Annotated in this window: 61 protein-coding genes and 1 tRNA gene (2 of these 62 cut by a window edge); 27 read left to right on the forward strand and 35 right to left on the reverse strand. The window is 64.8% G+C overall.

Features of this window, described 5'->3' with window-relative positions:
- Nucleotides 1-560 carry the 5' portion of a DMT family transporter gene (locus HZZ16_RS09735; protein WP_197948245.1) on the reverse strand. The gene continues 373 nt to the left of window position 1, outside the view, so only the first 560 of its 933 coding nucleotides appear in the window; its start codon is at nt 558-560; its stop codon lies beyond the left edge, outside the window.
- Nucleotides 561-981: 421 nt separating this feature from the next.
- Here HZZ16_RS09735 and HZZ16_RS09740 point away from each other — a divergent pair, with 421 nt between their 5' ends.
- Both HZZ16_RS09740 and HZZ16_RS09745 read left to right on the forward strand, forming a co-directional pair.
- Complete coding sequence (locus tag HZZ16_RS09740; protein ID WP_197948246.1) at nt 982-2,274, forward strand: adenylosuccinate synthase; 1,293 nt, start codon at nt 982-984, stop codon at nt 2,272-2,274.
- 37 nt (nt 2,275-2,311) lie between these two features.
- The gene (locus tag HZZ16_RS09745; RefSeq protein WP_197948247.1) at nt 2,312-3,904 is read left to right on the forward strand and encodes a hypothetical protein; all 1,593 of its coding nucleotides are present in this window, start codon (nt 2,312-2,314) and stop codon (nt 3,902-3,904) included.
- A gap of 120 nt (nt 3,905-4,024) precedes the next feature.
- On the opposite strand, the gene HZZ16_RS09750 is transcribed toward HZZ16_RS09745, so the two are convergent.
- The 3 genes from HZZ16_RS09750 to HZZ16_RS09760 all read right to left on the reverse strand — a co-directional run bounded on the left by HZZ16_RS09750 (nt 4,025) and on the right by HZZ16_RS09760 (nt 5,041).
- On the reverse strand, nt 4,025-4,297 hold the full coding sequence (locus tag HZZ16_RS09750) for a hypothetical protein (RefSeq protein WP_197948248.1): 273 nt from the start codon (nt 4,295-4,297) through the stop codon (nt 4,025-4,027).
- Nucleotides 4,298-4,545: 248 nt separating this feature from the next.
- Nucleotides 4,546-4,764, reverse strand: coding sequence for a PIN domain-containing protein (locus HZZ16_RS09755; RefSeq protein WP_197948249.1), 219 nt, complete (start codon nt 4,762-4,764; stop codon nt 4,546-4,548).
- A 34-nt stretch (nt 4,765-4,798) separates the two neighbouring features.
- Nucleotides 4,799-5,041: a hypothetical protein gene (locus HZZ16_RS09760; protein WP_197948250.1), complete on the reverse strand. Its 243-nt coding sequence runs from the start codon at nt 5,039-5,041 to the stop codon at nt 4,799-4,801.
- A gap of 142 nt (nt 5,042-5,183) precedes the next feature.
- Here HZZ16_RS09760 and HZZ16_RS09765 point away from each other — a divergent pair, with 142 nt between their 5' ends.
- On the forward strand, nt 5,184-5,609 hold the full coding sequence (locus HZZ16_RS09765; RefSeq protein WP_197948251.1) for a DUF5413 family protein: 426 nt from the start codon (nt 5,184-5,186) through the stop codon (nt 5,607-5,609).
- Between the two features lie 58 nt (nt 5,610-5,667).
- A complete protein-coding gene (locus HZZ16_RS09770) occupies nt 5,668-6,210 on the forward strand; it encodes a DUF4112 domain-containing protein (RefSeq protein WP_197948252.1) in 543 nt (180 codons plus the stop codon).
- A gap of 164 nt (nt 6,211-6,374) precedes the next feature.
- Here HZZ16_RS09770 and HZZ16_RS09775 read toward each other — a convergent pair whose 3' ends face one another.
- The 13 genes from HZZ16_RS09775 to napE form a co-directional block, all read right to left on the reverse strand.
- A complete protein-coding gene (locus HZZ16_RS09775; RefSeq protein WP_174221610.1) occupies nt 6,375-6,668 on the reverse strand; it encodes a hypothetical protein in 294 nt (97 codons plus the stop codon).
- 212 nt (nt 6,669-6,880) lie between these two features.
- Nucleotides 6,881-7,045, reverse strand: coding sequence for a DUF3309 family protein (locus HZZ16_RS09780; RefSeq protein WP_197948253.1), 165 nt, complete (start codon nt 7,043-7,045; stop codon nt 6,881-6,883).
- 107 nt (nt 7,046-7,152) lie between these two features.
- Entirely contained in the window at nt 7,153-7,572 is a 420-nt protein-coding gene (msrB, locus tag HZZ16_RS09785) for a peptide-methionine (R)-S-oxide reductase MsrB (RefSeq protein ID WP_197948254.1), read from the reverse strand.
- Nucleotides 7,573-7,602: 30 nt separating this feature from the next.
- Entirely contained in the window at nt 7,603-8,307 is a 705-nt protein-coding gene (gene msrA / locus HZZ16_RS09790; RefSeq protein WP_197948255.1) for a peptide-methionine (S)-S-oxide reductase MsrA, read from the reverse strand.
- Between the two features lie 440 nt (nt 8,308-8,747).
- Complete coding sequence (locus HZZ16_RS09795; protein WP_197948256.1) at nt 8,748-9,863, reverse strand: ATP-dependent DNA helicase; 1,116 nt, start codon at nt 9,861-9,863, stop codon at nt 8,748-8,750.
- A gap of 224 nt (nt 9,864-10,087) precedes the next feature.
- Nucleotides 10,088-10,657, reverse strand: a complete 570-nt coding sequence (locus HZZ16_RS09800; protein ID WP_246510052.1) for a methyltransferase family protein — start codon at nt 10,655-10,657, stop codon at nt 10,088-10,090.
- A 331-nt stretch (nt 10,658-10,988) separates the two neighbouring features.
- Nucleotides 10,989-11,534, reverse strand: a complete 546-nt coding sequence (locus HZZ16_RS09805; protein WP_197948258.1) for an RNA polymerase sigma factor — start codon at nt 11,532-11,534, stop codon at nt 10,989-10,991.
- Between the two features lie 5 nt (nt 11,535-11,539).
- Complete coding sequence (locus HZZ16_RS09810) at nt 11,540-11,746, reverse strand: YgaP family membrane protein (protein WP_197948259.1); 207 nt, start codon at nt 11,744-11,746, stop codon at nt 11,540-11,542.
- Between the two features lie 363 nt (nt 11,747-12,109).
- Nucleotides 12,110-12,763 carry a NapC/NirT family cytochrome c gene (locus tag HZZ16_RS09815; RefSeq protein ID WP_197948260.1) on the reverse strand — a complete coding sequence of 218 codons (654 nt, stop codon included), beginning with the start codon at nt 12,761-12,763 and terminating at the stop codon, nt 12,110-12,112.
- Nucleotides 12,760-13,230, reverse strand: a complete 471-nt coding sequence (locus HZZ16_RS09820; RefSeq protein WP_197948261.1) for a nitrate reductase cytochrome c-type subunit — start codon at nt 13,228-13,230, stop codon at nt 12,760-12,762. The genes HZZ16_RS09815 and HZZ16_RS09820 overlap by 4 nt, the downstream gene beginning before the upstream one ends.
- Nucleotides 13,227-15,740 carry a nitrate reductase catalytic subunit NapA gene (napA, locus tag HZZ16_RS09825; RefSeq protein ID WP_197948262.1) on the reverse strand — a complete coding sequence of 838 codons (2,514 nt, stop codon included), beginning with the start codon at nt 15,738-15,740 and terminating at the stop codon, nt 13,227-13,229. Before napA ends, HZZ16_RS09820 begins: the two co-directional genes overlap by 4 nt.
- Nucleotides 15,741-15,756: 16 nt before the next feature.
- Nucleotides 15,757-16,071, reverse strand: a complete 315-nt coding sequence (locus tag HZZ16_RS09830) for a chaperone NapD (RefSeq protein WP_197948263.1) — start codon at nt 16,069-16,071, stop codon at nt 15,757-15,759.
- A 26-nt stretch (nt 16,072-16,097) separates the two neighbouring features.
- Nucleotides 16,098-16,283, reverse strand: coding sequence for a periplasmic nitrate reductase, NapE protein (napE, locus tag HZZ16_RS09835; RefSeq protein ID WP_197948264.1), 186 nt, complete (start codon nt 16,281-16,283; stop codon nt 16,098-16,100).
- Nucleotides 16,284-16,551: 268 nt separating this feature from the next.
- On the opposite strand from napE, the gene HZZ16_RS09840 reads away from it, so the two are divergent.
- From HZZ16_RS09840 to HZZ16_RS09860, 5 genes are all read left to right on the forward strand, one after another.
- Nucleotides 16,552-17,757 carry an LLM class flavin-dependent oxidoreductase gene (locus HZZ16_RS09840; protein WP_197948265.1) on the forward strand — a complete coding sequence of 402 codons (1,206 nt, stop codon included), beginning with the start codon at nt 16,552-16,554 and terminating at the stop codon, nt 17,755-17,757.
- Between the two features lie 257 nt (nt 17,758-18,014).
- Entirely contained in the window at nt 18,015-18,986 is a 972-nt protein-coding gene (locus HZZ16_RS09845) for a DUF3618 domain-containing protein (RefSeq protein ID WP_197948322.1), read from the forward strand.
- 11 nt (nt 18,987-18,997) lie between these two features.
- Nucleotides 18,998-19,678 (forward strand): hypothetical protein, encoded by a 681-nt coding sequence (locus HZZ16_RS09850; RefSeq protein WP_197948266.1) that lies wholly within the window; start codon nt 18,998-19,000, stop codon nt 19,676-19,678.
- Entirely contained in the window at nt 19,675-20,091 is a 417-nt protein-coding gene (locus HZZ16_RS09855; RefSeq protein WP_197948267.1) for a phage holin family protein, read from the forward strand. Before HZZ16_RS09850 ends, HZZ16_RS09855 begins: the two co-directional genes overlap by 4 nt.
- Entirely contained in the window at nt 20,088-20,819 is a 732-nt protein-coding gene (locus HZZ16_RS09860; RefSeq protein WP_197948268.1) for a hypothetical protein, read from the forward strand. The genes HZZ16_RS09855 and HZZ16_RS09860 overlap by 4 nt, the downstream gene beginning before the upstream one ends.
- A gap of 84 nt (nt 20,820-20,903) precedes the next feature.
- Here HZZ16_RS09860 and HZZ16_RS09865 read toward each other — a convergent pair whose 3' ends face one another.
- From HZZ16_RS09865 to HZZ16_RS09880, 4 genes are all read right to left on the reverse strand, one after another.
- Nucleotides 20,904-21,167: a GlsB/YeaQ/YmgE family stress response membrane protein gene (locus HZZ16_RS09865; RefSeq protein ID WP_197948269.1), complete on the reverse strand. Its 264-nt coding sequence runs from the start codon at nt 21,165-21,167 to the stop codon at nt 20,904-20,906.
- A gap of 44 nt (nt 21,168-21,211) precedes the next feature.
- Nucleotides 21,212-21,664 carry a YidB family protein gene (locus HZZ16_RS09870; RefSeq protein ID WP_197948270.1) on the reverse strand — a complete coding sequence of 151 codons (453 nt, stop codon included), beginning with the start codon at nt 21,662-21,664 and terminating at the stop codon, nt 21,212-21,214.
- A gap of 144 nt (nt 21,665-21,808) precedes the next feature.
- Entirely contained in the window at nt 21,809-22,288 is a 480-nt protein-coding gene (locus tag HZZ16_RS09875; RefSeq protein ID WP_197948271.1) for a DUF2269 family protein, read from the reverse strand.
- A complete protein-coding gene (locus HZZ16_RS09880; RefSeq protein WP_197948272.1) occupies nt 22,288-23,562 on the reverse strand; it encodes an SDR family oxidoreductase in 1,275 nt (424 codons plus the stop codon). The genes HZZ16_RS09875 and HZZ16_RS09880 overlap by 1 nt, the downstream gene beginning before the upstream one ends.
- Before the next feature lie 456 nt (nt 23,563-24,018).
- Between HZZ16_RS09880 and HZZ16_RS09885 the strand changes: the two genes are divergently transcribed.
- The 3 genes from HZZ16_RS09885 (at nt 24,019) to HZZ16_RS09895 (ending at nt 26,270) form a co-directional block, all read left to right on the forward strand.
- Nucleotides 24,019-24,510: a septal ring lytic transglycosylase RlpA family protein gene (locus tag HZZ16_RS09885; protein WP_283815774.1), complete on the forward strand. Its 492-nt coding sequence runs from the start codon at nt 24,019-24,021 to the stop codon at nt 24,508-24,510.
- A 577-nt stretch (nt 24,511-25,087) separates the two neighbouring features.
- Nucleotides 25,088-25,285 carry a hypothetical protein gene (locus tag HZZ16_RS09890; RefSeq protein ID WP_197948274.1) on the forward strand — a complete coding sequence of 66 codons (198 nt, stop codon included), beginning with the start codon at nt 25,088-25,090 and terminating at the stop codon, nt 25,283-25,285.
- A gap of 214 nt (nt 25,286-25,499) precedes the next feature.
- Nucleotides 25,500-26,270, forward strand: a complete 771-nt coding sequence (locus tag HZZ16_RS09895; RefSeq protein WP_197948275.1) for a helix-turn-helix transcriptional regulator — start codon at nt 25,500-25,502, stop codon at nt 26,268-26,270.
- A 38-nt stretch (nt 26,271-26,308) separates the two neighbouring features.
- On the opposite strand, the gene HZZ16_RS09900 is transcribed toward HZZ16_RS09895, so the two are convergent.
- Nucleotides 26,309-26,512, reverse strand: coding sequence for a hypothetical protein (locus HZZ16_RS09900; RefSeq protein ID WP_197948276.1), 204 nt, complete (start codon nt 26,510-26,512; stop codon nt 26,309-26,311).
- Between the two features lie 288 nt (nt 26,513-26,800).
- A complete protein-coding gene (locus HZZ16_RS09905; protein ID WP_197948277.1) occupies nt 26,801-27,913 on the reverse strand; it encodes a helix-turn-helix transcriptional regulator in 1,113 nt (370 codons plus the stop codon).
- Nucleotides 27,914-28,226: 313 nt separating this feature from the next.
- On the opposite strand from HZZ16_RS09905, the gene HZZ16_RS09910 reads away from it, so the two are divergent.
- From HZZ16_RS09910 to HZZ16_RS09940, 8 genes are all read left to right on the forward strand, one after another.
- Complete coding sequence (locus HZZ16_RS09910; RefSeq protein WP_197948278.1) at nt 28,227-29,393, forward strand: cytochrome P450; 1,167 nt, start codon at nt 28,227-28,229, stop codon at nt 29,391-29,393.
- A 347-nt stretch (nt 29,394-29,740) separates the two neighbouring features.
- Complete coding sequence (locus tag HZZ16_RS09915; protein WP_197948279.1) at nt 29,741-30,691, forward strand: sulfonate ABC transporter substrate-binding protein; 951 nt, start codon at nt 29,741-29,743, stop codon at nt 30,689-30,691.
- A 2-nt stretch (nt 30,692-30,693) separates the two neighbouring features.
- Nucleotides 30,694-30,816, forward strand: coding sequence for a hypothetical protein (locus tag HZZ16_RS37890; RefSeq protein WP_283815775.1), 123 nt, complete (start codon nt 30,694-30,696; stop codon nt 30,814-30,816).
- Nucleotides 30,817-30,825: 9 nt separating this feature from the next.
- Nucleotides 30,826-31,989 carry an FMNH2-dependent alkanesulfonate monooxygenase gene (gene ssuD / locus HZZ16_RS09920; protein WP_197948280.1) on the forward strand — a complete coding sequence of 388 codons (1,164 nt, stop codon included), beginning with the start codon at nt 30,826-30,828 and terminating at the stop codon, nt 31,987-31,989.
- Nucleotides 31,986-32,792 (forward strand): aliphatic sulfonate ABC transporter permease SsuC, encoded by an 807-nt coding sequence (ssuC, locus tag HZZ16_RS09925; protein ID WP_197948281.1) that lies wholly within the window; start codon nt 31,986-31,988, stop codon nt 32,790-32,792. Before ssuD ends, ssuC begins: the two co-directional genes overlap by 4 nt.
- A 20-nt stretch (nt 32,793-32,812) precedes the next feature.
- Nucleotides 32,813-33,661, forward strand: coding sequence for an ATP-binding cassette domain-containing protein (locus tag HZZ16_RS09930; RefSeq protein ID WP_197948282.1), 849 nt, complete (start codon nt 32,813-32,815; stop codon nt 33,659-33,661).
- A 33-nt stretch (nt 33,662-33,694) separates the two neighbouring features.
- Nucleotides 33,695-34,276 (forward strand): flavin reductase family protein, encoded by a 582-nt coding sequence (locus HZZ16_RS09935; RefSeq protein WP_197948283.1) that lies wholly within the window; start codon nt 33,695-33,697, stop codon nt 34,274-34,276.
- Nucleotides 34,277-34,359: 83 nt separating this feature from the next.
- On the forward strand, nt 34,360-34,515 hold the full coding sequence (locus tag HZZ16_RS09940; protein ID WP_197948284.1) for a hypothetical protein: 156 nt from the start codon (nt 34,360-34,362) through the stop codon (nt 34,513-34,515).
- 141 nt (nt 34,516-34,656) lie between these two features.
- Here the strand turns inward: HZZ16_RS09940 and HZZ16_RS09945 are convergent, their stop codons facing one another.
- From HZZ16_RS09945 to HZZ16_RS09985, 9 genes are all read right to left on the reverse strand, one after another.
- Nucleotides 34,657-35,805, reverse strand: coding sequence for a M20 family metallopeptidase (locus HZZ16_RS09945; RefSeq protein ID WP_197948285.1), 1,149 nt, complete (start codon nt 35,803-35,805; stop codon nt 34,657-34,659).
- Between the two features lie 256 nt (nt 35,806-36,061).
- Nucleotides 36,062-37,447 (reverse strand): sigma-54-dependent transcriptional regulator FlbD, encoded by a 1,386-nt coding sequence (gene flbD / locus HZZ16_RS09950; protein WP_197948286.1) that lies wholly within the window; start codon nt 37,445-37,447, stop codon nt 36,062-36,064.
- 51 nt (nt 37,448-37,498) lie between these two features.
- Nucleotides 37,499-37,849, reverse strand: a complete 351-nt coding sequence (gene fliN / locus HZZ16_RS09955) for a flagellar motor switch protein FliN (RefSeq protein ID WP_172784664.1) — start codon at nt 37,847-37,849, stop codon at nt 37,499-37,501.
- Nucleotides 37,850-37,852: 3 nt separating this feature from the next.
- Nucleotides 37,853-38,476, reverse strand: a complete 624-nt coding sequence (locus HZZ16_RS09960; RefSeq protein ID WP_197948287.1) for a FliH/SctL family protein — start codon at nt 38,474-38,476, stop codon at nt 37,853-37,855.
- Nucleotides 38,476-39,570: a flagellar motor switch protein FliG gene (fliG, locus tag HZZ16_RS09965; protein WP_197948288.1), complete on the reverse strand. Its 1,095-nt coding sequence runs from the start codon at nt 39,568-39,570 to the stop codon at nt 38,476-38,478. Before fliG ends, HZZ16_RS09960 begins: the two co-directional genes overlap by 1 nt.
- Before the next feature lie 32 nt (nt 39,571-39,602).
- Entirely contained in the window at nt 39,603-41,216 is a 1,614-nt protein-coding gene (fliF, locus tag HZZ16_RS09970; RefSeq protein WP_197948289.1) for a flagellar basal-body MS-ring/collar protein FliF, read from the reverse strand.
- Between the two features lie 179 nt (nt 41,217-41,395).
- Nucleotides 41,396-41,671 (reverse strand): CtrA inhibitor SciP, encoded by a 276-nt coding sequence (gene sciP / locus HZZ16_RS09975; RefSeq protein WP_002714638.1) that lies wholly within the window; start codon nt 41,669-41,671, stop codon nt 41,396-41,398.
- Nucleotides 41,672-42,054: 383 nt separating this feature from the next.
- Nucleotides 42,055-42,762, reverse strand: coding sequence for a flagellar hook assembly protein FlgD (locus HZZ16_RS09980; protein WP_197948290.1), 708 nt, complete (start codon nt 42,760-42,762; stop codon nt 42,055-42,057).
- Between the two features lie 13 nt (nt 42,763-42,775).
- The gene (locus HZZ16_RS09985) at nt 42,776-44,407 is read right to left on the reverse strand and encodes a flagellar hook-length control protein FliK (RefSeq protein WP_197948291.1); all 1,632 of its coding nucleotides are present in this window, start codon (nt 44,405-44,407) and stop codon (nt 42,776-42,778) included.
- Between the two features lie 351 nt (nt 44,408-44,758).
- Here HZZ16_RS09985 and mnmA point away from each other — a divergent pair, with 351 nt between their 5' ends.
- The 4 genes from mnmA to HZZ16_RS10005 all read left to right on the forward strand — a co-directional run bounded on the left by mnmA (nt 44,759) and on the right by HZZ16_RS10005 (nt 47,588).
- Nucleotides 44,759-45,940 carry a tRNA 2-thiouridine(34) synthase MnmA gene (mnmA, locus tag HZZ16_RS09990; protein ID WP_197948292.1) on the forward strand — a complete coding sequence of 394 codons (1,182 nt, stop codon included), beginning with the start codon at nt 44,759-44,761 and terminating at the stop codon, nt 45,938-45,940.
- Between the two features lie 265 nt (nt 45,941-46,205).
- Nucleotides 46,206-46,844 (forward strand): class I SAM-dependent methyltransferase, encoded by a 639-nt coding sequence (locus HZZ16_RS09995; protein WP_197948293.1) that lies wholly within the window; start codon nt 46,206-46,208, stop codon nt 46,842-46,844.
- Nucleotides 46,845-46,890: 46 nt separating this feature from the next.
- The gene (locus HZZ16_RS10000; RefSeq protein ID WP_197948294.1) at nt 46,891-47,244 is read left to right on the forward strand and encodes a hypothetical protein; all 354 of its coding nucleotides are present in this window, start codon (nt 46,891-46,893) and stop codon (nt 47,242-47,244) included.
- 267 nt (nt 47,245-47,511) lie between these two features.
- Nucleotides 47,512-47,588: transfer RNA gene (locus HZZ16_RS10005), tRNA-Met, on the forward strand.
- Between the two features lie 404 nt (nt 47,589-47,992).
- Here the strand turns inward: HZZ16_RS10005 and HZZ16_RS10010 are convergent.
- A complete protein-coding gene (locus HZZ16_RS10010) occupies nt 47,993-48,871 on the reverse strand; it encodes a GNAT family N-acetyltransferase (RefSeq protein WP_197948295.1) in 879 nt (292 codons plus the stop codon).
- 345 nt (nt 48,872-49,216) lie between these two features.
- Between HZZ16_RS10010 and HZZ16_RS10015 the strand changes: the two genes are divergently transcribed.
- Both HZZ16_RS10015 and HZZ16_RS10020 read left to right on the forward strand, forming a co-directional pair.
- Nucleotides 49,217-49,573, forward strand: a complete 357-nt coding sequence (locus HZZ16_RS10015) for a cupin domain-containing protein (RefSeq protein ID WP_197948296.1) — start codon at nt 49,217-49,219, stop codon at nt 49,571-49,573.
- Nucleotides 49,574-49,782: 209 nt separating this feature from the next.
- Nucleotides 49,783-51,240, forward strand: a complete 1,458-nt coding sequence (locus HZZ16_RS10020; RefSeq protein ID WP_197948297.1) for an NAD-dependent succinate-semialdehyde dehydrogenase — start codon at nt 49,783-49,785, stop codon at nt 51,238-51,240.
- 132 nt (nt 51,241-51,372) lie between these two features.
- On the opposite strand, the gene HZZ16_RS10025 is transcribed toward HZZ16_RS10020, so the two are convergent.
- Nucleotides 51,373-52,062, reverse strand: coding sequence for a haloacid dehalogenase type II (locus HZZ16_RS10025; RefSeq protein ID WP_197948298.1), 690 nt, complete (start codon nt 52,060-52,062; stop codon nt 51,373-51,375).
- A 339-nt stretch (nt 52,063-52,401) separates the two neighbouring features.
- Between HZZ16_RS10025 and HZZ16_RS10030 the strand changes: the two genes are divergently transcribed.
- The gene (locus tag HZZ16_RS10030) at nt 52,402-53,778 is read left to right on the forward strand and encodes an aspartate aminotransferase family protein (RefSeq protein ID WP_197948299.1); all 1,377 of its coding nucleotides are present in this window, start codon (nt 52,402-52,404) and stop codon (nt 53,776-53,778) included.
- Nucleotides 53,779-53,814: 36 nt separating this feature from the next.
- Here HZZ16_RS10030 and HZZ16_RS10035 read toward each other — a convergent pair whose 3' ends face one another.
- Nucleotides 53,815-54,180 carry the 3' portion of an Lrp/AsnC family transcriptional regulator gene (locus tag HZZ16_RS10035; protein WP_027544593.1) on the reverse strand. 111 nt of this gene lie beyond the right edge of the window, so only the last 366 of its 477 coding nucleotides appear in the window; its start codon lies beyond the right edge, outside the window — the gene reads right to left on this strand; its stop codon occupies nt 53,815-53,817.

The raw sequence follows: 54,180 nt of genomic DNA on the forward strand, positions 1-54,180 counted from the left end.
ACCGAATAGAGCGCGAAGATCAGGAGCGCGAGGAGGAAGATCAGGTCGCCCTTGTTGAAGTCGATGCTCGACAACGTGGTGAAATCGCCGTGCAGCAGGATGGTCAGCACGCCGCACATCGACAGCAGCACGCCGAACGCCTGCGCGGCGGTGAGACGGATGCCGAGGATGACCAGCGACCACAGCGCCACCAGCAGCGGCGCGGCCGACTGCAGCAGCAGCGTGTTGAGCGCTTGGGTGTGCTCCAGGGCCCAATATTGCAGCGTGTTGAAGGCGCCGATGCCGGTGACCGAGAGCGTGACCATCAAGCCGAGCTTGCCGCGGATCGCCGGCCAGTCCTGCACGAGGTGCTTCCAGGCGAACGGCAGCACCAGCAGGAAGGCGAAGAACCAGCGCAGGAACGACAGCGTGACCGGCGGAATGTGGCCGGCCGCGAGCCGCCCGACGATGGCGTTGCCGGCCCAGCACAGTGCGGTGATGCTGAGCAGCAGGTAAGGTTGGTTGGCGATCCAGCTGTGGCCGGATGTTTCCGCGCGCGTGGTCTGGCCGGTGGCGGACATTGTGATGGTTGGGTCCCGCGTCGAATACGCCGAGCCCTCCGGCCCGGCGAGGTCCGGGCCGGCTGATCACCCGGCAGGTCCAAAGACACGTAAAACGAGGTTGCATCAACGGGGACGGGCGCATCGCGACCATGCTGGCGGCGAAGGCGGCCTCTCACGCTTTGGTCGAAGCCGCTGCGCCGGCCCTTAAGGGTTCGGGATTTTCCGCGGATATCAAGGGCTTGGACCGGACGTTGGGCCCCGAAAAAGCCCCGTTCTTGCTTGCCTAGAGGGGCTGCTTCCTTTATCCGGTTGGCTGCCTTGCGTGCGGGCGGCTCCGGCTGCCGATTGGGCTGGGCGCAGGCGTGATCCCGGAAGAGTGGGCACCGGTTTTCCGCGAGGATCATGCCTCTAGAGACAGATTGAACAGGATTACCCGCGAATGGCCAATGTTGTCGTCGTCGGCGCCCAATGGGGCGACGAAGGGAAGGGCAAGATCGTCGACTGGTTGTCGGAGCAGGCGGATATCGTCGTCCGCTTCCAGGGCGGCCACAACGCCGGCCACACGCTGGTGATCAACGGCAAGACCTACAAGCTCGCGCTCCTGCCCTCCGGCGTGCTGCGCGAGGGCAAGCTGTCGGTGATCGGCAACGGCGTCGTGTTCGACCCCGCCGCCTTCCTCGACGAGGTCGCCAGGCTCAGGTCGCAGGGTGTCGATGTCGGCCCCGACAACCTGCGTGTCGCGGAAAACGTCACGTTGATCCTGCCGCTGCACCGCGAGCTCGACGCGCACCGCGAATCCGCCAGCGCCGCCACCGCGATCGGCACCACCCGCCGCGGCATCGGCCCGGCCTATGAAGACAAGGTCGGCCGCCGCGCCATCCGCCTGATGGATCTTGCCGATCATCAGACGCTGCCGCACAAGATCGACCGCCTGCTGGCGCACCACAATGCGCTGCGCCGCGGCCTCAACCTGCCTGAATTCGACAGCGCCGTGATCCTGAAGGAGCTGATGGCGATGGCGCCGCAGCTCCTGCCCTACGCCGAGACGGTGTGGCGGCTGCTCGATATCGAGCGGCGCGCCGGCAAGCGCATGCTGTTCGAGGGCGCGCAAGGCGCGCTGCTCGACGTCGACCACGGCACCTATCCCTACGTCACCTCGTCCAACACGGTGGCGGCGCAGGCGGCGACCGGCGCCGGCCTAGGGCCGGGCGCGGTCGGCTACGTGCTCGGCCTGTGCAAGGCCTACACGACCCGCGTCGGCCAGGGCCCGTTCCCGACCGAGCAGGACAACGAGATCGGCCGCAAGATCGGCGAGCGTGGCCGCGAGTTCGGCACCAATACCGGCCGTCCGCGCCGGTGCGGTTGGTTCGACGCCGTGCTGGTCCGCCAGGCGGTCCGGACCTGCGGTATCAATGGCCTCGCGCTGACCAAGCTCGACATCCTCGACGGCTTCGATTCGATCGAGGTCTGCACCGGCTACAAGCTCGACGGCAAGGAGATCGACCATTTCCCGGCCGGCGAGGGCGCGCAGGCCCGCGTCGAGCCGATCTACGAGACCATCGAGGGCTGGAAGGAGCCGACCGCCAATGCGCGGTCCTGGGCCGACCTGCCGGCGCAGGCCATCAAATATGTCCGGCGGATCGAGGAATTGGTGGGATGTCCGGTCGCGCTGCTTTCCACCAGCCCGGAACGCGAAGATACTATCCTGGTGCAAAATCCGTTTGAGGCTTAACGATATCTTACCGGGACGCGCGTATAGTTGAGTAGAAATGGCTGATTACTATCCGCTGATCGCCCGCGCTATTGCCGCCCTGGACCCCAACGCTCCCGGCGAAAGCCGTCGCGCGCTCTATGAGCGCGCGCGCACGGCCCTGATCGCGCAGCTGCGCAGCGTGCAGCCGCCGCTCTCCGAATCCGAGATCACCCGGGAACGGCTGTCGCTCGAGGAGGCCGTCCGCAAGGTCGAATCGGAGGCCGCCCAGCGGGCCCGCGAGGCCGCCCGTCCCGGTGGCGGCGCCCGTGCCGGCTCGAGTGGCGATGCCTTCCGCCGCGCCAGCACCCGTGCCGCCGAGGCCAACCCGGCAGCAGTGCCGCCGCGCACGCGTCCGGCCCCGACGCCGCCGCGCGCCGACCGCCCGTCCTTCAACGTCGATGATCCAGGTGAGGCCCCGCGGCCGCCGCGTGCGCCCCGTTTCGACGCCCCGCGCCCGCCGGGTCCTTCCGCCCCGCCGCCGCCGGAGCCGCCGGCCGGCCGCGATCGCCAGGGTGCGCGGCGTCCGCCCGATGTCGGCCCCGCGCCGCCGCTGCCGTCTTCGCCCGGCGTGCGCGGCTTCCGCGACATCACGGCCGATGCCAACGATCTCGGCGGTGCCGCCGCGCAGGCCAGCCGCGCCGCGCGCCGCACCTACGCCAACGTGCCCTCGCCCTCGCCGGAATTCGACCGGCTGGAGCCGAGCCTGGAAAACCGTGCCGGCGAGTCCGAAGCGCCCTATTCCTACGACGAATCGATCGAGGAGGCCGAGCGCTACACGGCGCAGCCGCCGTCGCCGCGTCCGCGCATCGCTCCCGATCGCGACGTCAAGAAGCGCGCCCGCACCGGCTCCGCCTTTCCGTTCAAGAGCGCGATTGCCGTCGGCATCGTGCTCATCCTGGTCGGCGCCGGCATCCTCTGGGGCAAGCAGCTGGTCCAGATCGCCAACGGCTTTCTCAAGCCGTCCGCGACGCAAGTTGCGGATACGCCGACCCCGACGCAGCCGCAGAGCAAGCCCAAGATTCCCGATCGCGTCGGTCAGCCCTCGGCCAGCGACCAGCCGGTCGCGCCGGTGGCGCAGAAGGTCGTGCTCTACGATGAGGATCCGTCCGACCCGAAGGGCAAGCAATATGTCGGCTCGGTGGTGTGGCGGCTCGAGCCGATCAAGGCCTCGGGCAACCAGAAGGCCGACGTCGCCGTGCGCGCCGACATCGAAATCCCCGACCGCAAGTTCAAGATGACGATGTCGTTCCGCCGCAACACCGATTCGTCGCTTCCGGCGAGCCATACGGCGGAGCTGACCTTCATCCTGCCGCAGGACTTCCCCGGTGGTAGCGTCTCCAACGTGCCAGGCATCTTGATGAAGTCGAACGAGCAGGCCCGCGGCACGCCGCTCGCCGGCCTCGCGGTCAAGGTCACCGACGGCTTCTTCCTGGTCGGCCTCTCCAATGTCGACGCCGACCGCGCCCGCAACGTCCAGCTCCTGAAGGAGCGCTCCTGGTTCGACGTGCCGCTGGTCTACGCCAACCAGCGCCGCGCCATCATCGCCATCGAGAAGGGCGCTCCCGGCGAGCGCGCCTTCAACGACGCCTTCGGGCAGTGGGGCGATTGAGCTCTTCTGTCATTCCGGGGCGCGCGGAGCGCGAGCCCGGAATCCATTTCACCGCGTCACATGCCGCCCGATGGATTCCGGGCTCGTGCTTCGCACGCCCCGGAATGACGACCGAGGGACCTACTGCGCCGCCGCTTCCCGCTTGCGCGATGCCGTGGCGGCGGCGTGCTCGCGGTCCATCACGGCGCGGCAGCCGGGGCTGACCTGCGCCTTGTTGCGCACCATGCAGGCGGTGATGCGCGGGATGTCGGGGATCTCTTTGGAGCACAGCCGCATCGCATCGCCCGAGCACATCTGCTGGGCTTCTTGCGTGAAGGCGAGACTGGGCGACGTCTGGAGAGCGAAGGTGGTGGCGAGTGCGAAGAGCGAAGCGAGGGTCTGATAGCGTGTCATGAAGGATGGGTCCCCGAGGTCCTGGGCTTGAGCCGCTTGGTTTTGGGGCGCCGCACGCGGCTTGATCTGCCGCATGTCACAGCCTTCACGCCGGGAGCTTCGGTCCCACGTGTGGTCGCTCGATTTCGTGATGCTCGAATCGAAAGTGCTGCGCCGCCCGAGCGAAGTATGCGCCATTGTCACGCGCCCGCAATGGCCGGCACAAAGGAATTCGCAATTGTTGCACGCCAGTCACGTCGCGCGTCGGATCAGCCGATCGGAGACGCTTGTTCCGCATCGCTCGCGCCGAGAGCGGCGGCGTGCTCCTCGAGGGCGGTGACGCCCTTGGGCGTCAGCTCGAACAGATCGCCGTCCTTCATCACGTAGCCGTCGGCGATCAATTGCCCCATCTTGCCCTGCCGGTCGTCGGCGAAGGCAACGGACTGGCTGATGTCCCGCAGGATCGAGAGCTCTTCGTCGTGCAACATGGCTTCACTCTCCGTTCGCGGGGTTGGGCCGTCCTCACATGCCGTGGCTCTGAAACACCTTGCTGCAGGACTTCGACAGCTTCGCCCGGTTGGCTTGCAGGCAGCTCTGCACCGCGCCGTCGTTGCCGAGGTCCTTGCGGCACAAGCGCTGCGCATCGCGCGAGCAGGCCTGCTGCTCCTGCGGCGTGCCCATATGGCCTTGGGCGAGCGCGGGCGCCGTCGACAGGCCGCTCAGGGCCGCCAGCGCGATCGTCGCCAGGAGAAATTTGCGGGCCATCTGTGGCTCCAGTCTAAGGGGTTGAATTCAGGTCCAGCATGAACTCATCGCCTTGCCACTTGTTCCCCTTAAGGAGGCCGGCGCCCCGCTGTTCAAGGTTCCCGCTGCACTGCTATAACGCCCGCAACGTGTGAGGTGCTTGATGAAACGCTATCTGGTGTTTGCGCTGGTCGGCCCATTGGTTGGCGGGTTCCTGCTGCTGCTGACGACGACCTACCAGTCCGGCTATTGGACCCAGACCAATCTCGGCGAGGTCGGCAAGCTGTTCGCGGTGTTCTTCAAGACCCTGCAATACAGCTACCTGTTCGGCTTCCTGCCCTCGCTCATGATCGGTGCGGTCGACGACATCCTGCTCCACATCCGCCGGATCGGTCCCGGCTTGCGGATGCTTCTGGTCGGCCTGTTCGCCTTCGCCCTCGCCTCACTCACCTACAGCTCGCGCGGGCCGGATTCCGGCGCGGTGCAGTTCATCCTGTACGGGCTCGTCGGTTTCGTGCCGGCGGTGATTTCATCCTGGCTCGTGCATCGCTACGTCGAGGAGCCGCAAGCGGCGCCGGCGCCAACCTGACGCGCGGCGTTCGAGCGCGGCCGCAACCTCCGCCGCGCTGGCGCGTTCACTCAAGGCCATGGCCATACCCGACGACGACATCCTCGCTCCGCGCAAATCCCGTTCCGGGAGCGGCTCGCATGCGCGCTTTTCGCGCGACGAGGCGCGCGGGCCGATCATCGACCAGGAAGGCCACGAGATCAGGCCGGAAAGCCTGGAGCAGGGATTTCGCGAGTTTCGTTTCGAGTTCGGTCAAGGCGGCCCGTTCGGCAATCCGACGCGCGAGCAGCGGATCGCGCGGCTCGAGGCGATCGCCAAGCTGCTCGATGTCGCCTTCATCCTGCCCGGCACCAACATCCGCTACGGCATCGACGGGCTGATCGGATTGATCCCCGTCGTCGGCGACGTCATCACCACCGCGATTTCGCTGTGGCTGGTGCGCGAAGCCCGCGCGCTGGGCGCGCCCTGGCACATCACGGCGCGCATGCTCGGCAATGTCGCGGTCGACGGCGTGGTCGGCCTCGTCCCGTTCGCGGGCGACGCCTTCGACGTCATGTTCCGCGCCAACATGCGCAACGTCCGCCTGCTTCAGCGCTGGCTGGAAAAGCAGCCGCGGATGTAGGGCGGCTGAGAGCGCTCGCCGCGAGTCCGACCGGCCGATATGCGCCGGATCTCCCTGCGTCGTCATTGCGCGCAATGACGACCGGACAAAGCCCAAAACACAAAAGGCGCGACGACCTTTCGGCCATCGCGCCTCCTGCGCACATCGAACTTTGTTGCGAAAGCTTACGCCGCGTCGGCGTCGGTCTCCGCGGCCGGGGCCGGCTTGGGCCGGCGGGGCAGCGGGAAGGCATCGCTCTCGTACAGCGAGCGGATGCCGTTCTGGTCGAAGCGCGCTTCCTCGACCTGGAGATAGGCGCCGTTCAGCGAGTCCGTCGGCAACTGCTCCATCGCGAACTGCACGGCCTCGGCCGCAGTGCCGAACCGGCGATAGGTGAAGCCCGCGCGCTTCTTCTTACGGATGGCGGCGGGGAAGAGCTCGGCGGAGGTGTTGAAGTTGAACGGACGCATTGGACGCATGGTCAAAGACCTCGTGATCTTCTCTGGGGCTTTAAGCGCGTGGGGTTGGGGAGGGCAGGGGCCGCAATCGAGCGGGCCCGCCGCATGTCATTGTCGCCCTTTAATATAGGCCGATTTGACAAAAATGCGACCCCCGCGATGCGAGATGATGAATCCGTGCATGGCAGCCCCGCAGAGGAAAAAATCCATTATATTTCAATAGCTTGTATGGCTTAAACTTTGCCAAGAAGCAGCAGCACGATCAGGATCACCAGCACGACCCCGCCGATCCCGATGCCGGAATGACCAAGGCCATAGCCGTAGCCGCCGAACCGGCCGGACAGGCCGCCGACGAGATAGATGATCACCAGGATGATCAGGATGGTCCCAAGCGCCATGGCATCCTCCCTGGGGGCCGCCGAAATGCGGTGATCGGCCGCACCGCCAGAGCAGAAAAGCACATTGCGCCGCCGGGTTCCATGGGGGAACCCGGCGCCGCGCCGCGTTATTTCGGCTCGAGCTTCAGCGCCGCGGAATTGATGCAGTAGCGCAGGCCGGTCGGCCCGGGGCCGTCGGGGAAGACGTGGCCGAGATGGCCGCTGCATTTGGAGCAGAGCACCTCGGTGCGGATCATGCCGTGGCTGGTGTCCCGCTCCTCGTCGATGTGGCTCTCGACCGCGGGCTGGGTGAAGCTCGGCCAGCCGCAGCCGGAATCGAACTTGGCGTCCGACTCGAACAGCACATTGCCGCAACCGGCACAGACATAGGTGCCGGCACGGTGGTCGTGCTCATATTCGCCCGAGAAGGGACGCTCGGTCGCTTTCTCGCGCAGCACGGCGTATTGCATCGGCGTCAGCTCGCGCCGCCACTGCTCGTCGCTCTTGATGACCTTGTCGTCGGTCGCTTTTGTTTTGGTGTCGGGCATGGGTCTCCCGTTGCTTTGGTGATCTCAAGATCAGTTGGTGGCCTTGCCGGCATTCACCAGCGTCGGCTTCTCAATGTAATTATCCGCGAACAGCTTTTTCAGGTTCTCGACCTTCGGGATGTCGTTATAGACGATGTAGGGCTGGTTCGGGTGCAGCGTCAGATAATCCTGGTGATAGGCCTCCGCCGGATAGAACGCTTCCAGCGCGCCGATCTTGGTCACGATCGGCTTGTTGAACACCTTGGCGCCGTTGAGCTGGGCGATATAGGCCTCCGCGACCTTCTTCTGCTCGTCCGAGGTGGTGAATATGGCCGAGCGATATTGGGGGCCGACGTCGGGACCCTGGCGGTTGAGCTGGGTCGGGTCGTGCACCACCGAGAAGTAGATCTGGAGGATCTTGCCGTAGGAGATCTTCTTCGGGTCGTACTTGATCTCGACCGCCTCGGCATGGCCGGTGCGGCCGCTCGAGACGCTCTGGTAGTCGGCGGTCGCCTTGGTACCGCCGGCATAGCCGGAGACCGCGTTGACCACGCCGGCGGTGTGCTGGAAGACGCCTTGCACGCCCCAGAAGCAGCCGCCGGCGAGCACGGCGGTCTGGATGCCGCTTGCGGGGGCAGCGTCCAATGCGGGAGCTGGGATCACGACCGCCTCCTCCGCGGCCCGGGACGGCATCAAGAAAGCCAGCGTCAGGGCGGTGGTTGCAGCGAGCAGGGTGGCGAGGGCGGTTCGGCGCATGGCAATCCTCTTTCGGCAATCCTCTTTCGCGAGGGCTGACAGTCTAGGGCGGTCGGGACCGGGCGAACAGCCTGGCCGGCCGCGTTTTCGCATCATCCGAGATACGGGCCGAGCCGCAGATTGTTACGCTAGGGCGGACACGAGACCGTGAGGACGCGGTTGACGCGGCGACGGGTCGGCTTGGCGGGATGCGGAGCTCCGCTACGGATGGGACACGATTGCCCTGCCACGTACTCGGTGTCGTCCCCGCCTAGTGCGCAATTGCGCACGGGGGCGGGGACCCATAACCACAGGGAGGAGTGTGGGGCAAGGCGCCCACTCCGAGTCTTCGCCAAACATCTCCCTGTGGGTATGGGTCTCGAATCTGCGCTCCGCTGCGCTGCGCTTGTCCGGGACGACGAATGGAGGTTGACGCCGCGGCCTTGCCAAGGCAACGACGCTCACACCACCACACTCAGCCTTTTCGCCGCCCGCGTGATGCCCGTGTACAGCCATCGCGCCCGCGAATCCTGAAACGCAAAACTCTCGTCGAACAGCACGACGTCGTCCCATTGCGAGCCCTGCGATTTGTGCACGGTCAGGACATAACCGTAGTCGAACTCGTCATAGGGTTTGCGCTGCTCCCAGGCGATCTGCTCGACGCCGCCCTCGAAGCAATCGGCGCGCACGGAGACTTTCGTGACCTTGTGACCAAAATCCTCGTCCGGCGACAGCCGCATGGAGAGGATGCGCGATTTCGATCGCGCGGTGTTGCGCGACTTGACGCGCCACAGGCCGCCGTTGAACAGGCCCTTCTTGCGGTTGTTGCGCAGGCATACCAGCTTGTCGCCGGCGACCGGAAACTGATCCTCGATGTTCTGGCGCTGGCGCACCCGCATGTTGTAGGCGCGGCGGGTGTTGTTGCGGCCGACCAGGATCTGGTCGGCGCCCATGACACGATCGGGGTCGAGCTCCTTGCGCGAGACGACCTCGCTCTCGCCGTAGCGGCCGATGTCGAGCTCGCGGCCCTCGCGCACGTCCATTGACATCCGCACGATCGGATCGTCCTGGGCCTGGCGATGCACCTCGGTCAGCATCGCGTCCGGTGTGGTGTTGGTGAAGAAGCCGCCGCCCTGGATCGGCGGCAGCTGCGCAGGATCGCCCAGCACCAGGAGCGGACAGTCGAACGACATCAGGTCGCGGCCCAGCTCGGCATCGACCATCGAGCATTCGTCGATCACGATCAGCTTCGCCTTCGAGGCCGGCGCATCGTCCCACAATTCGAAGCTCGGCTGCTCCTCGCCGGATTCGCGGGCGCGGTAGATCAGCGAATGGATGGTGGAGGCGCCGTCGCAGCCGTTGTTGCGCATGACGAGGGCCGCCTTGCCGGTGAAGGCGGCGAACTTCACCTCGCCGTCGACGCCCTCGGCGATGTGCCGCGCCAGCGTGGTCTTGCCGGTGCCGGCAAAGCCGAACAGGCGGAACACCGGCGGCGTGCCGCCCCGTCCCGGCTTGGCCTTGAGCCAGTCGCCGACCGCCTTGAGCGCAGCATCCTGATGCGGTGTGAAGGTGGCCATGTCTGTCTTGAGGGAGGGGCGACGATTCGCCTCCCCCAAAACTAACCATTCGACCCAAGGGTTCAAGCGCAAGGCGATCGCATTCGAGTCCGTTTTCTGCGGTCATCCTTCGAGACGCCCGCCGTTGGCGGGCCCTAAAGCGCTCGGGGGTCAGTAATCCGCTCGTTGAGCCAGAGCGGACTAGTCTTGCGCAACCTGAGTTCTTCGGGTTCTACCCACAGCCGTCATTGCGGCGGTGCTCCAAAATGCGCGTCGAACCTGTCTGAGCGGCTTCCAAGTATCCGGTCCGGACAGTTACAGTTTGGACTTGCCCCCGATGACGCAGGCCCCGCCCAAGGCGTAAGCCGCGGCAACCAGCGTGGGACATTGGCCTTAAAGAACGCGAACTCGTCGCCAAATGAACTGTCAAGCGTGGGTTCTTCGATAACGACAACCCAAACATGGAAGAACAGCCAGAGGATCGCCGCGTAAACGAACATTCGTTCGTCGCCGAGAATGAGTGCTTCGCCGATGATAATTGCGACGAGGGCGACATAAATGGGATTGCGGACTCGGCTATAGAAACCGCAAACCACAAGCTTCGTCGGCGGTGCAACCGGCGCAGGTGTGCCAAAACCCTTCCACACGAAACGTGCGAAGGATTCGACGAGCGGAATGAGACCGAGGAAGACGAGCGCTGCACCCACAACGCGCAAGGCATCAAGTCCGAGGAAGGCGGATTTCAAATGCCAACCCGTGATCGACCAAGGGATGTAAACTGCAAGCGTCCCCGGTGCAATCACGAAGAAGAGCAAGGACCCGAGAGCTGCCCAGCACCGTCGCATGGGATTTCTCCTCACGAATCTGCGCGCGACACGGCGCGCCGACCATTGCCGGCGCTATTTATTGAAAGAGCATCTGTTGAATCGCGATGGCCTTGCCGAAGCGTCTCGACCAGGCCTACGGTCCAACACATCGGGCATCCGCGTAACGCGACGAGCGCAGCAACGCCCGCGCTCAGGGATAGCCAGGGATGCGGGGTCTGGTGGACGATGGCCCAGGCGAGTAGCCCCGCCGCAGCTGCGCCGCGCATCAGATGCGCGCTCAGGAAAGCGCTCCCGAACATGCCGACTCCACGTAAGTAATTCATGTGCGCTCTCGTCCGCCGTCCGTTGTGCCGAGCAGGTATTCGCGCACCAAGGCGCGGGCGCGGCGCAGGCGGCTCTTTGCCGCTTCGCGCGTCACGCCGAGCCGCCGCGCGATTTCCCCAATCGTCAGATCTTCGAGGTCTCGCAGCAGCAGCACTTCCCGATGCGACGGCGAAAGCGACTCGATTGCATTGACCAGGTCCATGCGTAACTCGTCCGGCGGGACCTTTGCGAGCTCGCGTGCCTCTTCCAGGCTGACGAGCTCCTCGACCCCGCGCATCAGCATCAGCGCCGGCAGCATGCAAAGGCGCGCGATGACAGTTATGAGCCAGCCTGCGAGAGCTGCTGGACTGCGGATCGTGCCAACGCGCCGGTATATGACGATGAGTGCCTCTTGCACGACATCTTCGATGACCGAGGTGCGGTGGCAAAGACGCCGGGCGTAGCGTCGAATGTTCGGCTGCAGCGCCACAAGGAGCTGCGTGAGCGCGTGCCGATCGCCCGACTGTGCCGCGAGCAAGAGATCGTCCGAAACGCGCGCCAAGGCGGTCACTCCTTCAGTGGCTCGCGCCCGGCGACGGCGCAGGCAGGACAATAGCCGAACGCGCCAGTGACCAGCGTTACCACACCAGCACCGCTGACCAGCAGCCCCAGCGGCGAGGCGTGCAGCGCAACCACGCCGCAGATCAGCATCAGGCCCCCGCCGATCAACCTGGCCGCGCGCTCCCATCCGCCAACGTTCTTTCTGTACCACATGGCTCTGTGCTCCGGTTAGCGACGCTCCGCTGTGGCGCGTTCATCCAGACAAGAGGGCGCAATCCCGGCGCCGGGGTCGCGGCCCAGAAAATAATTGACGGGGGTGGCAGGTTCAGGCCGCTGCGTGGGCGCGGTGCGGGTCTGGGCCGCTGAGGAACGCCGGCATCGAGCCGCCGGAGTGTGGACATTCGATGCGGCAAGCGCCCGCCCGCGTCAAAGCTATTGCTGCACTGCATTAGTCGCCAATTGGCCCGAATGCGAAGTCCATGTCTGCTTCGGCGCCGCTGCTCGGGGCATGACAGACATCAAACCCGCAGCGCTCGATCTTACACGCCCTAGCTCAGGCCCGCGCCAAGAGCCACCCTACTGCCACCCCGGCACGCCGCGCATGTCGGGCAGCTGGTGGGCGATGCCCTTGTGGCAGTCGATGCAGGTCTTTTCCTTGGTGAACAGGAAGCGCTGGTGCGCCACCGAGGCCCGCGGCGATTGCTTGGTGATGTCCATGGAATCGGCGCTGTGGCAGTTGCGGCATTCCAGGGAATCATTGGCCTTGAAACGTGCCCATTCATGCGCGGCGAGCTCGAGCCGGTGGTCCTGGAATTTCTCTCTCGTGTCGATCGTGCCGAAGATCTTGCCCCAGACCTCCTTGGAGGCCTGCATCTTGCGCGCGATCTTGTCGGTCCAGTTGTGCGGCACGTGGCAGTCCGGGCAGGTCGCGCGCACGCCGGAGCGGTTGGAGAAATGGATGGTCGACTTCAGCTCGGCGTAGACGTTGTCCTTCATCTCGTGGCAGCCGGTGCAGAACTTTTCGGTGTTGGTGATTTCCAGCGCGGTGTTGAAGCCGCCCCAGAAGATCACGCCGGCGACGAAACCGGCCAGGACCAGGGTGCCGAGGGCGAACACCGAGCTCGGCCGAGTCAGCACCTGCCACAGCTCGAGCAGGAACGCCCAGCTGCGCGCGATGAAGCCGCGCTTGGCATTCAGCTCCGCGTTGGGATCGTCGGCGGTCGTCGTCATCTGCGGCCACCCCGGCTTGCGCGCGACAGCAGCGTGTCGACGTCGGTGAAATCGTTGCTGACCGGGAGATTGGCGGTGTTCTGCGGCACGTGGCATTCGGTGCAGAAGAAGCGGCGCGGCGAGACGGAGGCCAGGAACTGGCCGTCGCGATCCATGAAGTGCGTGATCGAGACCATCGGCGCCTGCGACTCGGCGGTGCGCGCCCGCGCATGGCAGGACAGGCATTTGTTGCCGTTGAGGTCGACCTGATAGCCGTCGATATTGTGCGGAATGACGGGCGGCTGCTCCGGATAATTGCGCACCTCCTTCTCGGAGGTGTTGCGGTTCGGCAGCATCGGCGGCGCCGGGCCCTCGTCGTTGAGCGGGGTCGGGCCGCGCAGGCCGGAGGTCACGGTCTGCGCCGTCAGCGAGCCCGTGCCGGCGGCGATCGCGACTGCGAGCAGGATGATTGCGGATCGTTTCATCATGACATGTTCACCCGCTCGATGCGCACGGCGCACTTCTTGAAATCGGTCTGCAGCGAGATCGGGTCGGTGGCGTCGAGCGTCACCTTGTTGATCAGCTTCGATTCATCGAACCACGGCACGAACACGAGGCCGCGTGGCGGCCGGTCGCGGCCGCGCGTCTCGACGCGGGCGCGGATGAAGCCGCGGCGGGAGACCACCTTCACCTCGTCGCCGCGGCGGAGCTTCATGTCCTGCGCATCGTCCGGATGCATGAAGCAGACGGCTTCGGGAAAGGCCTTGAACAGCTCGGGCACGCGGCGCGTCATGGTGCCGGAATGCCAGTGCTCCAGCACGCGGCCGGTCGAGAGCCAGTAGGGATATTCGTTGTCGGGCGCTTCCGCCGGCGGCTCGTAAGGCAGCGCGAAGATGCGGGCCTTGCCGTCGGCATGGCCGTAGAACTGCACGCCTGCGCCCTGCTTGACGTAGGGGTCGCTGCCCTCGCGGAAGCGCCACTTCGTCTCCTGGCCGTTGACGACGGGCCAACGCAGGCCGCGCTCCCGGTGATAGGTGTCGAACGGCGCGAGGTCGTGGCCATGGCCGCGGCCGAACTGGGCATATTCCTCGAACAGGCCCTTGTGGACGTAGAAGCCGAACGCCCTGGATTCGTCGTTGGCATAGCCCGGCTCGATATCGGTGACCGGGAATTTGTCGACCTGGCCGTTCTTGTAGAGCACGTCGAACAGCGTCTTGCCGCGATGTTCCGGCTTCTTGGCGATCAGCTCCGCGGGCCAGACCTCCTCGATTTTAAAGCGCTTGGAGAACTCCATCAGCTGCCAGAGATCCGACTTCGACTCGCCCGGCGCGGGGACGAGCTGGTGCCAGAACTGGGTGCGCCGCTCGGCATTGCCGTAGGCGCCTTCCTTCTCCACCCACATCGCGGTGGGCAGGATCAGGTCGGCGGCGAGTGCCGTCACCGATGGATAGGCGTCCGAGACCACGATGAAATTGTCGGGGTTGCGGAAGCCCGGATAGGTCTCCTCGTTGACGTTGGGACCGGCCTGGAGATTGTTGTTGACCTGCACCCAATAGGCGTTGATCAGGCCGTCCTTCAGCATCCGGCTTTGCAGCACCGCGTGCGCGCCGGGCTTGTCGGGAAGGGTGCCCTCGGGCAGCTGCCAGATCTGCTCGGCGTGGTCGCGATGCGCCTTGTTGGTCACCACCATGTCGGCGGGCAGGCGGTGCGAGAAGGTGCCGACCTCGCGCGCGGTGCCGCAGGCCGAGGGCTGGCCGGTCAGCGAGAACGGGCTGTTGCCCGGCGCGGAGATCTTCCCGGTCAAAAGGTGGATGTTGTAGACGAGATTGTTGCACCAGACGCCGCGGGTGTGCTGGTTGAAGCCCATGGTCCAGAACGAGACCACTTTCGTCTTGGGATCGGCGTAGAGCTCGGCGAGCGCTTCGAGGCGGTTGAGCGGCACGCCGGACATTTCGGCGGCCTTCTCCAGCGTGTACTCGGACACGAACTTGACGAACTCGTCATAGCTCATATCGGTGGAGTCGCCCGCCTTGGCGGCGCCCGTCGCCTTCTTCTGCAGCGGGTGATCCGGCCGCAATCCGTAGCCGATGTCGGTCTGGCCGCGCTTGCACACGGTGTGCGCGGCGACGAAGTCCTTGTTGACGCGGCCGGTCTTGATGATGTGGTTGGCGATGGCGTTGAGGATGTAGAGGTCGGTCTGCGGCTTGAACACCATGCCGATATCGGCGAGGTCGAACGAGCGGTGCTCGAAGGTGGAGAGCACGGCGACGCGGACATGCGGCGCGGACAGCCGGCGGTCGGCGATGCGCGTCCACAGGATGGGATGCATCTCCGCCATATTGGAGCCCCACAGCACGAAGGCGTCGGTCGCCTCGATGTCGTCGTAGCAGCCGGCCGGCTCGTCGATGCCGAAGGTGCGCATCATGCCGGCCACCGCCGAGGCCATGCAGTGCCGCGCATTCGGGTCGATGTTGTTGGTGCGGAAGCCTGCCTTGAACAGCTTCGCGGCGGCATAGCCTTCCCAGATCGTCCACTGGCCGGAGCCGAACATGGCGACGCCGTTGGGGCCGCGCTTCCTGATCGCCTCCTTCCACTTCAGCTCCATGATGTCGAAGGCTTCGGTCCAGGACACGGGCGTGAAGTCGCCGTTCTTGTCGTACTTGGCGCCGCTCTTGCGCAGCATCGGCTGCGTCAGGCGGTCGTGGCCGTACATGATCTTGGAGAGGAAGTAGCCTTTCACGCAGTTGAGGCCGCGATTGACTTCGGCCTTGATGTCGCCGTGGGTGGCGACGACGCGGTTGTCCTTGGTCGCGACCATCACCGAGCAGCCGGTGCCGCAGAAGCGGCAGGCGGCCTTGTCCCATTTCAGTTCGCTCTCCTTCCGCTCGGCGGCGAGGTTGGCGGCGAGCGCCGGTGCCGGGAGCCCGGCGGCGACCGCGGCGATCGCGGCGGCCTCGAGCTTGAGCATCTGGCGGCGGTCGAGCTTCGGCGATGTCATGATGGCTCTCCGGCCCTTAAGTCGTTTCGATGGCGTGGAACACCAGCGCCGCGGAATAGACGTGTTGCAGCGACTGGATGGTGTTGAGCATGGTGCCGAGGCTGCCGGCATCGGGCGCCTCGGTCACGACGACGAGCTTGCCCCGTGGATCGCGGCCGCGGATCTCGCAGCCGGGCAGCGCCGCGATCTCAGCTTCCAGTTCGGCAAGGCGCTCCGGCCGCGCCTGCACGATGATGCTGGCGATCTCGGTGCCCGGCGGAGCGATGATGCGATCGGCGCCGAGCACCCGGCCGGTGATCAGGGCGCGGCGGTTGAGTGTGGCGTGGGCCATGATGCCTGTCTTTCGCTGGTTGCGGATCAATGCGGAGAGGGTGGCGGGCCCGGAGGGCCGGCGAACATCTGGTAGATCCAGACGCCGAGCCCATAGGAGCCGACCGTCCCGACCGCGAGGACGGGCATCACGATCGCGGTCAGGAACAGGAACGCGAAAAACTCCATGCGCTTACGGCGCACGCGCGACGTCGCGTCGTCAGGGGCCGACATGTTCGGTCTCTACAGGGTGAGATGGGGAATCGGGACGGCATCCGGGCCGTTGCCTTGCTGCACTTCTGATGCATCCGGGCCGTCACGGCGTTGATCTGGATCAACCTGCCCGCTTGCGCGGATGTCGCAGCGCCGGGGGCGAGACCAGCCCCGCTTCGCACGCCGGGCGGCGAAATCATTCTCCCGCACGGCGGAATTGCCACTGCGTAGACAGCTCCGCCTCACTCTTTAAGATGAGCTCAACAACAATAAGCGGGAGAGCGACGCCATGAAGTTCGGCATCTTCTACGAGCTGCAGCTGCCGCGGCCCTGGGTGGCGGGCGACGAGCTCGCCCTCTACCAGAATGCGCTCTCGCAGATGGAGCTTGCCGACAGGCTCGACTACGACCATGCCTGGGTGGTCGAGCATCACTTCCTCGAGGAGTATTCGCACTCGCCCTCGCCGGAATCGTTCCTGGCTGCCGCGAGCCAGCGCACGAAAAACATCCGGCTCGGCCACGGCATCCTCCAGCTCACCACCAACCATCCGGCGCGCGTAGCCGAGCGTGTCGCGGTGCTGGACCTGCTCTCGAACGGCCGCTGCGAGTTCGGCATGGGCGAGAGCGCCTCGATCACCGAGCTGGAGCCGTTCGGCCGCGACATGGAGACCAAGAAGGAGATCTTCGAGGAGGCGGTCGCGGCCATCTTCCCGATGTTCAGGGACGCCGGCAGCGAGCATCACGGCAAATATTTCGACATTCCCTTGCGCAACATCGTGCCGAAGCCGGTGCAGAAGCCGCACCCGCCGCTGTGGATGGCCTGCTCGCAGCTGCCGACCATCGAGCGCGCCGGCCGTCACGGTTTCGGTGCGCTCGGCTTTCAGTTCGTCAGCGCCGATGCCGCGCACGCCTGGGTGCATGCCTATTACAACGCCATGACCAAGCGCCTGCACAAGCTCGCCGACTACGAGATCAATCCCAACATGGCGCTCGTCTCGTTCTTCATGTGCGCCAAGACGGATGAAGAGGCGCGCGCCCGCGCCGACGGCGCCACCTTCTTCCAGTTCGCGCTGCGCTTCTACGGCGCTTCGCAGAGCCGCCAGCGTCCCGCGCCCTACACCGTCAACATGTGGGACGAGTACAACAAGTGGAAGCGCGACAATCCGCAGGCTCAGGAGGCGGCGCTGCGCGGCGGCCTGATCGGCTCACCCGACACGATCCGGAAGAAGCTGAAGCGCTTCCAGTCCTCGCACATCGACCAGGTCATCCTGCTCAACCAGGCCGGCAAGAACAGCCACGAGCACATCTGCGAATCGCTCGAGCTGTTCGGCCGCGAGGTGATGCCGGAGTTCCAGAACGATCCGGCGCAGGCCGAATGGAAGCGCGGCGTGATGAGCGGCGAGATCGAGCTGGAGGAGATCGACACCGAGGCCTTCACGGATCGCTACGGCAAGCTCGCGATCAACGTCGCCCCCGCGAAGGCGGCGGCGGGGTAACCTGTAAGCAACAACAGATCCTGCTTCCTGGCGCTGAAGCCGGTGCGGTGAGCCGCGCTTCAGTGCGGCGTTTTGACCCGGAGCAGACCTTTCGAACCCCTTCTGCAGCCAGCCATTGGCCAGGCGGTCGACGTCGCTCTCCCTTGCGCTACCTCACGGGTATCGTTCGTCCCAAGCCGCCCAAGCAGCGCGAGGAACGATTCAATACAGCGTGAGTTCGACCTCAAATCCAAGAAACAAAGCAAGAGGGTAACGTGATGACACGATCCGTGGAGGAGTTGAGACGCGAGTCCGAGCGTAGCCGCGCGGAGCTGGCGGCGACGGTCGGGCGGTTGAAGGAGCAGATATCGGACACTGCCGTCGACATTCGCCACAAAATCTCGCCGCAGCACATCAAATCCGAAGTTACCGAATACGTCAGCCACAAGACCCAGAGTTGGGTCGAAGGGCTCAAGCAACAGGTCATGGACAACCCGATGCGCGCAGTGGCCGCGGGCGCCGCAGTGGGCGTTCCGTTGCTGAGGTTGGCCCGGGGTATGCCGCTGCCGCTTCTCATGATCGGGGCCGGGCTGGCCCTGACCTCGAAGACGGTGCGGGATCGCGCTGCAGACGCCGCCGGTCCGGTCATGGACAAAGCGGGGAGCATGCTTGACGAGGTGACGCAGGGCGCGCGGTCCATGCAAGGCGACGCCAAGGAGACGCTATCCTCCGCCCAAAGCCGAGCCGCCGGCATGGTTGATGACGCCCAGGACAAGGCCGCTGGTCTTGCCGCTGATCTGCGGGCGAGCGCGGCGCAGGCTGCCAGTTTCGCGAGTGAAAAGCTCAAGAGCGGCATGGACGCGGCCAAGGATGCCGCCAAGGATGCCGCAGCGCGCGCGCCCGACCAGGCTCGACAGACCATCGGCGACAATGCCGCGCTGATCGCAGGCCTGGGCATTGCGATCGGGGCGATCATTGCCGCGGCTCTTCCCGAGACCAAGGCTGAAGCCAAGGTGATGGGCGGAGCAAGCGATGGAATGAAGCAGGCCGCGGCCGCCGCCATGCAATCCGGATTCGAGGCCGCGAGAGACGCGACCACATCTGCGGCCGATGCTGCGACGCAAAAGGTCGCCGAGGCAGATCTCGGCAGCCATGCCAGCCGCGTGACCCAGAACGTGGCTGACACATTGAAAGAGGCTGCCGACGACGTGGTCAAGGCCGCCTTTAGCCCCTCTCAACCCAACACTTGAAGGACACCATCATGAGCGATTCGGATCCGCACAACGTGACGCAGTTCGCAAAGAACCAGGACAAGGGCACCGCAAAAGACATCAAGGAGCAGATGAGTGATGCCGGAGCGGAGGTGAAACAGCGTGCTGGCGACGCTTTCCGCGCATCGGCCGACGTCGCGCGCGACAAGTTCGGTGAGGCCGCGGATGCAGCAAAGGGGGTCGCGGAAGGAACCGTGGACCAGATCCAGAGCCAGGCGCGCGAGCAGCAACGTTCGGGCGCAGATTTCGTCGAGCGCCTCGCAGGCAACATCCGTGAAGCCGGCCGGGCCTTCGAGACCGACGTCCCGTTCGCCGCTCGCGGCATCGGCTCCGCCGCCGACTATGTCGAGGACGCTGCGCAGAAGATCCGGGATGGAAGCTTCCGGGATCTCGTCCAAGGCGCAACCGATTTCGCCAGACGTCAGCCTGCGGCCTTTCTCGGAATATCGGTGCTGGCAGGCTTCGCGGCCGTGCGCTTCCTGAAGGCGTCAGGCGGACAGTCGTCATCCCGCGGGCAGCGCGACACGATGGACAGATGGTCGTCGGAAAGCAGCCAGAGCCCCAGCGGGACGTCGTTTTCGGCGGGACAGCAAACCGGGTCTCCGGAGTCCATGCAGCGCGGCCCTAATCGGCAACAAACCTCTTCCACACAGGGCAGCACAGTACCATGAGCATCGAGCGCGATATCAAAACCAGCCAAAGCGAGTTCAGGGCGATCTCGACGCTGCTCGGCGATGCCATGTCGCAGTTCGCCAAGCTCTTCCAGAACGAGATAGACCTGGCGAAAGCGGAGCTTGGCGAAAAGCTCCAGAAGATTGGCGGCGCGCTGGCCTTGATCGTGGGTGGCGCCGTTCTGGTGATCCCGGCGATCGTGATGGCGCTTTTTGCCCTGTCCGCCGCATTGATCTCGGCGGGATGGTCGCAGCCCGTCTCGTATCTGACCTCGGCAATCGTCGCGGCGGCGATCGCCGCCGCGCTGGTCGCAATCGGCATCAACCGGCTTGATGCGCGTCATCTGGCCCCCCGAGAAACGATCGGCCAACTCGAAAAGGACAAGGACACCGTGAAGGGAATGGTGCGATGAGCAGCACAAGAACCAGCTTTATGGACAGTTTGGTGACCGCCGCCCGGGAAAACCCGCTTGCCGCGGCGCTGATCGGAGGCGGCGCGCTCTGGTTGCTTGCCGGCGATCAGACGCTGAAGACCGCGGCGCGTTCGGCTGCGGAGGCAGTCGCACCCGTTGCCGAGGCCGGGTCGCGTGGCATGAGGTCGGCGGCGTCTGCCGTCAAGCACACCGTAGCGCCTCCGACCGCACCTGAAATGGACGACGACTCGCACGGCGTCGGAGAAACGTTTCGAGGCGCAAAAGCTGCCGCGTCCGATGCCGTCTCGGGAACTGCCGAGAGCATCCGCGATCGCTTCGATGAGGGCGTCGCCTTCGCGCAGGAGCAATTCGGCAAACTCGGCGATTCTTTTCCGGATAAGGAAGCGATCGACAGCGCGAAATCGTCGCTCACCGACATGCTTGAACGGCAACCCCTCGTGCTTGGTGTCGTGGGCCTCGCGATCGGTGCAGCCGTTGCAGGCGCGTTTCGCGCGTCCGAGCTCGAAAACAGATATATCGGCGAAGTCAGCGACGACGTGAAGGCCGACCTGAATCGGCGCGCCGGTGCGGTCTCGCAGGCCGTGCGCGAAGCCTCTGACACGGTCGTCTCAGAAATCAGCGACACCAGCGCCGAAGTTGTGGACCGGGTCAAGCAAGCCGGCATGGACGCTGCGGCAGCTGCCCGTGCCGAGGTGAAGTCTCCCTGAGACGAAGAAAGCGGGAGGGGCCGCCGTCAGTGGCGCGCCCCTTCGCTCGCCGGGATGCATCCGCTCGGGTCGGCCTGCTGCTCTTCAGATCGCGCGCCGCTGTCGTCCGGCGAAGAGACCATACACAAAGAGGACGATGATGGCGCCGACGACCGCTCCGATCAGCCCGGCACCCTCTCCCGGACGGTACCAGCCCAGGGCCTGGCCAAGGTAGGTGGCAACGAAGGCGCCGACGATGCCAAGGATGGTCGTGAGGATGAACCCGGAGGGTTCGTTGTCACCCGGCATGATGAATTTCGCGATGACGCCCGCGATAAAGCCGATGATGATCGTCCAAATAATGCTCATTCTCCGCTCCTCCTGATCAATCAATGGCGACAATTGCGAGGCCATCAGCTCGGTAAACGCCCCTCGGGCGTGTACTTGTCGACGGCCTGCGGCAGCTCACGCGACAGCCTCGCGAGAATTTCCTGTTGGGAAAGCCCGGTCTCCTTCTCGAGCTTGTCCAGCACGTCGGGCCCGATCGCTTCCCGCAATTGCGGAGGCGAGATATCTTTGTTCGGCCCCGAGCTGACCCACGACCGGGCCGCATCGCCGTGGCCGTTCTCGTTGAATCTCTCCAGCAGCTCGCCAATTCCTCCCTGCAATAGTCCTCCAACACCTGCCCCGCTCAGCATGCCCGTCAGATTTTTTAGCAGCCCCCCGAGTGGTTGTTGGCTGCTGGCCGATTCGAGGGATCCGGCCCCCGGGCCTCTGAGCAACTCCGCCAGCTTGTCCCGATTCTGATACCCCGCGATTGCGAGCAGTCCGAGAAGTGCGGTCATCGAGGGCATTCCGCGGCTCATCGTGTAACTCCATGGCAGCGCTAAACAGGTCGAACTCGGCCGGTCGGGTTCTGTTCCTGAAGCTTGCCTTTCAGGCTGCCGATTCGGCCCGGGTCATTTGGAAACGGGCGCAATGAGCAGCCAACCAAGCCGGAAGGCGCCGATCTAATCCCAGAATGGAATGGCCGGACGGGCGATCATCAGCCAGAAGATGATCAGAATGGCCGCGAAAGCCGGAAAGCCGAAGGCGAACCACCACCAGAAGAGATGGTGATAGCGGGCGGGCAGCTCGCTCTTGCTCGCGACCGCCGCGACGGCGAGATCGCGCATCTGCATCTGCATCCACACCACCGGCAGCCAGAAGGCGCCGATCACGAGATACAGTGCAATCGACGCCGCCACCCAGCCGTCGCCGAGGGAATACCCGCTCGACCAGGCGAGCCACGTGCCCGTGATTGGCTGCAGGATCACGGCACTTGCCGTGAACAGGAAGTCGGCCAGCACCACCGTCCGCGCAACGCCCGCGATCTCGCGCGGGTCGCCGCGCAGATGTGCCACCAGCATGAAGAAGGCGATCCCCGCCCCGGTGCCGAGCAGGACGGCAGCGCCGATGATGTGCGCCATCTTCACGAGGAAATAGAGCATCAGCGATCCTCCCGGATCGCCATGGCGACCAGGTTGAGCATGATCACCGGCCAGATCTTCAGCATCGGTCCCAGCGGATCGGCCCATAGCCGCGGCACCAGGACGGTGCCGATCACGGCATAGGTGAGCGAGATGATCAATGCTGCCCAGAGCCCGTAGCGGCTCAGAGGCCGCCAGATAATGGCAAGGCCGATGACGATGTCGGCGAGCGCACCGGCCGTGACGACGAGCGCCGCGACGTTCCCTTGCAGCCCGCCTTCAAGCAGCAACGACATGCCGATGTTCCACCCCGCGCTCAGCGAGATGATGCCCGTGGCGATCCAGAACGCACCGAAGACGCCGAAGATCAGCGGCTTGAGCGCATACAGCCGCGCGAACCAGCGTTCCTGCACCGAGGCGGGTTCTCGCGCGAGCGCGACGTCGAGATCGCGCGGTGGAGTGCCGGTCAACCGACGCCAGGGCTCGGGATCGCCGGTCGCACCGCGGCGCATTTCCGCCTGTGCCGTCGTGTTGATGGGCGTTCGCCATCCCAGCATCTGCGCAACGTCTCCCGCGCGGTAAGCAACCGAAGCCATCCAGGATGGCAGCTGCAGGCGGTACGCCGGCCTCCAGCGCAGCCAGGCCCGAAACAGCGCGACCGCGTCGCTGAAGGCGATCTGCCGTGGGCCGGCCAGATCGATGGCGATGCGGGAGGGCGCGCCCGGCTGCAGGAAGAACAGCACGGTCTCAACGACCTCGTCGAGATGCACCGGTTGAATCGCGGCCGTGTCGGGCATGTCCGGCAGAACCGGCAGCGCCGCCAGCCCTCGCAACAGCGCGCTGCCGCCATAGGCGGCGCGGCCGATCACGACGGAGGGTCGCAGGATGACCCAATCGAGGTCGCGCGCCATCAAGGCGGCTTCGCCCTCCCGCTTGGTACGGGAAAAATCGCTGGGGGCATCGACATTGCTGCCGATCGCCGAGAACAGGATCACGCGGCGGACGCCTGCGCTTTCGCAGGCGCTGTAGAGTGCCGCGCTTCCGGCGACATGAACGGCGTGCAGATCCCGTCCCTGGAGCGCTCCGGCCAGGTTGATCACCGCATCGACGCCCGCAAGGACGCCCTTCCATTGCGAGGGATCGGTGGTGCGGGCGACGTCGAGCGCGACGTGGCGAGGATCGTGCTCTGCGGCCGGCTGGCGTGACACCGATAGACATTCGTAGCCTTCGGCCGACAGCCTCGCGTGGATCGCCGAGCCGAGAAACCCTGTACCGCCAACCAGGAGAATTCGCATGACTGCTCCTTCGATCGGCAACCGAATGCCGACAAACGGCTGATCTCATCGGATGGACAAGGCGGGGCCAGCGCACTTGTTCCTCCAGACGGAACCGGTTAGCCCGACGAACCTGACTGGCTTTCTGCCGCGCGTGATGGGCGGCGAGATCGAGCTGGAGAGATCGACACCGAGGCTTTCACGGATCGCTACGGCAAGCTCGCAATCAATGTCGCGCCGGCCAAGGCAGGGGCGCAGTAAGCTGCTCCTCAAGTCATGTTGCTGACGCAATCTCTGTCTTAGTCGGTGACATCTAAAACACTGCGTGGGAACCGCTTTGGTTCGCACATCGGTTCCAGCCAAGGGGTTGGCGCGAATCCGCAAAAATCCGGTGCAAGCTTCATGAACGCGTCCGCGTTCGCTTGCACTGTTTGCGGGTTTCGGGAACCGGCGATCTAAAAAATCACAGGAGTCATGATGCCGTTCCGCTCGAGCGCCGCATGTTGCGGCGCCCTGCTTGCGCTTGCCGTTTCTGTCACTGTTGCTCGAAGTGAATCGCGCGAAGTTCACACCAATGTCGCCGTCGGCGCCGCCTCAGGGGATGCGGTCGTCGGCGCTGCATCCATGTACAATCCGTTCAAGCCCGGCAGGGAGGAGGGCGGTCCTAAGACAGCCTCCGGTGAGCGCTACGATCCCTCCGCCTGGACGGCTGCCATCAAGACGAGCTTGCGCCGGAAATTCGGTGGGGTCCAATTCGGTGAGCGGCCGAAGTACGCCTTGGTCGAGGCCGTCGGCAAGAAGGCCATCGTCAAGATCAACGACGTGGGACCACTCAGGCCCGGCCGCATCATCGACTTCAACGAGCGCACGATGCGCCATTTCGATCCAAGCCTGGAGCGCGGCGTCATCCACGACGTCAGAGTCATCCCGCTGTCAGGAGACAATTGGACGCTGGGGCCGGTGGGCTGAATGTTTGGTCTCGGCCGCCGTTAAAGACGCAAAAGCTGGGCAGGATTTCACTTCCGCTCGTGAGCCCAAAGCGGTCACACCGCTGTTTATCCAAAATTGAGCATCTGCGGCGCAATCGGTTGACATGCAGGGCACACGCAACCAAACGATGATGTAAGCCGCGGGTGCGGTCGCGAGGAAGTCGGAAATGGGTTTGGCGCTTCTTACCCTTGCGGTCGGGATCATCGCCCTTTTCACGGCATCGGCATTCTTGCTGCTACGAGCGCCAACAACCGCCGACAGCTCAACGAGCGAGCGAGCATTAGCTCCGGTCGAAGCAAGCTCGACCTCTGCGAGGGCGAGTGGCGCTGGTTGTACGTTAATCGCTGCTGCGGGCATTGGGATACTTTGGTTCTTTGTTTGGAAGTTGACAGCGATCGCGCTGCAGTACCTGTTTGTGAGCGGAAATTCGTCGCGTGCGTTTCCAATAGTGCCCCTGTCTTTCGGGATTTCTATAGCGGCGATGTGCGTCGTGGTTCTGCTTGCACGTCACCTCATCAAATGAGAGGAGCTAACTCATGAAAGACGGCAAAGGCTGATGCGGCGCGCGATGATGGGTATAGGCTTGGCCCTCGTCGTGCTTGTGAGCTTCTATTTCTACGGATCGCCGCAATACAGAGAACTGAAGAATGCGTGCATTGAAACCGGCATGGATCATTCGGATGCTCCATCGGACGATGATCTGCATCGTTTGTGGATGGCCTGCCGCAAGATTGGCTTTGGCGCGCCGTTGTGAAAACAAGGCAAGTGGCTAAGGTCGGCTATTGACCCGCAGTCTGGGCGCTGACCGAGAGCCGTTCGCGGCGCCGAAGCGGACGTCGAGCTGAACGTCCTTGTGTTCTGCTGGAACGTGATTGCGGCCCAGCTCCGCAGACGCGGGCCCCTGTGCCTTCCCCGAAAATCACCTTGCTGCTATCCTCCCGCAAAACAAGCGGCTGACGGAGGAAACAATGCGGTCTCGGGCGGTGCCGACACATCCGTCGGCCGGCGATGTCACGCCCGCGGTGCTCGCCATCGGCCGCTCCGATTTTCCAAACGTTCTCATCGACACGCTGCGCCGGCAGGCGGACGTCGGCCATTGCATGGTGTTCGCGCTGAGCCGGGCCGGCGCGGCAAGCTGCCTCCTCGATGCCGGCAACATCCCGATCGGCGGCGATCTCGGGGCGGCCTATGCCGGCCAGTTTCACGAAACGGATCCCAACCGCGATGCGCTGTTCGAAGGCGAGGGCGGCGCGCCGATCATGCTGCCTCACTTCGCGCCGCGCATGTACGGCGCGCGCTACCGCAAGATCTTCTTCCAGGATTCCGGCATCGTCGACAAATGCGCGACCGCGGTCTGGACCGGTAACACCTGCTTCTACGTCAACTTCTATCGGATCGCCGCGCAGGGCCGCTTCAGCGCCGTCCAGCGCAGGCGGCTCGGGGCCATCGCGCCGGCGATCGCGGCCAGCGTCGCGCGCCATTTCCAGGAGAAGCCGACGTCCGATCTTGCGACCCTGTTCGCCACGCGCGCGCCGCTTTACACGCTCACCCCGCGCGAGCAGGAGGTCTGCCGCCGCATCCTCGCAGGCTTCAGCTCGGAGGCGATCTCGCAAGGACTCGGCATCAGCCTGCATTCGACCCTGACCTACCGCAAGCGCGCCTATGAGCGACTCGGCATCTCCTCGCAGGGCGAATTGTTTGCGATCGTGCTGCGGCTGCTGACGGGCAGTACAAACTAAGGCGTCGGCAACCCTGCAGCGCTCAAGGGACGCATCGACTATACGGAAAGTCGGGAGCGATAGGGCGCGGTGAGCAGCAGCATGAACAGCGCTCGTTCGGCCTGGTACTTTGCGGCCGGCCGACTAGATTCCCGGCCCTGCATCACCACCGCGCCTTGAACGGTGCAGACGCTCCAGCTCCATGTCCTGCGCCTGCGCTGCGCCAGGGTCACTTGAAAAATCGGAAATTCCGGTCCCGCCATCGCCGCCGCTTCTCGCCAGACATCCAATTTGGGGGGAGTTGAACCCGGAGCGCCGGCCTGTGTCTTCACCCATTTGGGTGAAGCGGAGCTTGCCCCTGCCGGGGCAGGGCTGTTGCATTTGAGATGTGGCTATGCGCCCCAACTGTCTCCACAGCGTCATGGCCGGGCTTGTCCCGGCCATCCACGCCTTTCCACACAATACAAAGGACGTGGATGCCCGGGACAAGCCCGGGCATGACGACCTCTGGAAAATTCAACCGCGATTATCCCGCCCTGCCGGGGGCAGCCTCAATCTCTCAGCGGCAATTTGGGGATCGCGCCGAAGAGCGCAGCTGCGCTCTTCTGGTTACGCGTTCCCGTTTTGGCGAGGACGGCCTTGACTTGCGTGCGGATCGTTTCGCGGCTGAGTCCGTGATGCGCCGCGATGTCGCCGATCGTCTGTCCTTGCGCAATTCCGCGCGCAACGCGCGCCTCGCTGGGAGTGAGATCGAACAGGCCGCGAATGAGGGCGAGGCTCGGTGCCTGGGAGGCGGCGACCGGCGTCGCGATGAGGAGGCCAACCGCCCCATCGAAGAGATCGCGGGCTTCGCCCGGCATCGAAACAAGATGAAGGACCACCCGATCGAGATCGCTGGTGCGGCGCGCGGCGAAGGAGCACACGGCCTTTTCCGGCGCATCGAGTTGAGCCAGGCCGGCGCGCAGCAGGGTGTCGGCCGTGCGGTCCTTGATGGCGATCCGGTCTTTCGGCAACCATTGCAGAACATCGGTCATGCCTTCGATCAAGGCGTTCGCGGCCAGAACCCGCCCGGAGCGCGTGATCGCGAGGGCCGGCAAGCCGACCAGGGATAACGCCTCGGTTGCCGCCCGCATCCGGGTGAGCCGCCAGCGCGTCGACAGCAAAGCTGCCCGCGCGAGATGGGGACGAAAGCGGTCGAGAAAATCGAGGTCCTGCCGCGAAAATGCGGGGCGGCCGGCCAGTCTTTCCATATGGAAGACGATGATCTCACCGGACGGGCTGCGGACCGCCGTCGCGCAAGCGTGCTCGAAGCCCCACTTCTTGTTCCATTCCACCCGATATGGATCGCGGTCCCATTCTTCCGGCGAAAACACCTCCTGCTCGCCGACGAAGCCGGGATGATCGAGCGCCAGGAGTCGCGGGGTCGTTTCGGTCCGGCTGGAGAGGTCGCTATTCAGGAACGCCGAGAAGGCCTCGCGGATCGAGGGCGACGTCACGACGCCATTCCAGACACCGGACCACTGATCGGAGTCCGTGGTGATCATGACCATGCCATGCGCGCCCGCGGCATGGGCGATTTGCTCCAGAACATCCGGCCAGAGCTCTGGAACCGTCGCTGCCTCGTGGATGCGGTCCACGATCTGCTCGAAATCGATGCCCGTCATTGTCCCCGGTAGCCCATCCGGCTCGCAGAGGCACGGTATGCACGCCCACTCGAGCCCTGTGCTTCTCGTCCAAGCCATTGATAGCAATGCCCTTCGGGGGAACTCAATTGCAACTTTGTCCCGAATTCATCGGGTGAACGCATGCCGGGCGTCGCGTTCATATTATAACTAGCTGAAAGTTCTCAGGTTTATCGTGCCGGCGGCCTTTGCTCCTGAAGGTGCCCCCCGAAACGGCCGTCCCAATCGGTGGGGACAGACGGCGGCTTGCGAAGGCGTTAGCCTTGGCATCGAGGAGACGCCAAGGGAGGGAAGCTTGAGTACCGCGCCGCGCATCGACATCGACCCGGCCGCCTTCTGGGCCGATCCCTATCCGATGCTCGCCAAGATGCGGAAAGAGGCGCCGATCGCGTTCGTGCCGCAGCTCGGCTCGACGCTGCTGACGAGCCGTGACGACATCTCGATCTCCGAGAAGCAGATCGAGGTGTTCTCCTCGCACCAGCCGGCCGGCCTGATGAACCGGCTGATGGGCCACAACATGATGCGCAAGGACGGCGAGGCGCATCTCGTCGAGCGCCGCGCGATGTTTCCGACGATCTCGCCGAAGACGGTGAAGGCGCATTGGACCGCCCAGTTCCAGGCCCATGCGGATCGCATCATCGCTTCGCTTCAACCGGGCCGGATCGATCTCATGCGCGACTTCGCGTTGCCGTTCTCCGGCGAATGCCTGAAGTCGATCACCGGCCTCACCAATATCGGCTTTCAGGACATGGATTCGTGGTCGCAAGGCATGATCGAGGGCATCGCCAATTATGCCGGCGACCCCGCGGTCGAGGCGCGCTGTCATGCGGCAACCGCGGGCATCGATGCCGCGATCGACGACATCCTGCCGGTGATGCGCAAGCAACCCGACCAGAGCATTTTGGGCGTGCTCCTCGCCTCGGGCATGCCAATGGAGAGCGTGCGCGCCAACGTCAAGCTCGCGATATCAGGCGGCCAGAATGAGCCACGCAAGGCGATCGCCGGCACGGTCTGGGCGCTGCTGACCCATCCCGACCAGCTCGATCTGGTCCGGCGCGGTGAAGTGTCGTGGTTGCAGGCCTTCGAGGAATATGCCCGCTGGATCTCGCCGATCGGCATGTCGCCGCGCCGCATCGCCAAGCCCTGGACCATTCGCGATGTGTCCTTCGAACGCGACGAACGCGTGTTCCTGATGTTCGGCTCCGCCAACCGCGACGAGAAGCATTTCGAGCGCGCCGATGAGTTCGATGTGCGTCGCGACACCTCCAAGAGCGTCGCCTTCGGTGCCGGCCCGCACTTCTGCGCCGGCGCCTTCGCCTCGCGCGCCATGATCGCCGACGTCGCGCTGCCGACATTGTTCGCGCGCGCCTCGCGCATCGAGCTCGCCGAGGACGAAGAGGTGCGGATCGGCGGCTGGGCCTTTCGCGGGCTGCAGAATCTGCCGGTGAGGTGGCTGCACTAGGCCGGTGACCGCCTCTGACCCGAACGCTGCCATCATGCCATTTTGGCCCTGTTTTGCCCGACGAGTCAAACGCACTTCGGATAATACGTAAGTCCTTGTTTTCGCACGCCCCGGCTACTGTGCATGGGGTTGTTTTGCGACTTTTTATGTTCCGCTGGTCCGGGCTCGACCACTTCGTGCATCTCTCACATTCGCGTGCAGAAAAATTCCATCCTCATTCGCCTTGCCGCTTGAAAGATTGATCGCGCGCGCAGCACGAACCGCAGTGCGCGCATCACTATTTTCCCGGATGTCTCGACACTTCCGATGATGCGCACCATCATTCCGGAACGTGAATGGAGCGTGGAATGCAGCGTCGAGACTTTCTGAAACTGTCAGTTGGAACGGCGGTCGCCGCTGCGTTCGCATCACCCGCGATCGGGCAAGGCGCGGTGAAGGAAATCCGTATCGGCTATCAGAAGACCGGCGTGCTGGTCATCACGCGCCAGCAGGCTGCGCTGGAAAAACATTTCGCAGCCTCAGGCATCGAGGTGAAGTGGATCGAGTTCTCCTCGGGCCCGCCGATGATGGAGGCGATGAATGTCGGCAGCGTCGATTTCGGCGCGGTCGGCGACTCCCCGCCGGTGTTTGCCCAGGCCGCGGGCGCGGCGATCGTCTATGCCGCCGGCCAGCCCATCACCAACGGCCAGGGCATCCTGGTGCCGAAGGATTCACCGATCCGCGACATCGCCGACCTTAAGGGCAAACGCATCGGCTTCACCAAGGGCTCCAGCGCCCATAACGTCGTGGTCCAGACCCTGGAGAAAGCCGGCCTCACCTATGCCGATATCACGCCAGTCTACCTGACGCCGCCGGACGCCGGTCCCGCCTTCGCCAATGGCAGCATCGAGGCCTGGGCGATCTGGGATCCCTATTTCGCGATCGGCGAGACCAGGCAGAACGGCCGCATCCTGATCAATGCGCGCGAGGTCACCAAGACCAATTCGTTCTACATCGCGGGCCGCGAGTTCGCGAAGAATCATGGGACGATCCTGCAGCAGATCGTCGAGGTGACGACCGCGGCCGGCCAATGGGCCGAGCAGCACCGCGACGAGGTGGCCAAATCGCTCGCCGCGATCACCGGCGTTCCCTTGGATATCCAGACCGTCGCCGCCAATCGCGCGAACTTCGTGGTCGGCCCCGTCACCGACGAGATCGTCGCGACCCAGCAGGGCGTCGCCGACCGCTTCTACAAGCTCGGCCTCATCCCGAAGCCGATTCAAATCCGCGACATCGTCTGGCGCAACCCGGCAGCCTGACCGTGCCGACCGATCTTCCCGTCCACAAAGGTCTGAACATGAAGCGCATCGTTCAACGCGTGATCGCAGCCATCGTGCTGTCGATCGGCATCGTCGCGGCCGCCGTCGGCACGACTTACGGCTAGGGGCAATCCATGAGCCAATCCAACGCCAACATCCTCTGGTTCCTGCCGACGCACGGCGACGGCCGCTATCTCGGCACCGGCATCGGCGGCCGCGAGGTCAACTTCAATTATCTGCGCCAGATCGCGCAGGCCGCCGATCAGCTCGGCTATTTCGGCGTGCTGTTGCCGACCGGACGGTCCTGCGAGGATTCCTGGATCGTCGCCTCCAGTGTAGCGCCGTTCACCGAGCGGCTGCGCTATCTCGTCGCCGTTCGCCCCGGCCTGCAATCGCCGAGCGTTGCCGCGCGCATGACGGCGACGCTCGATCGCATCTCGAACGGCCGGCTGCTCGTCAACGTCGTCACCGGCGGCGATCCCGTCGAGAACAAGGGCGACGGCGTCTTTCTCGGCCACGACGAGCGTTACGAAGTCACCCGCGAGTTCCTGAACGTCTACAGCGACCTGCTCGCCGGCAAGACGGTGAATGTCGAGGGCAAGCACATCCGCATCGACGGCGGCAAGCTGCTGTTTCCTCCCGTGCAGTCGCCGCGGCCGCCGCTCTATTTCGGCGGCTCCTCCGATGCGGGGATCGACGTCGCCGTCGACACCGTCGACAAATATCTCACCTGGGGCGAGCCGCCGGCACTCGTTGCCGAGAAGATCGCGAAAGTGAGGGAGGTCGCCAGCGCTCGTGGCCGCAAACTCTCCTTCGGCATCCGCCTTCACGTCATCGTCCGTGAGACAAATGAAGAGGCTTGGCGCGCCGCGAACGAGCTGATCAGGCATGTCAGCGACGACACCATCGCTCTGGCGCAGAAGAACTTTGCCCGCATGGATTCAGTCGGCCAGCAGCGCATGGCGCAGCTCCATGGCGGCAAGCGCGACAAGCTCGAGATCGCCCCGAACCTGTGGGCTGGTGTCGGCCTCGTGCGCGGCGGCGCCGGCACCGCGCTGGTGGGCGACGCCGAGACGGTGGCGGCCCGCATCAAGGAATATCAGGATCTCGGCATCGATACCTTCATCATGTCGGGCTACCCGCATCTGGAGGAGGCCTATCGCTTCGCCGAGCTGGTGTTCCCGCTGCTCGCGCTGGAGCAGCCTTCCAACGTGACGAAGCTGCATTTCAACGGTGGGCCGTTCGGCGAGACGGTCGGCAGCGATTTCCGTCCGCAGCATCGGGTGTCGCAGTCATGAGCCTGATCGACAGCATCTCCCTACCGCGCAGCATCAGCCTGCCGCGCATCGATGGCCTGATCCAGTGGATCGTGCCGCTCGCCATCATCGGGATCTGGCAGGTCGCGAGCGTGACCGGCTTCGTGCCGACGCGGGTGCTGCCGGCGCCGAGCGACGTCGTGCTCGCAGGCTGGAAGCTGCTGCTCTCCGGCGAGCTCGTCCGCAACATCTGGGTGTCGTTCTGGCGCGCCTCGATCGGCTTCTTGATCGGCGGCAGCATCGGCTTCGCTTTCGGCCTCGCCAACGGCCTGTCGCAGCTCTCGGCCAGGCTCACCGACACCACGCTGCAGATGGTGCGCAACGTGCCGCACCTGGCGCTGATCCCGCTCGTCATCCTCTGGTTCGGCATCGACGAGAGCGCAAAGCTGTTCCTGGTGGCGCTCGGGGTGTTCTTCCCGATCTATCTCAACACGCTGCACGGCATCCGCACCGTCGATCCGCAGCTGATCGAGATGGGCCGCATCTACGGCATGACCGATGGCGAGCTGTTCCGCCGCGTGATCTTCCCGGGCGCGCTGCCCTCGATCTTCGTCGGCATCCGCTTCGCGCTTGGTATTATGTGGCTGACGCTGATCGTCGCCGAGACCATCGCGGCCTCGTCCGGCCTCGGCTACATGGCGATGCAGGCGCGTGAGTTCATGTTGATCGACGTCGTCGTGCTCTCGATCCTGATCTACGCCCTGCTCGGCAAGCTCGCCGACAGCGCCTCGCGCGTGCTGGAGCGTCTGACGCTCTCCTGGCACCCCGCCTTCCAGAAACGTTGAGCAAGGATACTGGGAATCACATGCAGACAGCGCTTCGTACCTCCCTTCCCGAGACCGAGCTCGCCAGCCGCGCCAATTTCGCCCCTCACGCCCGCGTGGTGCGCGAGGAGCGGCAAGACGAACGCCGAATTCAGGCCAGCGGCCTGCCGCTCAGCATCCGTGGCCTGCGAAAGTCGTTCGGCGACAACGAGGTGCTGCGCGGCATCGACCTGCACATTCCCGCCGGCCAGTTCGTTGCGATCGTCGGCAAAAGCGGCTGCGGCAAGAGCACGCTGCTGCGCCTGATCGCCGGGCTGGAGAAGATCGATGCCGGCAGCATCAGCTTCGGTCAGGACATCCAGCCCGAGGATATCCGGGTGATGTTCCAGGAGCCGCGGCTGCTCCCCTGGGCCCGCGTGCTCGCCAATGTCGAGGTCGGGCTCGGCCGCGATCGTGCCTCCACCGATGCGCATGCCCGCGCCGAGAAGGCGCTGACCGAGGTTGGCCTCGCCGACAAGCGCGAGCAATGGCCCTCGGTTCTCTCAGGGGGCCAGAAGCAGCGCGTCGCGCTCGGCCGCGCGCTGGTCTCCCGCCCGCGCGTGCTCGCCTTCGACGAGCCGCTCGGCGCGCTGGATGCGCTGACCCGCATCTCGATGCAGCGGCTCCTCGAGCGGGTCTGGCGTGACCAGGGCTTTACCGCGATCCTGGTGACTCACGACGTCTCCGAAGCCGTCGCGCTTGCCGACCGCGTGCTTGTCATCGAGGAGGGCCGCATCGCCCATGACGTCACGGTCAACGCCGCCCGGCCGCGCCAGCGCGGCTCGGCCGACCTTGCCGGTCTCGAAGGCTCGATTCTGAGCCACCTTTTGTCGGCGGACGATCGTACCTAAATAAAGGGAACCCCGCTTGCGGGGAGCAATGCCATGAATGTAGTGCCCCGCGATCTCATGACCGAAATTCCCGTCTCGTCCGCCGATTTCCGCGGCGCCATGCGCCATCTCACCGGCGGCGTCAGCGTCATCACTGCTGGGCGGGGCAAGGACATCACCGGCATGACGGTGACCTCGGTGACCTCACTGTCGGTCGAGCCGCCGACGCTGCTGGTCAGCATCAACCGCGACGCCTCGTCGTTTCCGCTGATCCGCCGCATTGGCGCTTTCGGCGTGAACATCCTCAATGCCGACCAGCTTGAGGTCGCCGAACGCTTTGCCGGCAGGGGCGGGCTGAAGGGAGCGGATCGCTTTGCAGGCAGCCAATGGGTGACGGCCGTCTCGGGTGTTCCGCTGCTGGTCGGCGCGCTCTCGGCCTTCGATTGCGAAGTCGAGGAGATCGTCGAGCGGCACTCGCACGGCATCGTCATCGGCCGCGTCAGGGACATCAGGAGCTCGACGCGCAATGCCGCGCTGGCCTATTGGCACGGCCAGTACGTGGCGGTCGATCAGGACGAAGACGCGGCCCGGCTCGCCGATGTCAGCCTGCCCGCGCGCGGCCGGCGCGGCATTTGATCCGCGCCCGCAGGCTGGCCTTTTCCGCCTCATCGCTCTAGAAGCGCTCCTCGGCTGTCCCGCCGGACGCATGGAGCGGAACGATGAAGCGCGTGGCTACCTTTATCTTCTACGCCATCGGCGCGCTCGCGATTGCCTATCTCGCGCTCTACGCCTACGCGATGTTCTCTGGCGCTCCGATCGTGCCGGGCGACCCCATCCACATCTTCCGCAAGCCGGATGCGCCGAGTTATTCGTGAGGCGAATGCGTACCCACGGGTGCGCGCCGCCTCTCTCCTCGTCATGGCCGGGCTTGACCCGGCCATCCACGTGCATCGGCAATTTGGGATCGACGTGGATGCCCGGGTCAAGCCCGGGCATGACGACGGAGTGCGTGGCGGCTACCCCCGCAGGATCGCCAGCGCCAGCGCCTGTGCGCGCGGCACGATGCTGTCGAGCTCCAAATATTCCTCCGGCGTGTGCGCGAGCCCGCCGACCGGGCCGAGGCCGCAGATGGTCGGCGTGCCCACGGCGGCGGTGAAGCCGGAATCGGCGCAGCCGCCGGAGAACTCGCCCTGCAGCGTGGTAAGGCCCACCTGCCTTGCGGCCGCCTGATAACCTTCGAACAGCGCCTTGGACTCCGCGCTCTGCACCACCGGCACGAATTCGCCCTTGATCGACAGCGTCGCGCTGGTGCCCGGCACATAGGAGGTCGCAACGATCTTTTCGATCGCGCCCATGATCCGCGCGCGATCGGCCGGATCGACATAGCGCAGGTCGATCTGCCCTTCCGCGTACGGAGCCGTCGTGTTGACGGACTGACCGCCCGAGACGAGGCCGACATTGAGCGTGATGCCCTTGTCGAGATCGGTGAGCGCGTGGATCTGGACGATCTTGTGCGCGAGCTCGCCAATGGCGCTGACGCCGGCGGCGAAGTTGGCGCCGGAATGCGCGGCCTTGCCGGTGATCGCCATGTGCATGAAGATGCCGCCCTTGCGCCCGGTGACGACGTTGCCCGTGGGCCGGCCCGGCTCGGAATTGAACACCGCGCGGGCCGCGCGTCCCTCGCGCTCGATCACCGGGCGCGAGGAGGGCGAGCCGATCTCCTCATCGGAGGTGATCAGCACCTTGATCGGATGCGGTGAGCCGCCGAACTTGTGGAAGGCGGTGGCCACAAACACGTTCATGACGAGGCCCGATTTCATGTCGGCGACACCGGGTCCATAGGCGCGGCCATCCCGGATCGTGAACGGCCGCCGCGCCGCCTCGCCCTTGCCGAACACGGTGTCGCGATGCCCCATCAACAGCACCGGCTTCTCGTTGCTGCCGGGCTTTGCCACCTCGGCATGGATCGCATCGCCGAACGTGCCGTGGCTTTCTCGCCGGAACGGAATGCCGTGCTCGGCAAAATGCCGCTCGAACCGCGCACCGACCGCATCGACGCCTTCCTTGTCGTAGGAGCCGGAATCGATGTTCACGACGTCGCGGAGCAGGTCGATCATCGCCTGCCTCTGCGACGCCAGCCAATCCGTGATTTGAGCTTCAGACATGTTCACCCTCGGTGTGGTTCTCGGGCGCGTTATAGGGCCTGGCGCGCCGATGGCCTAGTCGCGTGGCGCGCTCCCGTTATGCGAGGAGCGCTCTCTCCACCGTCATTGCGAGCGCAGCGAAGCAATCCAGTCTGTCACCGCGGAGGGATTCTGGATTGCTTCGCTGCGCTCGCAATGACGAGGAATGGCGGCCTGCACTCAAACAGATGCCCGGGACTGAGCCCGGGCATCTGCATTCTCGACCGGCGTGGAGCCCTCACGCCCCCATCATCGGCATCCGCGGATATTCACCCGGCGTGCCCGCCGGCGGGATCGGGATGCCGCCGTCGGCGTATTCGTTGAGCTTGTTGCGCAGCGTGCGGATCGAGATGCCGAGGATGTTGGCGGCATGGGTGCGGTTGCCGAGGCAGTGCTTCAGCGTCTCCAGGATCAGGTCGCGTTCTACGTCGGCGACGGTGCGCCCCACCAGCGCGCGCGTCACCTGCTCGGCGGCCATGGTGGCGTGCGCCACGGCCGGGGGCGTCTTGGCGAGGTCGAGCCGGTCGCCGTCCGGCGTGATGATGGCGTCGGGTCCGATCTCGTCGCCCTGGGCCATCAGGACTGCGCGGTGCATGGTGTTCTCGAGCTCGCGGACGTTGCCCTGCCAGCGGTTGGCGGAGAGCACGCGGCGAGCCTCGGCCGAGAGCGGACGCAGCGGCACGCCGTTGGCGTCGGCATATTTCTTCACGAAATGCTGGGCGAGCTCCAGGATGTCGGCGGGACGCTCGCGCAGCGGCGGAATCTTCAAGTTCACGACGTTGAGGCGGAACAGCAAGTCCTCGCGGAACGTGCCCTCACGCACGGCTTCGGCGAGATTGCGGTTCGAGGTCGCGATGATGCGGATGTCGACCGGAACCGGCTTGGTGCCGCCGACGCGGTCGATCACGCGCTCCTGGATGGCGCGCAGGAGCTTGGATTGGAGGCGGACGTCCATCTCGGAGATTTCGTCGAGCAGGAGCGTGCCGCCGGTCGCCTCCTCGAACTTGCCGATGCGGCGGGCGACGGCGCCGGTGAATGCGCCCTTCTCGTGGCCGAACAGCTCGGATTCCAGGAGGTGCTCGGGGATCGCGGCGCAGTTGATCGAGATGAACGGACGCTTGGCACGAGCCGAGCGGGTGTGAACGTAACGGGCCAGCACTTCCTTGCCCGTGCCGGATTCGCCGGTGATCATCACCGAGGCGTCCGAGCCCGCGATCTGCTGGGCGAGTTTGATCACCTTCGCCATCGCCTCGTCACGATAGACCAGCTCGCGGGAATCGTTGGCGACGGCAGCCAGCACCGCGGCGATCAGCTCCGGATCCGGCGGCAGCGGGATGTACTCCTTGGCCCCCGCATGGATGGCGGCGACCGCGGCGCGGGCATCGTTGGTGACGCCGCAGGCGACGATAGGGGCGTGGATGTGCTCGGCTTCCAACCGCAGCACGAGGTCGCGGATGTCGAGCGCGACGTCGACCAGCAGGAGGTCGGCGCCCTTGCCCCCGCGCAGCACGCGCATCGCCTGCTCGTGATCCTCGGCATGGGTCACGGTGGCGCCGTTCTCCATCGCGATCTTGGTGGCGGTGGTGAGCTGGCCCTTCAATGTGCCAACGATGAGAAGCCGCATGTCAGTCTCCTGTCCGTCTGCTCGCGCCGTCGCGCGTCATGTCCTTGCGTGTCAGCCGCGGTCGGCCTTGATGATTTCCGTCATGGTCACGCCGAGCTTGTCCTCGACCAGGACGACCTCGCCGCGGGCGACCAGCTTGTTGTTGACGTAGATATCGATGGCCTCGCCGACGCGGCGGTCGAGCTCGAGCACGGTGCCCGGTCCGAGCTTCAGGAGCTCGCCGACGTCCATCTTGGAGCGGCCGAGCACGGCCGAGACCTGCACCGGCACGTCGAACACCGCTTCGAGGTCGGCGGCGGCGCGCGCCGCATATTCGTCCTCGTTGTAGCCGACGTCGGTGCCGGCAGGCGGCATCGGGCCGTTGAGATCGGGCAGCGGGACCTGTCCGTCGGTGTCGCTCATGGTTTAGCTCCCCCTACGGGACGCGATATAGCGTCCGACCATTTCGTCGATCTTGGCCGCGATGGCGCCGCGCTCCAGCACGACGCCGCCATCGGCCCATTCGATCCGGCAGTCGCCGGTGGCAATGTCCGGCTCGGCCAGGATCACCAGCCGGCCCTCGAAGCCGCTCTGCTTGGCGAGCCGCTCGATCTTCTCGCGCGCGCTGTCGTAGAGCGCATCGTTGATGCGGACGACGAGATGTGGTGTCGCGACCAGATGCGAGAAGCAGTCCTTGACCAGCGCGATGACCTCGCCGAGCGGCTCGGCGGCGACGAGGTCGGCGCACAGCTTGCGCGCCACCGCGACCGCAACTTCGACCGCCTCGGTCTCCATCTTGATCTCGATGTTGCCAATGCCAGCCGCGACGCCGCGGATGGCGATGTTGATCTCTTCCATCGCGAGCGCGACGCGGCGGTCGCTCTCGGCCTTGGCCTCGCGCTGGCCGGCGGCAAAGCCGTCCTGGTAGGCGCGCGCCTCGGCCTCCGCGACCTTCTGGGCGATCTCGGCCGCGGTCGCGGCCTTCTCGCGCGTCGAGCGTTCGGGCGCCGCGAAGTCGGTATCGAACAGGAATTTTGCCGGAGCGGCCATCAGTACACCAGCTCGTCGTCGGCGCGGTTCTTGGTTAGCATGATCTCGCCCTTGGCGGCGAGGTCCTTGGCGAGATTGACCAGCAGCGCCTGGGCCTCGTCGACGTCGCGCAGGCGCACGGGGCCCATCGCCGCCATGTCGTCCTGGAGCATCTTGGCCGCGCGTGAGGACATGTTGCCGAAGAAGAAGTTGCGGACGTCCTCGTTGGCGCTCTTCAGCGCGACGCCGAGCTTGTCCTTGTCGACGTTGCGCATCAAGGTCTGGGCGGAGCCGGAATCGAGCTTCACCAGGTCGTCGAAGGTGAACATCAGCGCCTTGATGCGCTCGGCGGATTCGCGGTTGTCCTCTTCCAGCGAGGTGATGAAGCGGGTTTCGGTCTGACGGTCGAAATTGTTGAAGATTTCCGCCATCACTTCGTGGGCGTCGCGGCGGCGGGTCTGTGACAGGTTGGACATGAACTCGGTGCGCAGCGTCTTCTCCACGCTCTCGATCACCTCCTTCTGCACCGCCTCCATCTTCAGCATGCGGTTGATGACGTCGAGCGCGAGCTCCTCGGGCAGGATGGCGAGCACCCGGGCGGCATGCTCCGGCTTCAGCTTCGACAGCACCACGGCAATGGTCTGCGGGTATTCGTTCTTGAGGTAGTTGGCGAGCACCTCTTCTTGCACGTTGGAGAGCTTCTCCCACATGTTGCGGCCGGCGGGACCGCGGATCTCGTCCATGATGCCGTTGACGCGTTCCGGCGGCAGGTATTGCTGGAGCAGCCGCTCGGTGGCGTCGAAATTGCCCATCAGCGCGCCCGAGGCCGACATGCGCGAGACGAATTCGAGCAGCATGTCCTCGACGGTGTCGACCTCGACGGTGCCGAGCGTCGACATCTCCAGCGAGAGCTGGCGCACCTCGTCGTCGTCGAGCAGGCCCCAGATCTTCCCGCCATATTGCTCGCCGAGCGCCAGCATCAGGATCGCGGCACGCTTCGGCCCCGCCAGGCCCTGGGTCTTGGGGCCGCCCTCACGGCTGCCGGCGCGCTGACCGAGCGTGGAGATCACGCTGGTGATGTCGTTGGAGTTGGCGTTTTGCAAGGAGGCGGCCATGTCAGATCACTTCTTGATGCACTTGGCTTTGGTTATTTCGCCGGTTCAGTCAGCCACTGGCGGATGATCGCGACGGTTTCGTTGGGGTTGCGCTCGGCGAGCTCGCCGACGCGGTGAACGGACTGGGCGTGGACTTGGCCCTGGATTGTGGCGACGTCGATGGCGCTGGCGGCGCCGCTCGGCAGCAGCGGCTGGCCGGTGGCCGGCGCCGGCTCTTCCGAGGCGGCGGGGCCACTCAGCACCCCGGAGATGGCGGCGGCGACCTCGTCGGAAGCGAGGATGCGCTTGACCAGCGGGCGGATCACCAGGAACAGCACGACCAGGCCGAGCAGCATCATCACGCCGAGCTCGACGAAGTACATGACGTCGTCCTTGGTGAACTGCAGCATGCCAAGGAGGCCGCCAGGTTCGCCGATCGGGGCGGTGGAGGGGGCGTCGGCGAAGCGCAGGTTGACGACCTCGACCTGGTCGCCGCGCTTCTGGTCGAAGCCGATTGCCGAGCGCACCAGCGTGGCGATGCGGTCGAGCTGCTCTTTGGTGCGGTCCTGGTAGGCGAGCTCGCCCTTGTCGTTCTTGGTGTAGATGCCGTCGACCAGCACCGCGACCGAGATGCGGTTGACCCGGCCGGCCTCGGTCACCTCGGTCTTGGTGGTGCGGGAGATCTCGTAATTGTTGGTCTCTTCGGTCTTCTTGCTCTGGTCCTTGGCGGCGACGCCGTTGTTCTGCTGGTTGCCCGGCAGTTCGTTGTTGACGGTGACCTGGCCGTTGTTGTCGGCGGTCATGCTCTGCTCTTCGCGGGTCTGGCTCGAGCGCAGCACGCGGCCCTCGGGATCGAACTTGTCCGAGGTCTGTGTGATCTTGTTGAAGTCGAAATCGGCGGAGAGCTGCACGCGGGCGCGGCCCGAGCCGACCACCGAGGAGACGATGTCCTCGACCTGCTTGCGCATGCGCTTTTCGAAGGCGATGCGGCGCTCCTCGCCGATGGCCTGCTCCGGATCGGTCTGGGCGCCGTCGGCGAGCAGCTGGCCGGCCTCGTCGACGATCGAGACCCGCTGCGGCTTCAGCCCGTTGACGGCGGAGGCGACGAGGTGGCGGATGGCGCGGATCTGCTGGGCTTCCAGCGAGCCGCGGACGCGCACCACGATCGAGGCCGACGGCTCCGGCGCCTCGCGCGCAAACAGCGGCCGCTCGGGCAGCACCAGATGGACGCGGGCGGCCTGGATGCGGTCGATGGCGCGGATGGTGCGGGCGAGCTCGCCCTCGAGCGCGCGCAGGTGATTGATGTTCTGAACAAAGGAGGTGGTGCCGAGCGCGTCCGACTTGTCGAACACCTCGTAGCCGACGCCGCCGCCCTTGGGCAGGCCGCCCTCGGCGAGCTTCATTCGCAGCCGCGTGACCTTGTCCTTGGGCACCATGATGATGGAGCCCTCATTGCGGATCTCGAACTGGATGCCCTGGCGTTCCAGGTCCTTGATGATGCTGGAGGAATCTTCCACGGACAGATCCGTGAACAGCGTCGTCATCTGCGGCGTCGTGACGCGCATGATGACGAAGGCGAAGAAGCCGATGAGCGCGGCGGTGACCGCGATCATCGCCCCGAACCGGGCGGCACCGATACTCTTCAGAAAGTCCGCAAGCCCTTGCAAGCAACCGCCCCACAGCTTCGGCCGCTTCACTGGAAAGGCCGACTGGGCAATTATTGCCTAGGTGATGGTTTCGATATGGTTAACGAAGGTTAAGAGGTCGGACAAAAGTGCATCATGAAAAAAATCGGCCTCGCAAAGCGAGGCCGATTTTCGTCAAAGACCGCAGATTTCCGGATCGCCTACTGGCGATATTGCTGGATGCGGGTGGTGCGAAGACCCGCCAGACCGTGCTGGTCGATGGAAAACTGCCAGGAGAGGAATTCGTCTACCGTCAGGGTATAACGGCTGCAGGCCTCCTCGAGGGAGAGAAGTCCACCACGGACAGCGGCGACGACTTCGGCCTTGCGGCGGATGACCCAGCGTTTGGTGCCGGGTGCAGGCAGATCCGCGATCGTCAGCGGACTGCCGTCCGGCCCGATGACGTATTTTACCCTCGGGCGATGGGGTTCTGTCATGGCGTACTCACAAACTCTCAACCACTGAACTCACGCCGTAACCGTAACCCCCGCGGCTTAAAAATCCGCTAAGCCTAAGGGTTCAATACAATTCTCGTTGAATCTTGGGGGAACGCGGCCGGCTCGGCGGGCGGAAGACGCAATCTCGGCCGGCTGAGCGGGGCAGAAAGTAAATACTTTACTAACAACTGGGGCCTATGAGCGACGCTGCAAAGCCCTCAACTGTCATCCCGGGGCGCACGCAGCGCGAGCCTGGGATCCATAACCCCAGGCAGGGGTTTGACGAAGACTCGGAGTGACCAGCTGCGTGCTACAACCACTCTCTGGGGTTATGGATCCCCGCTTTCGCGGGGATGACATTGAATTTGTCGTTGCAGCGAGCCTCAATTGCTGCTCGTCGCAATGATGCTCTTCACCTGGCTCAGTGTGTAGCTGGCGCCGTCGATGGTGAGCAGCGGCGGCGATTGGGTCAGGTCGACCGACGAGACCACGCCCTGCACCTGCGCGGCGATGCCGACATTGTTGTTCGCGACGTCCTTGCCTGTGGCGGAAATCGTGTACTTGCCGTCGGGCCATTGCGTGCCGTCATTGCCCATGCCGTTCCAGGTGAAGGGGATGTCGGTGCCGGCGGCGGCGGTATACTTGCCGGTGAACACGGTCTGGCCGCTGGAATTGGCGATCGAGATCTCGACGGTGGAGTCGGTCGGCACGTTGAGATGCCAGGTCGCCGACGAGTTCTTCATCGTCGCGGTCGAGCCGTCGACCAGGGCGGTCTTGCCGACGAAGCCCAGCGCCTGGGTCGCCTGCGTGGTTTGCTGCAGGGTGACGAGCTGAGCCAGCGATTCGTTGGTCTTGAGCTGCTGCTCGACGCCGGCGAACTGCACCAGTTGCTGGGTGAACTGGTTGGTATCGAGCGGATCGAGCGGGTTCTGGTTCTGCAGCTGCGTCGTCAGCAGGGTCAGGAAGGTCTGGAAATTGCCGGCGAGCGTCGACCCCGTGGTCGAGCTCATCGACGAACTCGACGAGGATTTCGGAACGTCGGTCGTTCCGGAGACGACCGCGGGCGCGGTGGCGGCATTCGTGGTGGTCATTGTCGAATACTCCTCACACTCTGATGTCGACGCCGCTGCTCGATCCGAGCATGCGGCCATAGCCGCGCCCGATGGGCGCTGCGGGAACGCTGTCGTCCTCGCTGATGATCAGGCGGCGGGCATTGCCGCCATTGTCGTTGTTTTGGCCGGAATTCTGGCCCGATGAATTCTGGTCGCGCAGGCTGAAGGACAGACCGTTGCTGCCGGTCTTGAAGCCGGCATCGTCGAGCGCGCGCTGCAATTGCGGCGCGTCCTGGCGCAGCATCTGCAGCGTCTCCGGCTTCTCGACCGTGAGATGCGAGGTGACGTTGCCGGTGCGGTCGACATTGATGCGCACGTCGATGCGGCCGAGCTCGGCCGGATCGAGGCTAATGTCGAACCGCGACTTGCCGGCGCGAATGGCGGCTGCGATCTCGATCGGGATGCCGCTGATCGGCACGGCCGCATTGTGGGTCGCCGCGGTCGCGGTGAGCGTCGCGGTCGATGCGGTGGCGGCCGAGGTCGTATTGGTCAGCGGCGCCTGCACGGCGGAAGCGGCCTGTGCGCTGGTATCCGTCGGAGCAGGGGTGGCTAGCGCGCCCGCATGCGCGGACGCGGCCGGCGCGCCCTGGGCCGGATCGGCGGCGCGGTCGGCGGCGCCAGCCTTCGCCTCGGTCGCGACGCTGTCAGCCTGCGGCTTCAAGCCTTGCGCATGGGCGGCGTTGGCGGTCGGTGCCGGAGCCTGCGCGGTGGCGAGGTTCGCCTTGCCGGTGTCTTGGCCGATATTCGAGACGTCGGTTTGTGCCTGCGCCGTCGCGGCGTCCTTGAACGCGGTTTTGGGCGTGCCCTGGCTGACCGCGGCCATCAGCCCGCCACCAGCTTTTGGTCCGGTCGAGGCGGTCTCGGTGGTGCCGGCCGCGGCCTCGCCGAGCGTCGTCGTGGTCTCGGCGTCGACCTCGGCGCCTGCGGCCTGTGCACTGGCCTTGGCGCTCTTGTCGCTCGTCGTGGCGGTATCGGTCTTGGTGCCGGCGATCTGGGCGGCAGTGGAGGCGCTGGCGGCAAGTCCTGCCGCGGCGATCGCGAGCGGCGCGGCGGCGGCATCGCCAGCCTGGTTCGCAGCTGCATTCGGGTCGACTGGCACGACCGGCGCGGCAACGATGATGCCGGGATCGGGCAGGGCGGTCTGCGCCGTGGCGGGCGGCGCGCCGGCAGCCGCGTCGGCGGCGGCGGTGAGGACCTCGGTGCCGTGCGTCGTATCGCTCTCGGTCTCGTCGGATTTGTCGGCCGATTTGGCGTCCGCCGTTTCGGTCTTGTCCTTGACCTTGCCGGCGCCCTTGGCCGGATCGCCGGGCGCCTCGCCCCTGTCATTCTCCGCCGCCGCCGACGGGTCGGCGTCGTCGCTCGCCTTGCTCTGCGAAGCCTGGTCCGTGGACGGGGTGTCGCGCGACGGCCGCTCGGCCGCCGGCGAGGACGAGGTCTGCTCGCTCCGGCGCGGTGCGCTGTCCTGCGCCGGCGCGTTGTTGCCGATGGCCTGCGTGTTGCTGTCTACCAGCGAGCCGAACGCCCCACTCGCCGGCGTGTCCTTCGGGGCTTGCGACCGGGCAGGCTTCTGCTGCGCGCTCTGGATTTGCACGCTTGCCACGACATCTGACATCCGACCGACCACAGGCAACCCCTTGCAAGCAACTTCGGACCAGGGGGAGCAAGGAGCGGGCCAGCCCCGAAGAGCGGAGATTTCTGCAATTTAATCAACGCTTTGGCGATGTGGGCCCATCGCCGGCCAGCCGGCCCCGACCCCGCCATTTCTGCCGCCCCGGCAAGAATTGCCCTAAGCGAGGGGCCCGCGCGATTGCTTCACCGGAATGCCGCCTATATTAAAGAGGCTACTCTCAGCCGCTTTCGACTTGGGCAGTCGTGCTCTTCGGGAACCAAGGTTCCGGAGGATCGCCGCCGTCCCCCGAGAAGGCACAGCAATCGCGGATCGCGCGTCGCCGCTCGTCACAACGCTTTAAGGCCCATGCTCAACAGTCTGGATCTCGAAGGCCGTCCCGAGGACACCAGGGTCGTCGTCGCCATGTCGGGCGGCGTCGATTCCTCGACGACGGCTGCGCTGCTGAAGGCTGAGGGCTACGACGTCGTCGGCATCACGCTGCAGCTCTATGACCATGGCGCGGCCACCCACCGCAAGGGCGCCTGCTGCGCCGGCCAGGACATCCACGACGCCCGCGACGTCGCGGCCAAGCTCGGCATTCCCCATTACGTGCTCGATTACGAGGACCGCTTTCGCGAGTCCGTCATCGACAATTTCGCCGATTCTTACGCGCTCGGCGAGACGCCGGTGCCCTGCATCGAGTGCAACCGCAGCGTCAAATTCCGTGACCTCTTGAAGACCGCCCGCGAGCTGGGCGCCCAGGCGCTCGCGACCGGCCATTACGTCGCCTCGCGCCGTCGGGGCGACGGCTCGCGCGCGCTGGTCTGCGCGGCCGACGCCGATCGCGACCAGAGCTATTTCCTATTCGCGACCACGCAGGAGCAGCTCGACTTTCTGCGCTTTCCGCTCGGCGACATGACCAAGCCCGAGACACGCGAGCTCGCGCGCCGCTTCGGCCTTGCGGTCGCCGACAAGCACGACAGCCAGGACATCTGCTTCGTGCCGACCGGCCGCTACACCGACATCATCACGCGCCTGCGCCCCAATGCGATGGACCCCGGCGACATCGTCGATCTCGAGGGCCGCGTGCTCGGCCGGCACAACGGCATCGCCAATTTCACCGTCGGCCAGCGCCGCGGTCTCGGCATCGCCTCCGGCTCGCCGCTGTTCGTGCTGCGGCTGGACGCAGCGACCCGCCGCGTCGTGGTCGGCCCGCGCGATGCGCTGAAGATGCACCGCATCTCCCTGCGCGACGTCAACTGGATCGGCGACGGCGACATCGACCACGCCGTCGGAAGCGGCCTCGAGATGTTCGTGCGCGTGCGCTCCACCCGCAGTCCCCAACCGGCCTGGCTGCGCGGCAGCAACGGCCGTTACGAGGTCGAGCTCGTCGCGGGCGAGGAGGGCGTCTCGCCGGGACAGGCCTGCGTGTTCTACGACGCACCCAGCGGCCAGGCCCGCGTGCTCGGCGGCGGCTTCATCCAGAGCGCCGCAGCCAAGGTCGGCACGGGCACATCGCGCCCGCTCGCGGAAGCCGTGCGCGGCTGAGCATCATGAGATCGGACCGCACTCTCGCGACACCGGAAGTGCGCCCCCTCTCCCGCGTGGGGGAGAGGGTGCTTCCGCAATGGGATACTCCCGGTGCGGAGACAACCCTCACCCGCGCCGGAGCCTGTCGTCGGGCGCGCCTTCGGCGCGACCCGGTGGGCGCGACCTCTCCCGCAAGCGGGAGAGGCTCCAGACCGCGCGCGGGGCAGGATCCGTTCTCACCAACAAACACACCTTAGAGAATCTTCGGGCAAGGGCAGGGGGCATGGCAGCAGACATCTCGCGGGCCGGGGTCGAGAAGGCCTATGGCCGCTGGGCGCCGGTCTATGATCTCGTGTTCGGCAAGGTGTTCGACGCCGGCCGGCAATCGACCATCGCGGAGGCCGACCGCATCGGCGGCCGCATCCTCGACGTCGGCGTCGGCACCGGTCTTTCGCTGTCCGACTACGCGCGCACCACCAAGGTCTGCGGCGTCGACATCTCCGAGCCGATGCTGCGCAAGGCGCAGGCGCGTGTCCGAGCGCTGCGTCTCTCCAATGTCGAAGTCCTCTCGGTGATGGATGCGAAGAACCTCGCCTTCCCCGACAATTTCTTCGACGCGGTGGTGGCGCAATATGTCATCACGGCCGTGCCCGATCCCGAAGGCACGCTCGACGAGTTCGTGCGCGTGCTCAAGCGAGGGGGCGAGCTGATCCTGGTCAACCACATCGGTGCGGAAAGCGGTCCGCGAAAGCTGTTCGAGCTCGCCTTCGCGCCGATCGCCCGCCGTCTCGGCTGGCGCCCGGAATTCCCGTGGGCCCGCCTCGAGGGGTGGGCCACAAGGCACGGCGGCGTCGCGCTCACCGAGCGCAGGCCCATGCCGCCGATGGGGCATTTCTCGCTGATCCGCTACCGCAAATCGTGATTGCGAACCGCGGGAACAGGGGACCTCGCGCGCGCGTTTCCTTCCCATGCGCACGACAAACCTCATTCTCGTGGGCCTCCTGATCGCCGCCTCAGGCAGCGCGATCGCGCAGGCCCCGCCCGCCCCGGCGACGCCGCCACAACAGACCGCGCCGCCGTCCCCGCAACATGCGGCCAATTGCACACCGCAGGACCGCCCGAATCGCTCATCGGACGGCACCACCATCGGCCAGTCCCGGGAACCGCTCGGCGACAAGCTCGCCAAATCCGACGGCGTGCTCTGCCCGCCCTCCGGCATCGACCCCGAAATGCATGCCCCGGCGCCGGACACCGGCGGCAACACCCCGGTGATCCCGCCCCCCGGCAGCCCCGGCGGCGATCCCAATGTGAGGCCGAAATAAGGGTTTCGCGCCTCTCGCGCTCTTCGCCTCTCCCCGCCTGCGGGGAGAGGCCGGAGCGCATCGCAGATGCGATCCGGGTGAGGGGGGACTCTCCCCGAGTCTGGTCCCAAGAAGGGGCAAATCCGTCGCCGAATGGCCTTTTCTTGCCGACTTGTCCCGTCGAAGCCTTGGCGAAGGCGGAGCTTTTAGCGTTGACTTACCCCCGCCCCCTTCCTTATATGCCGCGCGTTCGCGAGATCGGCCTCAAATCGCCGCCGCGATCCCTGTGGCGGGGTAGCTCAGCTGGTTAGAGCACGGGAATCATAATCCTGGGGTCGGGGGTTCGAGTCCCTCCCCCGCTACCAAACCTGCGATTTTGCACGCCAAACTAGGATTTCGTGCGATTTTTTACCCCTTATCGGTAGCGCTGGCGACCAACGCGACGATTGTGCACTCCATCGGAAGCAGCTCGTGATGGTGGCGGATGCCGGACAATTGCCCGGCACATCTCGCGCGCCTACTTCATGCCAATACTGGCGGCCGCCGTTCGAAGTTCAGCCCATGATTATGAATCGTGAGTTCGACTTGCACTCTCTCCGCCATTTGCACGAATTTGTAAGCCAATCTACGATTCGTGCGCTTGGATTCGCTAGTTGGGCCTAATGGACGCCAACGGCCGAAGCAACAACAGAACCCTCCTGAGGCTCGTCACCCGAGGCGATACACACTCATGCGCTGCATCCGCCGCCGGCGAGCACGCTTCATAGCTTCAGCTCAACGCGTGACCCGCCAATCCGTAGACCCACGGCGCGTTTTCCTTTCGGTTCAGGAATCGGCGTCCCCTGGACATGGTCGTGACTGTGTCGTTCATAGCGAGGCGGCTCTGTTGAAGAAAGTCCGCAAACAGACCCGTCTGCTCCCGTGTGTCCACGCGGGCGAATCGTCCGGCGAGATCCTTGAGATGCACGGCCGTGAGATGGATCGCGTCACAATCATTGCTGGCGATGATGGGGCCGATCACATGACCGCGCCCGAATTCGCGCTTCATGGAATAGCCGACGGTCTCTCCGCCACGGCTCAGAACGCAGATTGACGCACCTTCTGAAAGCAATGCAAGCAACTTCCGGCGATTTGTTCCGAAAGCGCGTTCATCCAGCGCTGCGATCTCTTCGATGTTCTCGGTGGACAGCGAGCTCAATTCGCCGTCGAGAGCCGGCACCGGCGGGAGCGGTGACGCCACTTCTCCTTGCCACTGATACACGGTGGCTTCCTTGGTGAAGCCCAGCGAAAGATAAAGATGATATGCGGCATCGGTTGAGTTGAGGGTCAAATTCCGGCCGCCGCACCGCTCGAACACCTGCTCCATGAGCCAGCGGCCAGTACCTTGCGCCTGGGTTCGTGGCGACGTGATCACCAGGCCAATCGTCGCGAAGTCGTGGCCATGTGGAAACCACATCGCGCTGCCGAAGACGCGTCCTATGCCGTCAACGGCTACGATGCCATGACCTGCGCGGCGCAAGAAATCCCAATCCTTGGGCCGATGCGGCCAGCCCACCCCAGTCGAGAGCGCGTGGAGCAGCGTCACATCAACGTCATTGATGTCCTTCGCGGCCAGTTCAAAGGACTTCACGCGTACCGTTCGTCCCATTTCAACTCGTCCATTCCTTGGCGGGATGCCGGTCCCCGCCCGACCGCGCCGTTTCTCTCCCGCCACTATAGGGCGTATTCGCCGCACTATCGCACGAAAACCCAGCAGGTTTCCCCTGTTTGGGCCGCCTCTTCGAAATCTTCGGCCTGTATTGCAACGCAATTCGGCAGGGAAAGCTCCGACTTGGAGCTACCTTCTCGATGTTCGGCAAACCGCGCAGGAAGATTGGGCGCCATGAATGCTCAAGAAGATCTTGCGAGGCTAATCGCTTTTCCCGGCGTCTTCGACACGCCAGGCCAGGCAGAGACGTACATCGAACACTCGGCTACTAACAGGAAAAATGCCATGTCGCTTCTGGTCACCATCGACACCAATCCGGACTTCACACCGAAGAACGCGCTGCCTGCCCCGGAGCGGCTCATTTCGGGCAATCCATCCTTCAAGACCTGGGCACAGGACGCCTCGAAAGGCGAGAAGCTGCTGACCGGCGTCTGGGAAGCCACGCCGGGCGAGACCCATTCCATCAAGGGCACCACCTTCGAGTTCTGCCACATTCTCTCGGGTCTCATCGAGATCGAGGAAAAGGGCGGTGAGGTCAGGAGGTACGGCGCCGGCGACAGCTTTGTGATGAAGCCCGGCTTCGTCGGCATCTGGCGTACGATCGAGACCGTGCGAAAGATCTACGTCTGCCATTACGACTGAGACGATGCCGAGGGCAGCACGATCAAACGGCCCTCAGAATATTCGACCTCCGGCGCTGCGTCTGACCAGATTCAACGCGGCCAAACGCGTCGCTTTCAATGAAAAATCCTGCGTGCGGTCCTGTACTGTTGGCATGAGACATCTTCGTCTCGCCACTCGCAAATCAGGCAGTGATGGTGAGGTCGAGCCCAAAGGCAAGGAGCAAGCCCATGATTGCGTTGAAGGACAAAGATCTGTTTCGCCAGCAAGCGCTGATTGGCGGCACCTGGCGGGACGCGAGCAGGAAAGCCACCGTTGATGTCATCGATCCTGCGAGCCAGAAATTGCTTGGCACGATTCCCGACATGGGGCGCGACGAGACCAGGGCAGCAATCGACGCAGCGGCGGCTGCGTTCAAGCATTGGAAGACCAAGGCCCATGCAGAGCGTGCCGCACTGCTGGAGCGCTGGTATGAGCTCATGCGGCATCATGAGCAGGATTTGGCGCTTCTGCTGACGCTTGAACAGGGCAAGCCGCTTGCTGAATCGCTCGGCGAGATCCGTTACGGGGCTTCGTTCGTCAAATGGTTTGCGGAAGAGGCGCGACGGATCAACGGATCGACGATCCCGTCACCTACTGTCGACCGCCGCATCCTGGTGCTGAAAGAGCCGGTGGGCGTCTGCGGGATCATCACGCCCTGGAATTTCCCCAACGCGATGATTACGCGCAAGGTGGCACCCGCGCTTGCCGCCGGGTGCACCGTGGTCATCAAGCCCTCCGAGTTTACGCCTTTTTCGGCTCTCGCGATCGCTGTTTTGGCCGAGCGGGCGGGGATTCCGGCGGGCGTGATCAATATCGTGACGGGCATGCCGGCAGAGATCGGTCAGGAGCTGTTAGCCAACGAAACCGTGCGCAAAATCTCCTTTACGGGGTCAACTCGCGTCGGCGCGTTGCTGATGAAAGGCGCCGCGGACAACATCAAGAGGCTGAGCCTCGAGCTCGGCGGCAACGCTCCCTTCATCGTTTTTGACGATGCCGATATTGACCGAGCGGTCGAAGGGGCGATTGCGTCAAAATTCCGCAATGGCGGGCAGACGTGCGTCTGCTGCAACCGCATTCTCGTGCAAACAGGCATTTACGACGCCTTCGCCCAGAAGCTCGCCACCCGAGTCGCGAAAATGAAGGTCGGTGCCGGTACGGAAGAGGGGGTCGCAATCGGACCGATGATCAACGGCGCGGCGATCGAAAAGATCAAGCGGCACGTCGCGGATGCCCTGGGCAAGGGTGCAAAGATCATCGCGGAGAGTGAGGCCGTGCCGGAAGGCCGGCAATATGCCCGCCCTGTCGTGCTCGGCGGCGCGACGACCGAGATGCTGCTCGCATCAGAGGAGACTTTCGGGCCGGTGGCACCTCTTTTCCGCTTCGAGACCGAGGACGAGGCAATTGCGATTGCCAACGGCACGCCGTTCGGCCTTGCTGCCTATTTCTACACTGAAAACCTCAGGCGCTCATGGCGTGTTGCCGAGGCGCTCGAGTTCGGCATGGTCGGCCTGAACACCGGCCTTATCTCGACCGAGGTTGCGCCTTTCGGCGGCGTCAAGCAGTCGGGCCTCGGACGCGAGGGATCCCAACTCGGGATAGAAGAATATCTCGAGACCAAGGCGCTCCACGTGGGCGGGCTGGACTGAAAGATCCATCGGATCAGTCGCCGAGACAGAAAAGGGGGCGGTCGAACCGCCCCCTTTTCTCCTTCACGGATCCGATTTCCAAGCTTCGTAAGAACTGACGCGCGTGGAAGAAGCCCTGATGAGAATCGCGCTTCACGCGGTTTTGCGCAACGGCTCCAAGCCGACCGCCGCGGCAAGCCCGCCGATATCAGCCACCTCTGTGTATTCATAGGACGGGTTCGCCGGCTCGTGACCGCGGTTCACCCAGACCTTGCTCTTGATACCGAGGTCGTAGGCGGTCATCAGGTCGTAGCGGAACGAGGAGGAGACGTGAGTGATATCTTCCGGGCCGCAGCCCAGCTTGTCGAACATGTATTCGAAGCCTTTCATGTGCGGCTTGTAGGCGCCAGTCTCCTCGGCCGTGATGACCATGTGGAAGGGAGCACCGAGCTTCTCCACGTTCGACATGATGAGGTTCTTCATGGAGTTCGACAAGATGACCAGCGGGATTTCCTTGGCAACCTTGGTCAGACCAGCCGGGACGTCGGGATGTGGACCCCACGTGTGGATCTCTTCATTGATGCGCTGGGCATGCTCCGGCTTGAAGACGACACCATTGCGCTTGCAGGCACGCTCCAGCGCATTGTGCACGACCTCGAAGTACGGCTTCCAGGCGCCGAGAACCTCGTCAAGGCGATAGGCTGAAAAATCCTTGATCAGCTTGGCCATGGCCGTCGACGAGAGCTCGGAGCCATAGACGCGGGTCGCGGCGCCCGCCATGTCGAAATTGGTCAGCGTGCCGTAGCAGTCGAAGGTGATGTATTTCGGTCTGAATGTCGCCATAGCTCCAATCCTTGCGATCTCGCACCGCTTGCCGGTACGACACGCATCCTAGCGAGTAGCCGACGAGATAAAGCGCCGATGTCGCGGTGGTCGGGAGCAGATTGTGTCGTATCGCATCGGAGCCGCGGCAGAGAGTTACGCGACGACGGCCCTCCTCGTTCAGCTTCAATGCCGTCGCCGCACCATACCGGCATAAGATGCCGCAGTGGTGTCCAATCAAAGTCAAAACGCCCTCCCTCCGTGTCCTGCCTGGGAGCAACTGCTGTCTTCGGAGACTTATGTTGAGCCCGGACACAACGGGCTGCTCGCACAAACATCGCGGCCGATCTGGAGGACAATATGTTGAGCAACTCGCTGATTGAACTCGATCGTGCGCATTTCATTCACCCGGTCTCATCCTATCGCAGCCACGAGGCGACGGGCGTCCGGGTGCTGAAGTCAGCGAAGGGCGCGACGCTGACTGATATTTCGGGGCGTCAATTGCTCGACGGCTTCGCGGGCCTATGGTGTGTCAATGCCGGCTACGGCCAGGACAGCATCATTGAAGCGGCCACGAGGCAGTTGCGCGAACTTCCCTATGCGACGGGCTATTTCGGATTAGGCTCCGAGCCGGCGATCCGGCTGGCCGCCAGGCTGGCTGAATTGGCGCCTGGCGATCTGAACCATGTCTACTTCACGTTAGGCGGCTCCGATGCCGTCGACAGCACGATCCGGTTCATCCGGTACTATTATCATGCCAAGGGTACGCCACAGAAGGACCAGTTCATCTCCGTCGAATCCGGCTACCATGGATCGTCGACGGCCGGGGCTGGCTTGACCGCGCTGCCCGCCTTTCATGCGGGCTTCGGGGTGCCCTACAGCTGGCAACACAAGATCCCGTCGCACTATGCCTATCGCAATCCCGCCGGTTCTAATCCCCAGGCGATCATCGCCGCGTCGGTCGCGGCGCTACGCACTAAGATTGCCGAACTCGGCGCAGATCGCGTTGCCGCTTTCTACGTCGAGCCGATACAGGGTTCGGGTGGCGTCCTCGTTCCGCCGCCGTCCTGGCTGAAGGCCATGCACGCCGTCTGCAAGGAGCACGATATTCTGTTCGTTGCCGATGAGGTCATCACCGGATTTGGCCGTGTCGGTCCGCTCTTCGCCTGTGAGGAGGACGACGTCGTGCCGGATCTCATGACCACGGCAAAAGGACTGACGTCGGGCTATGTGCCGATGGGGGCCGTGCTGATGTCCGACCGCGTCTACAACACAATTGCAGACGGCGCCGGCAAGGCGGCCGTCGGCCACGGCTACACCTACTCCGCGCATCCCGTCAGCGCAGCCGTCGGGCTTGCGTGCCTCGACCTTTATGAAAATGGGCTGCTGGAGAACGGCCGGAAGGCGGGACGCCGCCTGATGGAAGGCCTTCGGGCACTTGCAGATCATCCGCTCGTCGGCGATGTCCGCGGTCGCGGCATGCTGGCTGCAATCGAGCTTGTCACCGATAAGGAACGCAAGACGCCGCTGCCGGCCGAGGCTGACGCGGCGCGCCGCATTTTTGACCGCGCATGGGACAACGGCCTCGTCATCCGCGCCTTCGCACAGGGTGTTTTGGGTTATGCGCCGCCGCTCTGCTGCACGGCTGATGACATCGATGGCATCATCGAACGGACAAGAACGACGCTCGACCAGACTCTCGAAGACAGGGACGTCCGCGCGGCGATGAAAGGATGAATCGCTGCGCCTGCCCGTTGACGGCCGAATTGGCCTTCAGCCGTTGAAGATGCTCTCGAGCGGCAGATGGGATTTCACGATCGGGGATTTGAGCACGACAAAGCTGAAGTATTTGTCGATGCCGATATCCATCTCGACGAGGCGCTCCATGACCGCCTGGTATTCGCTGATTCCCGCCGTGATGAACTTGACGAGATAGTCGTACCCGCCGGAGACCAGGTGGCACTCAACGACTGAATCGATCTTTTCGATCGTGGTGAGAAAGCGGGCGAAATCGATCTGCCGATGATTCTTCAAAGTGATCTCGGCAAAGACGGTCAAGGTTTGTCCAAGTTTGGCAACGTCAATCTGGGCGGAGTAGCCGGTGATGAAGCCCTCCGTCTGGAGCCTCTTGACGCGCAT

This window comes from Bradyrhizobium glycinis (assembly GCF_016031655.1).
Lineage (GTDB): Bacteria > Pseudomonadota > Alphaproteobacteria > Rhizobiales > Xanthobacteraceae > Bradyrhizobium > Bradyrhizobium glycinis.

Bases quoted from the DNA above. Each gene is read 5' to 3' on its own strand.
- HZZ16_RS09740 (WP_197948246.1), top strand. From the start codon at position 982: ATGGCCAATGTTGTCGTCGTCGGCGCCCAATGGGGCGACGAAGGGAAG.
- HZZ16_RS09745 (WP_197948247.1), top strand. From the start codon at position 2,312: ATGGCTGATTACTATCCGCTGATCGCCCGCGCTATTGCCGCCCTGGAC.
- HZZ16_RS09750 (WP_197948248.1), bottom strand. From the start codon at position 4,297: ATGACACGCTATCAGACCCTCGCTTCGCTCTTCGCACTCGCCACCACC.
- HZZ16_RS09755 (WP_197948249.1), bottom strand. From the start codon at position 4,764: ATGTTGCACGACGAAGAGCTCTCGATCCTGCGGGACATCAGCCAGTCC.
- HZZ16_RS09760 (WP_197948250.1), bottom strand. From the start codon at position 5,041: ATGGCCCGCAAATTTCTCCTGGCGACGATCGCGCTGGCGGCCCTGAGC.
- HZZ16_RS09765 (WP_197948251.1), top strand. From the start codon at position 5,184: ATGAAACGCTATCTGGTGTTTGCGCTGGTCGGCCCATTGGTTGGCGGG.
- HZZ16_RS09770 (WP_197948252.1), top strand. From the start codon at position 5,668: ATGGCCATACCCGACGACGACATCCTCGCTCCGCGCAAATCCCGTTCC.
- HZZ16_RS09775 (WP_174221610.1), bottom strand. From the start codon at position 6,668: ATGCGTCCAATGCGTCCGTTCAACTTCAACACCTCCGCCGAGCTCTTC.
- HZZ16_RS09780 (WP_197948253.1), bottom strand. From the start codon at position 7,045: ATGGCGCTTGGGACCATCCTGATCATCCTGGTGATCATCTATCTCGTC.
- msrB (WP_197948254.1), bottom strand. From the start codon at position 7,572: ATGCCCGACACCAAAACAAAAGCGACCGACGACAAGGTCATCAAGAGC.
- msrA (WP_197948255.1), bottom strand. From the start codon at position 8,307: ATGCGCCGAACCGCCCTCGCCACCCTGCTCGCTGCAACCACCGCCCTG.
- HZZ16_RS09795 (WP_197948256.1), bottom strand. From the start codon at position 9,863: ATGGCCACCTTCACACCGCATCAGGATGCTGCGCTCAAGGCGGTCGGC.
- HZZ16_RS09810 (WP_197948259.1), bottom strand. From the start codon at position 11,746: ATGTGGTACAGAAAGAACGTTGGCGGATGGGAGCGCGCGGCCAGGTTG.
- HZZ16_RS09815 (WP_197948260.1), bottom strand. From the start codon at position 12,763: ATGACGACGACCGCCGACGATCCCAACGCGGAGCTGAATGCCAAGCGC.
- HZZ16_RS09820 (WP_197948261.1), bottom strand. From the start codon at position 13,230: ATGATGAAACGATCCGCAATCATCCTGCTCGCAGTCGCGATCGCCGCC.
- napA (WP_197948262.1), bottom strand. From the start codon at position 15,740: ATGACATCGCCGAAGCTCGACCGCCGCCAGATGCTCAAGCTCGAGGCC.
- HZZ16_RS09830 (WP_197948263.1), bottom strand. From the start codon at position 16,071: ATGGCCCACGCCACACTCAACCGCCGCGCCCTGATCACCGGCCGGGTG.
- napE (WP_197948264.1), bottom strand. From the start codon at position 16,283: ATGTCGGCCCCTGACGACGCGACGTCGCGCGTGCGCCGTAAGCGCATG.
- HZZ16_RS09840 (WP_197948265.1), top strand. From the start codon at position 16,552: ATGAAGTTCGGCATCTTCTACGAGCTGCAGCTGCCGCGGCCCTGGGTG.
- HZZ16_RS09845 (WP_197948322.1), top strand. From the start codon at position 18,015: ATGACACGATCCGTGGAGGAGTTGAGACGCGAGTCCGAGCGTAGCCGC.
- HZZ16_RS09850 (WP_197948266.1), top strand. From the start codon at position 18,998: ATGAGCGATTCGGATCCGCACAACGTGACGCAGTTCGCAAAGAACCAG.
- HZZ16_RS09855 (WP_197948267.1), top strand. From the start codon at position 19,675: ATGAGCATCGAGCGCGATATCAAAACCAGCCAAAGCGAGTTCAGGGCG.
- HZZ16_RS09860 (WP_197948268.1), top strand. From the start codon at position 20,088: ATGAGCAGCACAAGAACCAGCTTTATGGACAGTTTGGTGACCGCCGCC.
- HZZ16_RS09865 (WP_197948269.1), bottom strand. From the start codon at position 21,167: ATGAGCATTATTTGGACGATCATCATCGGCTTTATCGCGGGCGTCATC.
- HZZ16_RS09870 (WP_197948270.1), bottom strand. From the start codon at position 21,664: ATGAGCCGCGGAATGCCCTCGATGACCGCACTTCTCGGACTGCTCGCA.
- HZZ16_RS09875 (WP_197948271.1), bottom strand. From the start codon at position 22,288: ATGCTCTATTTCCTCGTGAAGATGGCGCACATCATCGGCGCTGCCGTC.
- HZZ16_RS09880 (WP_197948272.1), bottom strand. From the start codon at position 23,562: ATGCGAATTCTCCTGGTTGGCGGTACAGGGTTTCTCGGCTCGGCGATC.
- HZZ16_RS09885 (WP_283815774.1), top strand. From the start codon at position 24,019: ATGCCGTTCCGCTCGAGCGCCGCATGTTGCGGCGCCCTGCTTGCGCTT.
- HZZ16_RS09890 (WP_197948274.1), top strand. From the start codon at position 25,088: ATGCGGCGCGCGATGATGGGTATAGGCTTGGCCCTCGTCGTGCTTGTG.
- HZZ16_RS09895 (WP_197948275.1), top strand. From the start codon at position 25,500: ATGCGGTCTCGGGCGGTGCCGACACATCCGTCGGCCGGCGATGTCACG.
- HZZ16_RS09900 (WP_197948276.1), bottom strand. From the start codon at position 26,512: ATGGCGGGACCGGAATTTCCGATTTTTCAAGTGACCCTGGCGCAGCGC.
- HZZ16_RS09905 (WP_197948277.1), bottom strand. From the start codon at position 27,913: ATGACGGGCATCGATTTCGAGCAGATCGTGGACCGCATCCACGAGGCA.
- HZZ16_RS09915 (WP_197948279.1), top strand. From the start codon at position 29,741: ATGCAGCGTCGAGACTTTCTGAAACTGTCAGTTGGAACGGCGGTCGCC.
- ssuD (WP_197948280.1), top strand. From the start codon at position 30,826: ATGAGCCAATCCAACGCCAACATCCTCTGGTTCCTGCCGACGCACGGC.
- ssuC (WP_197948281.1), top strand. From the start codon at position 31,986: ATGAGCCTGATCGACAGCATCTCCCTACCGCGCAGCATCAGCCTGCCG.
- HZZ16_RS09930 (WP_197948282.1), top strand. From the start codon at position 32,813: ATGCAGACAGCGCTTCGTACCTCCCTTCCCGAGACCGAGCTCGCCAGC.
- HZZ16_RS09935 (WP_197948283.1), top strand. From the start codon at position 33,695: ATGAATGTAGTGCCCCGCGATCTCATGACCGAAATTCCCGTCTCGTCC.
- HZZ16_RS09940 (WP_197948284.1), top strand. From the start codon at position 34,360: ATGAAGCGCGTGGCTACCTTTATCTTCTACGCCATCGGCGCGCTCGCG.
- HZZ16_RS09945 (WP_197948285.1), bottom strand. From the start codon at position 35,805: ATGTCTGAAGCTCAAATCACGGATTGGCTGGCGTCGCAGAGGCAGGCG.
- flbD (WP_197948286.1), bottom strand. From the start codon at position 37,447: ATGCGGCTTCTCATCGTTGGCACATTGAAGGGCCAGCTCACCACCGCC.
- fliN (WP_172784664.1), bottom strand. From the start codon at position 37,849: ATGAGCGACACCGACGGACAGGTCCCGCTGCCCGATCTCAACGGCCCG.
- HZZ16_RS09960 (WP_197948287.1), bottom strand. From the start codon at position 38,476: ATGGCCGCTCCGGCAAAATTCCTGTTCGATACCGACTTCGCGGCGCCC.
- fliG (WP_197948288.1), bottom strand. From the start codon at position 39,570: ATGGCCGCCTCCTTGCAAAACGCCAACTCCAACGACATCACCAGCGTG.
- sciP (WP_002714638.1), bottom strand. From the start codon at position 41,671: ATGACAGAACCCCATCGCCCGAGGGTAAAATACGTCATCGGGCCGGAC.
- HZZ16_RS09980 (WP_197948290.1), bottom strand. From the start codon at position 42,762: ATGACCACCACGAATGCCGCCACCGCGCCCGCGGTCGTCTCCGGAACG.
- mnmA (WP_197948292.1), top strand. From the start codon at position 44,759: ATGCTCAACAGTCTGGATCTCGAAGGCCGTCCCGAGGACACCAGGGTC.
- HZZ16_RS09995 (WP_197948293.1), top strand. From the start codon at position 46,206: ATGGCAGCAGACATCTCGCGGGCCGGGGTCGAGAAGGCCTATGGCCGC.
- HZZ16_RS10000 (WP_197948294.1), top strand. From the start codon at position 46,891: ATGCGCACGACAAACCTCATTCTCGTGGGCCTCCTGATCGCCGCCTCA.
- HZZ16_RS10010 (WP_197948295.1), bottom strand. From the start codon at position 48,871: ATGGGACGAACGGTACGCGTGAAGTCCTTTGAACTGGCCGCGAAGGAC.
- HZZ16_RS10015 (WP_197948296.1), top strand. From the start codon at position 49,217: ATGTCGCTTCTGGTCACCATCGACACCAATCCGGACTTCACACCGAAG.
- HZZ16_RS10020 (WP_197948297.1), top strand. From the start codon at position 49,783: ATGATTGCGTTGAAGGACAAAGATCTGTTTCGCCAGCAAGCGCTGATT.
- HZZ16_RS10025 (WP_197948298.1), bottom strand. From the start codon at position 52,062: ATGGCGACATTCAGACCGAAATACATCACCTTCGACTGCTACGGCACG.
- HZZ16_RS10030 (WP_197948299.1), top strand. From the start codon at position 52,402: ATGTTGAGCAACTCGCTGATTGAACTCGATCGTGCGCATTTCATTCAC.